General features: G+C 59.9%; 56 protein-coding genes and 1 tRNA gene (2 of these 57 running past the window's edge). 37 read left to right on the top strand and 20 right to left on the bottom strand.

Translation table 11 applies throughout. The features are described 5' to 3' along the window. On the top strand, positions 1-1,304 hold the 3' portion of the coding sequence (gene aspA, locus AC06DS_RS07830) for an aspartate ammonia-lyase (RefSeq protein ID WP_293791225.1). 256 nt of this gene lie to the left of the window's left edge; only the last 1,304 of its 1,560 coding nucleotides appear in the window; its start codon lies beyond the left edge, outside the window; it ends in the stop codon at positions 1,302-1,304. Here the strand turns inward: aspA and AC06DS_RS07825 are convergent. After that, a complete protein-coding gene (locus AC06DS_RS07825; RefSeq protein WP_477100436.1) occupies positions 1,277-2,077 on the bottom strand; it encodes a RecB family exonuclease in 801 nt (266 codons plus the stop codon). The two genes, aspA and AC06DS_RS07825, sit on opposite strands and share 28 nt — an antisense overlap. A 56-nt stretch (positions 2,078-2,133) precedes the next feature. On the opposite strand from AC06DS_RS07825, the gene AC06DS_RS07820 reads away from it, so the two are divergent. From AC06DS_RS07820 to AC06DS_RS07770, 11 genes are read left to right on the top strand one after another with little or no spacing between them, the layout of a single operon-like run. Further along, on the top strand, positions 2,134-2,967 hold the full coding sequence (locus tag AC06DS_RS07820; protein ID WP_477100435.1) for a tRNA (adenine-N1)-methyltransferase: 834 nt from the start codon (positions 2,134-2,136) through the stop codon (positions 2,965-2,967). Between the two features lie 13 nt (positions 2,968-2,980). Next, a complete protein-coding gene (arc, locus tag AC06DS_RS07815) occupies positions 2,981-4,525 on the top strand; it encodes a proteasome ATPase (protein WP_477100434.1) in 1,545 nt (514 codons plus the stop codon). 23 nt (positions 4,526-4,548) lie between these two features. Further along, positions 4,549-6,072: a depupylase/deamidase Dop gene (dop, locus tag AC06DS_RS07810; protein WP_477100433.1), complete on the top strand. Its 1,524-nt coding sequence runs from the start codon at positions 4,549-4,551 to the stop codon at positions 6,070-6,072. A 2-nt stretch (positions 6,073-6,074) separates the two neighbouring features. Continuing rightward, positions 6,075-6,269: a ubiquitin-like protein Pup gene (locus AC06DS_RS07805; protein ID WP_296214563.1), complete on the top strand. Its 195-nt coding sequence runs from the start codon at positions 6,075-6,077 to the stop codon at positions 6,267-6,269. Then, on the top strand, positions 6,266-7,669 hold the full coding sequence (pafA, locus tag AC06DS_RS07800; RefSeq protein ID WP_477100432.1) for a Pup--protein ligase: 1,404 nt from the start codon (positions 6,266-6,268) through the stop codon (positions 7,667-7,669). The genes AC06DS_RS07805 and pafA overlap by 4 nt, the downstream gene beginning before the upstream one ends. Next, positions 7,666-8,601, top strand: coding sequence for a helix-turn-helix transcriptional regulator (locus AC06DS_RS07795; protein ID WP_477100431.1), 936 nt, complete (start codon positions 7,666-7,668; stop codon positions 8,599-8,601). The genes pafA and AC06DS_RS07795 overlap by 4 nt, the downstream gene beginning before the upstream one ends. Further along, entirely contained in the window at positions 8,598-9,566 is a 969-nt protein-coding gene (locus AC06DS_RS07790; RefSeq protein ID WP_477100430.1) for a helix-turn-helix transcriptional regulator, read from the top strand. Before AC06DS_RS07795 ends, AC06DS_RS07790 begins: the two co-directional genes overlap by 4 nt. 38 nt (positions 9,567-9,604) lie before the next feature. After that, positions 9,605-9,874 (top strand): Sec-independent protein translocase subunit TatA, encoded by a 270-nt coding sequence (tatA, locus tag AC06DS_RS07785; RefSeq protein ID WP_477100429.1) that lies wholly within the window; start codon positions 9,605-9,607, stop codon positions 9,872-9,874. A 36-nt stretch (positions 9,875-9,910) separates the two neighbouring features. Further along, positions 9,911-10,852: a twin-arginine translocase subunit TatC gene (tatC, locus tag AC06DS_RS07780; protein WP_477101194.1), complete on the top strand. Its 942-nt coding sequence runs from the start codon at positions 9,911-9,913 to the stop codon at positions 10,850-10,852. Next, the gene (locus tag AC06DS_RS07775) at positions 10,839-13,511 is read left to right on the top strand and encodes a DEAD/DEAH box helicase (protein ID WP_477100428.1); all 2,673 of its coding nucleotides are present in this window, start codon (positions 10,839-10,841) and stop codon (positions 13,509-13,511) included. The genes tatC and AC06DS_RS07775 overlap by 14 nt, the downstream gene beginning before the upstream one ends. After that, complete coding sequence (locus tag AC06DS_RS07770) at positions 13,504-14,232, top strand: SDR family NAD(P)-dependent oxidoreductase (protein ID WP_477100427.1); 729 nt, start codon at positions 13,504-13,506, stop codon at positions 14,230-14,232. Before AC06DS_RS07775 ends, AC06DS_RS07770 begins: the two co-directional genes overlap by 8 nt. A 12-nt stretch (positions 14,233-14,244) precedes the next feature. Here the strand turns inward: AC06DS_RS07770 and AC06DS_RS07765 are convergent, their stop codons facing one another. Continuing rightward, positions 14,245-14,523: a hypothetical protein gene (locus tag AC06DS_RS07765; RefSeq protein WP_477100426.1), complete on the bottom strand. Its 279-nt coding sequence runs from the start codon at positions 14,521-14,523 to the stop codon at positions 14,245-14,247. A gap of 152 nt (positions 14,524-14,675) precedes the next feature. Here AC06DS_RS07765 and AC06DS_RS07760 point away from each other — a divergent pair, with 152 nt between their 5' ends. The 3 genes from AC06DS_RS07760 to AC06DS_RS07750 are packed head-to-tail and all read left to right on the top strand — an operon-like array spanning position 14,676 to position 17,321. After that, positions 14,676-15,113: an FxsA family protein gene (locus tag AC06DS_RS07760; protein WP_477100425.1), complete on the top strand. Its 438-nt coding sequence runs from the start codon at positions 14,676-14,678 to the stop codon at positions 15,111-15,113. After that, entirely contained in the window at positions 15,110-16,537 is a 1,428-nt protein-coding gene (lnt, locus tag AC06DS_RS07755) for an apolipoprotein N-acyltransferase (RefSeq protein ID WP_477100424.1), read from the top strand. The genes AC06DS_RS07760 and lnt overlap by 4 nt, the downstream gene beginning before the upstream one ends. Further along, positions 16,530-17,321 carry a polyprenol monophosphomannose synthase gene (locus tag AC06DS_RS07750; RefSeq protein WP_448307699.1) on the top strand — a complete coding sequence of 264 codons (792 nt, stop codon included), beginning with the start codon at positions 16,530-16,532 and terminating at the stop codon, positions 17,319-17,321. Before lnt ends, AC06DS_RS07750 begins: the two co-directional genes overlap by 8 nt. On the opposite strand, the gene AC06DS_RS07745 is transcribed toward AC06DS_RS07750, so the two are convergent. Continuing rightward, positions 17,312-17,686, bottom strand: a complete 375-nt coding sequence (locus tag AC06DS_RS07745) for an RNA polymerase-binding protein RbpA (protein ID WP_293791209.1) — start codon at positions 17,684-17,686, stop codon at positions 17,312-17,314. The genes AC06DS_RS07750 and AC06DS_RS07745 overlap by 10 nt on opposite strands. A gap of 69 nt (positions 17,687-17,755) precedes the next feature. Here AC06DS_RS07745 and AC06DS_RS07740 point away from each other — a divergent pair, with 69 nt between their 5' ends. Genes AC06DS_RS07740 through AC06DS_RS07730 form a run of 3 tightly spaced genes read left to right on the top strand, consistent with a single transcriptional unit; the run spans position 17,756 to position 18,974 of the window. Then, entirely contained in the window at positions 17,756-18,088 is a 333-nt protein-coding gene (locus AC06DS_RS07740) for a hypothetical protein (RefSeq protein ID WP_477100423.1), read from the top strand. A 17-nt stretch (positions 18,089-18,105) separates the two neighbouring features. After that, positions 18,106-18,789: a YceI family protein gene (locus AC06DS_RS07735; RefSeq protein WP_293791206.1), complete on the top strand. Its 684-nt coding sequence runs from the start codon at positions 18,106-18,108 to the stop codon at positions 18,787-18,789. An 11-nt stretch (positions 18,790-18,800) separates the two neighbouring features. Continuing rightward, complete coding sequence (locus AC06DS_RS07730) at positions 18,801-18,974, top strand: hypothetical protein (protein WP_448307701.1); 174 nt, start codon at positions 18,801-18,803, stop codon at positions 18,972-18,974. A gap of 16 nt (positions 18,975-18,990) precedes the next feature. Here the strand turns inward: AC06DS_RS07730 and AC06DS_RS07725 are convergent, their stop codons facing one another. Next, entirely contained in the window at positions 18,991-20,250 is a 1,260-nt protein-coding gene (locus AC06DS_RS07725; RefSeq protein WP_477100422.1) for an alpha/beta fold hydrolase, read from the bottom strand. Between the two features lie 89 nt (positions 20,251-20,339). On the opposite strand from AC06DS_RS07725, the gene AC06DS_RS07720 reads away from it, so the two are divergent. After that, a complete protein-coding gene (locus AC06DS_RS07720) occupies positions 20,340-21,566 on the top strand; it encodes a glycoside hydrolase family 1 protein (RefSeq protein WP_477100421.1) in 1,227 nt (408 codons plus the stop codon). Continuing rightward, complete coding sequence (locus AC06DS_RS07715) at positions 21,566-22,777, top strand: MFS transporter (protein ID WP_287863208.1); 1,212 nt, start codon at positions 21,566-21,568, stop codon at positions 22,775-22,777. Before AC06DS_RS07720 ends, AC06DS_RS07715 begins: the two co-directional genes overlap by 1 nt. Positions 22,778-22,780: 3 nt before the next feature. Here the strand turns inward: AC06DS_RS07715 and AC06DS_RS07710 are convergent, their stop codons facing one another. Continuing rightward, positions 22,781-23,959 carry an HNH endonuclease signature motif containing protein gene (locus tag AC06DS_RS07710; protein ID WP_477100420.1) on the bottom strand — a complete coding sequence of 393 codons (1,179 nt, stop codon included), beginning with the start codon at positions 23,957-23,959 and terminating at the stop codon, positions 22,781-22,783. A gap of 162 nt (positions 23,960-24,121) precedes the next feature. Here AC06DS_RS07710 and AC06DS_RS07705 point away from each other — a divergent pair, with 162 nt between their 5' ends. Next, positions 24,122-24,922: an SDR family NAD(P)-dependent oxidoreductase gene (locus tag AC06DS_RS07705; RefSeq protein ID WP_477100419.1), complete on the top strand. Its 801-nt coding sequence runs from the start codon at positions 24,122-24,124 to the stop codon at positions 24,920-24,922. Here the strand turns inward: AC06DS_RS07705 and AC06DS_RS07700 are convergent. The 3 genes from AC06DS_RS07700 to AC06DS_RS07690 all read right to left on the bottom strand — a co-directional run bounded on the left by AC06DS_RS07700 (position 24,891) and on the right by AC06DS_RS07690 (position 29,146). Further along, positions 24,891-26,162, bottom strand: coding sequence for an amidase family protein (locus AC06DS_RS07700; protein ID WP_477100418.1), 1,272 nt, complete (start codon positions 26,160-26,162; stop codon positions 24,891-24,893). The genes AC06DS_RS07705 and AC06DS_RS07700 overlap by 32 nt on opposite strands. Then, positions 26,149-27,828 carry an FAD-binding dehydrogenase gene (locus tag AC06DS_RS07695; RefSeq protein ID WP_477100417.1) on the bottom strand — a complete coding sequence of 560 codons (1,680 nt, stop codon included), beginning with the start codon at positions 27,826-27,828 and terminating at the stop codon, positions 26,149-26,151. The genes AC06DS_RS07700 and AC06DS_RS07695 overlap by 14 nt, the downstream gene beginning before the upstream one ends. Before the next feature lie 85 nt (positions 27,829-27,913). Beyond that, positions 27,914-29,146 carry a class I SAM-dependent methyltransferase gene (locus AC06DS_RS07690; RefSeq protein ID WP_476727690.1) on the bottom strand — a complete coding sequence of 411 codons (1,233 nt, stop codon included), beginning with the start codon at positions 29,144-29,146 and terminating at the stop codon, positions 27,914-27,916. Between the two features lie 180 nt (positions 29,147-29,326). Here AC06DS_RS07690 and AC06DS_RS07685 point away from each other — a divergent pair, with 180 nt between their 5' ends. Further along, positions 29,327-30,742 carry an NAD(P)/FAD-dependent oxidoreductase gene (locus AC06DS_RS07685; protein WP_293791196.1) on the top strand — a complete coding sequence of 472 codons (1,416 nt, stop codon included), beginning with the start codon at positions 29,327-29,329 and terminating at the stop codon, positions 30,740-30,742. Here AC06DS_RS07685 and AC06DS_RS07680 read toward each other — a convergent pair. After that, entirely contained in the window at positions 30,739-31,218 is a 480-nt protein-coding gene (locus tag AC06DS_RS07680; protein ID WP_477100416.1) for a PaaI family thioesterase, read from the bottom strand. The genes AC06DS_RS07685 and AC06DS_RS07680 overlap by 4 nt on opposite strands. A gap of 44 nt (positions 31,219-31,262) precedes the next feature. On the opposite strand from AC06DS_RS07680, the gene gndA reads away from it, so the two are divergent. From gndA to AC06DS_RS07650, 6 genes are read left to right on the top strand one after another with little or no spacing between them, the layout of a single operon-like run. Continuing rightward, positions 31,263-32,708, top strand: coding sequence for an NADP-dependent phosphogluconate dehydrogenase (gene gndA, locus AC06DS_RS07675; RefSeq protein ID WP_477100415.1), 1,446 nt, complete (start codon positions 31,263-31,265; stop codon positions 32,706-32,708). Further along, positions 32,709-33,857: a DEAD/DEAH box helicase gene (locus tag AC06DS_RS07670; RefSeq protein ID WP_477100414.1), complete on the top strand. Its 1,149-nt coding sequence runs from the start codon at positions 32,709-32,711 to the stop codon at positions 33,855-33,857. Positions 33,858-33,873: 16 nt separating this feature from the next. Further along, positions 33,874-35,241: a hemolysin family protein gene (locus AC06DS_RS07665; RefSeq protein ID WP_477100413.1), complete on the top strand. Its 1,368-nt coding sequence runs from the start codon at positions 33,874-33,876 to the stop codon at positions 35,239-35,241. Between the two features lie 3 nt (positions 35,242-35,244). Further along, positions 35,245-36,288: a hemolysin family protein gene (locus tag AC06DS_RS07660; protein ID WP_448307737.1), complete on the top strand. Its 1,044-nt coding sequence runs from the start codon at positions 35,245-35,247 to the stop codon at positions 36,286-36,288. Then, on the top strand, positions 36,281-37,120 hold the full coding sequence (locus AC06DS_RS07655; RefSeq protein WP_477100412.1) for a 3-methyladenine DNA glycosylase: 840 nt from the start codon (positions 36,281-36,283) through the stop codon (positions 37,118-37,120). Before AC06DS_RS07660 ends, AC06DS_RS07655 begins: the two co-directional genes overlap by 8 nt. A 23-nt stretch (positions 37,121-37,143) precedes the next feature. Then, positions 37,144-37,647, top strand: a complete 504-nt coding sequence (locus AC06DS_RS07650; protein WP_477100411.1) for a hypothetical protein — start codon at positions 37,144-37,146, stop codon at positions 37,645-37,647. On the opposite strand, the gene AC06DS_RS07645 is transcribed toward AC06DS_RS07650, so the two are convergent. From AC06DS_RS07645 to secA2, 5 genes are all read right to left on the bottom strand, one after another. Beyond that, a complete protein-coding gene (locus AC06DS_RS07645; RefSeq protein WP_034967731.1) occupies positions 37,644-38,156 on the bottom strand; it encodes a MerR family transcriptional regulator in 513 nt (170 codons plus the stop codon). The two genes, AC06DS_RS07650 and AC06DS_RS07645, sit on opposite strands and share 4 nt — an antisense overlap. A 125-nt stretch (positions 38,157-38,281) precedes the next feature. Next, a complete protein-coding gene (locus tag AC06DS_RS07640) occupies positions 38,282-38,779 on the bottom strand; it encodes a hypothetical protein (RefSeq protein ID WP_477100410.1) in 498 nt (165 codons plus the stop codon). Positions 38,780-38,861: 82 nt separating this feature from the next. Then, positions 38,862-39,599, bottom strand: a complete 738-nt coding sequence (ftsR, locus tag AC06DS_RS07635; RefSeq protein WP_293791188.1) for a transcriptional regulator FtsR — start codon at positions 39,597-39,599, stop codon at positions 38,862-38,864. 6 nt (positions 39,600-39,605) lie between these two features. Then, positions 39,606-40,040 carry an oxoglutarate dehydrogenase inhibitor Odhl gene (odhI, locus tag AC06DS_RS07630; RefSeq protein ID WP_005294594.1) on the bottom strand — a complete coding sequence of 145 codons (435 nt, stop codon included), beginning with the start codon at positions 40,038-40,040 and terminating at the stop codon, positions 39,606-39,608. Between the two features lie 71 nt (positions 40,041-40,111). Beyond that, positions 40,112-42,427 carry an accessory Sec system translocase SecA2 gene (secA2, locus tag AC06DS_RS07625; RefSeq protein WP_477100409.1) on the bottom strand — a complete coding sequence of 772 codons (2,316 nt, stop codon included), beginning with the start codon at positions 42,425-42,427 and terminating at the stop codon, positions 40,112-40,114. Between the two features lie 72 nt (positions 42,428-42,499). Here secA2 and AC06DS_RS07620 point away from each other — a divergent pair, with 72 nt between their 5' ends. From AC06DS_RS07620 to AC06DS_RS07610, 3 genes are all read left to right on the top strand, one after another. Then, entirely contained in the window at positions 42,500-43,249 is a 750-nt protein-coding gene (locus AC06DS_RS07620; protein ID WP_477100408.1) for an alpha/beta hydrolase family protein, read from the top strand. A gap of 4 nt (positions 43,250-43,253) precedes the next feature. Continuing rightward, on the top strand, positions 43,254-43,757 hold the full coding sequence (gene rraA, locus AC06DS_RS07615) for a ribonuclease E activity regulator RraA (RefSeq protein WP_477100407.1): 504 nt from the start codon (positions 43,254-43,256) through the stop codon (positions 43,755-43,757). A gap of 69 nt (positions 43,758-43,826) precedes the next feature. After that, positions 43,827-43,903: transfer RNA gene (locus tag AC06DS_RS07610), tRNA-Pro, on the top strand. Between the two features lie 15 nt (positions 43,904-43,918). Here the strand turns inward: AC06DS_RS07610 and AC06DS_RS07605 are convergent. The 3 genes from AC06DS_RS07605 to AC06DS_RS07595 form a co-directional block, all read right to left on the bottom strand. Then, entirely contained in the window at positions 43,919-47,005 is a 3,087-nt protein-coding gene (locus tag AC06DS_RS07605) for a type I restriction endonuclease subunit R (RefSeq protein WP_477100406.1), read from the bottom strand. Further along, positions 46,998-47,903, bottom strand: coding sequence for a restriction endonuclease subunit S domain-containing protein (locus AC06DS_RS07600; RefSeq protein WP_477100405.1), 906 nt, complete (start codon positions 47,901-47,903; stop codon positions 46,998-47,000). The genes AC06DS_RS07605 and AC06DS_RS07600 overlap by 8 nt, the downstream gene beginning before the upstream one ends. A gap of 356 nt (positions 47,904-48,259) precedes the next feature. Then, positions 48,260-50,194, bottom strand: coding sequence for a type I restriction-modification system subunit M (locus tag AC06DS_RS07595; protein WP_477100404.1), 1,935 nt, complete (start codon positions 50,192-50,194; stop codon positions 48,260-48,262). A gap of 328 nt (positions 50,195-50,522) precedes the next feature. On the opposite strand from AC06DS_RS07595, the gene AC06DS_RS07590 reads away from it, so the two are divergent. Next, on the top strand, positions 50,523-51,110 hold the full coding sequence (locus AC06DS_RS07590; protein ID WP_477100403.1) for a hypothetical protein: 588 nt from the start codon (positions 50,523-50,525) through the stop codon (positions 51,108-51,110). Position 51,111: 1 nt separating this feature from the next. Here the strand turns inward: AC06DS_RS07590 and AC06DS_RS07585 are convergent, their stop codons facing one another. The 3 genes from AC06DS_RS07585 to AC06DS_RS07575 all read right to left on the bottom strand — a co-directional run bounded on the left by AC06DS_RS07585 (position 51,112) and on the right by AC06DS_RS07575 (position 53,032). Next, entirely contained in the window at positions 51,112-51,372 is a 261-nt protein-coding gene (locus tag AC06DS_RS07585; RefSeq protein WP_477100402.1) for a Txe/YoeB family addiction module toxin, read from the bottom strand. Beyond that, positions 51,372-51,626, bottom strand: a complete 255-nt coding sequence (locus AC06DS_RS07580) for a type II toxin-antitoxin system Phd/YefM family antitoxin (protein WP_434825775.1) — start codon at positions 51,624-51,626, stop codon at positions 51,372-51,374. Before AC06DS_RS07580 ends, AC06DS_RS07585 begins: the two co-directional genes overlap by 1 nt. 92 nt (positions 51,627-51,718) lie before the next feature. Beyond that, positions 51,719-53,032, bottom strand: coding sequence for a glycosyltransferase 87 family protein (locus AC06DS_RS07575; protein WP_477100401.1), 1,314 nt, complete (start codon positions 53,030-53,032; stop codon positions 51,719-51,721). Positions 53,033-53,190: 158 nt separating this feature from the next. Between AC06DS_RS07575 and AC06DS_RS07570 the strand changes: the two genes are divergently transcribed. From AC06DS_RS07570 to AC06DS_RS07550, 5 genes are all read left to right on the top strand, one after another. Then, positions 53,191-54,108 (top strand): ABC transporter ATP-binding protein, encoded by a 918-nt coding sequence (locus AC06DS_RS07570; RefSeq protein WP_477100400.1) that lies wholly within the window; start codon positions 53,191-53,193, stop codon positions 54,106-54,108. 2 nt (positions 54,109-54,110) lie between these two features. Beyond that, complete coding sequence (locus tag AC06DS_RS07565) at positions 54,111-54,872, top strand: ABC transporter permease (protein ID WP_477100399.1); 762 nt, start codon at positions 54,111-54,113, stop codon at positions 54,870-54,872. After that, positions 54,872-55,999: a sensor histidine kinase gene (locus tag AC06DS_RS07560; RefSeq protein WP_477100398.1), complete on the top strand. Its 1,128-nt coding sequence runs from the start codon at positions 54,872-54,874 to the stop codon at positions 55,997-55,999. Before AC06DS_RS07565 ends, AC06DS_RS07560 begins: the two co-directional genes overlap by 1 nt. Further along, positions 55,996-56,598 carry a response regulator transcription factor gene (locus tag AC06DS_RS07555; RefSeq protein WP_293791175.1) on the top strand — a complete coding sequence of 201 codons (603 nt, stop codon included), beginning with the start codon at positions 55,996-55,998 and terminating at the stop codon, positions 56,596-56,598. The genes AC06DS_RS07560 and AC06DS_RS07555 overlap by 4 nt, the downstream gene beginning before the upstream one ends. Positions 56,599-56,697: 99 nt before the next feature. Further along, positions 56,698-56,701, top strand: the 5' portion of a protein-coding gene (locus AC06DS_RS07550) for a glycerophosphodiester phosphodiesterase family protein (RefSeq protein ID WP_477100397.1). It continues 1,061 nt past the right edge of the window; 4 of the gene's 1,065 nt are visible here — the first part of the coding sequence; its start codon is at positions 56,698-56,700; the stop codon falls past the right edge of the window.

Below are 56,701 nucleotides of genomic sequence, written 5' to 3'. Positions count from 1 at the left end.
GCGGCATGGTGATGGTGAAGAAGGCCACCGCGATTGCCAACAACGAGGTCTTCGCCCTGCCAGATGAGAAGGCGAAGGCCATTATCTGGGCTTGCGATCAGGTGTTGGAAGAGCACCGTTGCATGGATCAGTTCCCGATCGACGTGTTCCAGGGTGGTGCCGGCACCAGTGTGAACATGAACACCAATGAAGTCATCGCCAACCTGGCATTGGAATATCTCGGCCATCCGAAGGGCTCCTACGACATCATCAACCCCAACGATGACGTCAACATGTCCCAGTCCACCAACGATGCGTATCCGACCGGCTTCCGCCTGGGGCTGCACTTCGCCATCGACCAGCTCATCATGCACCTCGATGCCCTGGAGCGCGCCTTCCTGGCGAAGGGTCACGAATTCCGCAACATCCTCAAAATGGGGCGCACCCAGCTACAGGATGCGGTGCCGATGTCCCTCGGTCAGGAATTCCGCGCCTTCGGCTACAACATCGCCGAGGAGCGCCTACAGCTGGAACGCGCGCAGGCACAGCTCCGTGAGATGAACCTCGGCGCCACCGCCATCGGTACCGGCGTCAACACCCCACCCGGTTACCAGAGCGCTGTCATCCGCGCGCTGAGCGAAGTCAGTGGACTGAAGATCGAGCCCGCCCGCGACCTCATCGAGGCAACCAGCGACACCGGCGCCTATGTCAATGCCCACGCCGCAGTGAAGCGCGTTGCCATGAAGCTGTCCAAGATCTGTAACGACCTGCGCCTGCTGTCCTCTGGCCCACGCGCTGGCCTCAATGAGATCAACCTGCCGGAGCGACAGGCGGGATCGTCCATCATGCCCGCCAAGGTCAACCCGGTGATCCCCGAGGTCGTCAATCAGATCTGCTTCAAGGTCTTCGGCAACGACCAGACCGTGTCCATGGCCGCGGAGTCCGGTCAGTTGCAGCTGAATGTCATGGAGCCCGTCATCGCACAGTGCGTCTTCGAGTCTGTACGTTTCCTGGCTCGGGCCTGCACCACTCTGCGTGCCCTTTGCGTCGTGGACATCACCGCCAACGCCGATGTCTGCCGCAAGTACGTGGAAAACTCCATCGGCATCGTTACCTACTTGAACCCGCTGATCGGCCACCACAACGGTGACAAGATCGGTAAGGAGGCCGCCCGCACTGGCAAGTCCGTGCGCGACCTGGTGCTGGAAATGGACCTGCTTGACGAAAAGACCCTCGACGAGGTCTTGAGCCCGGAGAACCTGCTGAACCCGACATTCCAGGGCAAGCTGTACACGGACTACAGCGAGGAAAACTCCGAGGGATAGTCCGGCGGGGTGCCACCAAAGGCCGGGCAGAGGTCTTGAAAATGGCACCAACCGCATAGCTTGGTCGTACGCGGCTGGAAATCTCCGCTGCGTACATCAGCCATAATCCGCTGCCACAGCTCGCCTAATTCACGCTCAAACGCAACTAGTTCCGTAGCAGTGGGGCTCAGCACCATATCGTCGCTGACTTTCAGATACATCAATCGCAGCTGAGTGGGTAGTTCGCCAGTCATGCGCCACCACACTAAGGCGTAAAACAGCATCTGGAATCGGGCAGTATCGGCGAAACGCGGCGCGGGTTTCTTACCGGTCTTATAGTCCACCACGCGCACCTGACCGGTTTCGGCGATATCAACCCGGTCGATGAAACCGCGCACCGGGACATCGTTTGGCAGCGTCAGATTCACGAATTGTTCGCACTCGTGGGCGTCAAAACCCTCCGGGTTTTCCATCTGAAAATAGCCCTTAACCAGCTCGCGACATTCCTCCCAAAATTCCAGGGTGGACTGTTCTGGCACCAGCTCGGCCAGTTCGTCGTCTTTGGCCAGCATCTTCTCCCACTCCGGTCGGATCATCTTCACCGCTGCCGGATAGGTCCGCTGCTCCCGTGGCAGCTGGTGCAGATTCTCCAGCACCGCATGTACCAGAGTTCCCTTGACCTGGGCGACGGTGCTTGGCTCCTCCAACTTGTCAATCGCCCGGAAGCGATACAGCAGCGGGCACTGCTTGTAGTCGTTGGCGCGGGAGGGGGAGAGGGCTAGTTTCTTAATCACCCTGACCAGCCTAGTAAAATGAACCAGATCTCTTAAAGCAGGAAGGAAGATCCCATATGGCTTATTCCGGACGTTTCACCGAAGGCGACCGCGTGCAGCTCACCGACGCCAAGCGCCGGCACTTCACAATTACCCTCGCACAAGGCGAAAGCTTCTTCACCCACAAGGGCGAAATCCGCCACGACGACATTATCGGTCAGCACGAAGGAACCGTAGTGAAGTCCTCCGGTGCAGGCGAGTACCTGTGCTTCCGTCACCTGCTGGTTGACCACGTGCTTTCCATGCCTCGTGGCGCAGCGGTGATCTACCCAAAGGATGCCGCTCAGATCCTCGTGGAAGGCGATATCTTCCCCGGCGCGACCGTACTGGAGGCCGGCGCGGGCTCCGGCGCCATGAGTACGTGGCTGCTGCGCGCCGTCGGACCGAAAGGCAAGGTCATTAGCTATGAAATCCGCGAAGATCACCTAGCCTATGCCAAGGACAACGTGGAGGACTACTTCGGTGGCCACCCCGATAATTGGGATCTACGTCTGGGTGACTTAAAGACCGTCACTAAGGAGGATGTCGGCGACATCGACCGCGTGCTGCTGGACATGCTGGAGCCCTGGGAGATGCTGGATACCGTCAAGGACGTGCTTATTCCCGGTGGCGTATTTATGACGTATGTCGCCACCGTCCCGCAGCTCATGAAGGTCATGGAGGGCATCCGCGAAACCGGCTGCTTTACCGAGCCCAAGGCGTGGGAGTCCCTGGTACGAGAGTGGAAGGTCGACGGCCTGGCCACCCGTCCCGAACACCGGATGAACGCGCACACGGCATTTCTGATCCTGGCTCGCAGGCTGGCTGATGGCGTCACCGCACCTCGACCGCAACGCCGCGCCCGCCGTTAGTAGACTGGTCAGTATGACCGAGCACACATCAGCGGAAGGACCTCAAACTCTGCGCGAGCTGCAGGTCGCCAATCGGCAACTCGGCGCGCGCAACGCGAAGCTCGTGGAGCTGCTGCAGGCCAGCCGTGCAAAGCTGGAGGAAATGAACGGCCGGCTGGAAGCCCTGGCCGAACCTCCCAGCACCTACGGCACCCTGCTGGAAACCAACCGCGATCTCAGTGCGGAGGTCTTTACGGCAGGCCGCCGGATGCGGCTCATGGTCTCGCCGCATGTGCCACAGCACGAGCTAGTTCCCGGAGCGATGGTGCGCCTCGGGGAGGGCCAGCAGGTCGTGGAAGTCACGGGGCAACCGGACTTCGGCGATATCGCGCAGGTAGTGGAGGTCACGGGTAACCGCCTAATTATCGCCGACAAGGTGGGCGAGGAGTTCGTGGTCAAGGCCACCACAGAACTGGCTGGCACCGTGGCCACCGGCGATTCCGTCATTGTGGATCGCAAATCCGGCTGGGCTTTCGAGGCCGTGCCCCGAGCCGAGACGAACAACCTCATCCTGGAGGAAGTCCCGGATGTTACCTATGACGACATTGGTGGTCTGGGCCAGCAGATCACCCAGATCCGCGACGCGGTTGAACTGCCGTTCCTGCACCCCGAGATCTACACTCGCTACGGGCTACGACCGCCGAAGGGAGTGCTGCTCTATGGCCCACCCGGTAACGGCAAGACACTCATTGCCAAGGCCGTGGCGAACTCTCTGGCGCAATCGGATTCCCCTTATTTCCTCAACATCAAGGGTCCCGAGCTGCTGAACAAGTTCGTCGGCGAGACCGAGCGCCAGATCCGGTTGATCTTCGAGCAGGCTCGCCGCGTGGCTAGCTCCGGCCGTCCGGTGATCGTCTTTTTCGACGAGATGGAGGCGCTGTTCCGCACGCGCGGCACCGGTGTGAGCTCCGATATGGAGTCCACAGTCGTTCCGCAGCTCCTCGCCGAGCTCGACGGTGTGGAGGCCGCGGGCAATGTCATCATCATCGGCGCATCGAACCGCGAGGAGCTCATCGACCCGGCCATCCTGCGCCCTGGCCGACTCGACGTAAAAATCCGTATTGCCCGCCCCGATGCGGAAGGCGCGGAAGCGATCCTATCCAAGCATCTCGATGCTTCTCTTCCTATTGACGCCGACTTCTCCGCTGCAGCCGGTTCCGATGAAGCCGCCGTCGCCTCCCTCCGACGCAGCATTGTCGACGAGCTATTCGCCCGGGATGAGACGCACCGTTATGTCACGCTGCACTACGCCGACGGTACGAGCGATAATCTGTACTGGGCAGATTTCGTCTCCGGCGCAATGTTGGCAAATATCGTGGATCGGTCGAAGACGCTGGCTATCAAGGACGCGCTGCATAAGGGTTCCGACGGCATGCGCCCAGAGCACGTGACCGAGGCCGTGCGTGCAGAAGTAGCCGATTCCGAGGACCTGCCGGACACCACGAACCCGGCGGAGTGGGCGCGAATCTACGGCCATGGGACGAAGCGCGTCGTAGACATCGACGTACACAGGGTTTAATGAGGGTTTAGGAGGCTCACACTTTGTTTGGCCCGCATATTATTGGCTCCGAAACGGAGTATGGCATTGTCGCGGTGGACGATCCGACAGCCAGCCCGATCCATACCTCCACCCAGGCCGTCGTGGCCTATGCGGAGCACAGCGGACAGGGGGTGAACCGTCGCACCCGTTGGGACTATGAAAACGAATCACCCTTGCGCGATATTCGCGGCTTTGACCTGCGCCGCTACCGCAGGGGGAGCGCACCGGTTTTAGATCCCAATGCGCTGGGGGCAGCGAACGTCATTACTGCCAATGGCGCGCGTTTCTACGTAGACCATGCACACCCCGAGTATTCCTCTCCGGAATCCACGACCGCTTACGACGCGGTGGTGTGGGACAAAGCCGGCGACATCATCATGCACCGCGCGGCCGAGGCCGCAGAGCCGGAACTGAAGATCTACAAGAACAACGTCGATGGCAAGGGCGCCAGTTATGGCTCGCACGAGAACTACCTCTACCCGCGCGATCTGGAGGTGGAAGATGTACAGGCTGCGCTGATCCCGCACTTCGTCACCCGCCAGGTGTTCTGTGGGGCGGGGCGCATTGGGCTGGGGCAGCAGGGCGAGCAGCCTGGCTTTCAGATCAGCCAGCGCGCCGACTATATCGAAACCGATATTTCACTAGAGACCACGCTCAACCGTGGCATCGTCAACACCCGCGATGAACCCCACGCGGACGCGGACAAGTGGCGTCGCCTGCATGTCATTATCGGAGACGCGAACCTCAGCGAGTTCTCCAGCTACCTGAAGTTCGGAACCACTGCGTTAGTACTCGCGGCCGTGGCGCAGGGTGCTTATTTCGGTGATCTGCGTTTGCTCGAGCCTGTGTCCGACGTCCAGCGCGTTTCTCGCGACCTGGATTGCACTACGCGCCTGCGCTTCTATGGCCAAGCTGAGCGCACGGCCATCGAGACGCAGCGGGAGATCCGCAAGCGCGTGGGGGAGATCATGGACCTGCGTGGCGACGATCTTTCGGTCTATGAGCTGTGGGGCCAGATCCTCGACGATCTTCAGGCCGATCCGCTCTCTACCGCCGACCGCCTGGATTGGACGGCGAAGCTACAGCTGATTAACGCCTACCGCAACCGCGGATTAGAGTGGACCGACCCCCGCCTAGCACTAGTTGACCTGCAATATTCGGATATCGACCCGCGCCGCGGGCTCTATCACGCTCTGGTTAAGAAGGGGCGAATGCGTACCTTTATCGACCCTGCGGAAGTCGCCTCCGCGGTGGACACCCCGCCGGCTGCCACTCGCGCATGGCTGCGGGGCCACCTGGTGGCGAATTACTCCGCGGATATCCTCTCCGCGAACTGGGATAACGTCATCGTGGATACCCCGGACGGCGCCGTGCAGATCACGATGGACGATCCGCGCGGGTTCAATCAGCTGTTGCTGCGAACGCTGCTGGAGTCCGGGACTAGGCCCGGCATTTCCGAACTCGTGGCAGGCTTGAAGGAAATCAACCCGGAGAAGGTTTCTGGGGTTGGCAGAAAGGAAGTTTAAACATGGCACAGGGCGGACAGGTCAGCGCCGGCGGCGGTCGGCGTGACGACGACCAACCGATCGAACAAACCACCGGCGCCGGCACCCAGCAGGTCAACGTCACCGGCACCGATGACCTTCTGGATGAAATCGACGGACTGCTAGAGAATAACGCTGAGGAGTTTGTTCGCTCCTACGTGCAAAAGGGCGGACAGTGACAGCTATTCGCCGCCGCATCATGGGTCTGGAGACCGAGTACGGGATCGCCAACATGCAGGATTCTTCCCGTCGCCTCGGCCCAGACGAGATCGCCCGCAAACTCTTCGCCCCTGTGGTGGAAAAGCACCGCAGCTCGAACATCTACACCGAGAATGCCTCGCGACTTTATCTAGACGTTGGCGCACACCCGGAGTTCGCCACGGCGGAGTGCGATAGCCTGCACCAGCTGATCGCCTATGATCGCTCCGGTGATCTCATGATGCACGAGCTGGCCGACCGCGCCGAGCAGGCCGTCGGTGGCAAGGTCTATTTGCTCAAGAACAACACGGACTCGCTGGGAAACTCCTATGGCTGCCACGAGAATTACCTAGTCAGCCGCGATATTCCCTTGAAAGGCCTCAGTAAGCAGCTATTGCCTTTCTTAGTTACCCGCCAGCTCATCTGCGGTGCGGGCAAACTTGCCATCCCGTACCCCGGCGCGCCGAACGAGAATTTCGGACCCGGCTACACCATGAGCCAGCGCGCCGACCACGTCTGGGAGGGCGTCTCCAGCGCTACCACCCGTTCGCGGCCAATCATCAACACCCGCGACGAGCCGCACGCCGATTCCGCCAAGTACCGTCGCCTGCACGTTATCGTTGGCGATTCAAACATGTCGGAAGTCACCACAGCGCTGAAGGTCGGCTCGACCTTGCTGGTGTTGGAGATGATCGAAGCCGGCGTCGCACTGCCCGATTTCGAGATGGCTAATGAGATCCGCTCGATTCGCGAAATCGCCCGCGACTTCACCGGCCAGGTGGACATTGCCTTGCGCAGTGGTTCGACTGCCACACCGTTGGAGGTACAGCGCGCTTTTTATGACGCCGCCTGCGCCTATCTCACTGATCGTGAGGACGTGGAGCTGGGCACCCCCAATGCTGAGCTAGCCCCCGTGGTGGATCTGTGGGGCCGAGTGCTGGACTGCTTCGACACGGGCGACTTCGCCCCGGTCTCCACTGAGATCGACTGGGTTATCAAGAAGTCCCTGCTGGATCGCATGGCCGCTGCCCGCGGCCTGGATCCAATTGACCCGCGCCTGGCACAGATCGATTTGATGTACCACGACATCCACCCGACGCGTGGCCTATTCCACGTGTTGGCCCGCCGCGGCCTGGCTCGCACATTGCTGGAGACAGTGGAGATCGAGCAAGCGGTACGCCAGGCACCACAAACCACCCGTGCCGCGGTGCGTGGACGCTTCATTTCTGCTGTTCGTGCCCACCCGGAGTTGTCTTATACGGTGGATTGGATGCGGGTGAAGGTCAACGGCGAGAACGGGGCGGAGTCCCTGCTGGCCGACCCTTTTGCCACGACCGATGAGGATGTCGATCGTATTATTGCCTCTATGGAAGCCCGATGAATCGCAACCGCCCCGTTGAAACTCACTGGATACCAGGCGCTACGCGCCTATTTAATCTGGTCATCGCACTCATTAATTCCGAAAAGCCGCGCACGCCCGAGTGGATTTTGGCCAATGTTGAAGGCTATCAGCAGGTGAACATGGACTCCGCGCGAAAGCAGCTAGAGCGCGACCGGAAGGATCTAGAGGCACTCGGGGTGCACATCGGAGGTACGGATCTGCTTTCCCTCGACTCCTCCCAGTCCTTCCTGCCGGACATTGAATTCACTGATGGGGAAGCCACTGTCATCACCGCGGCGAGCCGTTGGGCACAGTCGGGGGAGATGCTTTCTGCTGCCCAGTCCGCCTACACCAAATTGGCTGCCGCTGGTCTGCAGCGCCGTGTCGCCTCCGGCGAGGTAACCATTCCAAGCGTGCCGGATCACACAGCCTTGGATGGGGACTCCATCGACGCGATTTTCCGCGCCCTCGATAACGGTCTCGTCCTGACCTTCAACTACTATCCCTCGCTGGTCGACAATCCCCAGCAGCGTCGCCTCGAGCCCTGGGCCTATGGCGCCCGGGATGGCCTTATTTACGTCACGGGTTTCGACCCGGACCGTGGCGCACAGCGCACTTTCCGGTTAGCGCGCATCGACTCCGTTTCCGCATTGCCGGAGTTCGCCCAGCACCCGCGTCCGCAGGGTACCCCGCAGCAGCTGATCGAGCAGGGTTTGGAAAACAGCCATCAGATGGTCACCGCCACGGTCGAATTTCCTGGCGAAGGAGCCTGGGAGCTCCGCCGCCTCACTAACGACTCGGGCACCATTGGGCCTGTGGATCGCGACTGGCTGATCCGGACCGCGGCTGCTTACGCCCCGCAGGTCGTGGTCACTTCGCCACCGGATATTGTCGCCGCTATCGTCGCGGTACTCAAGGAGGCTGCTTCATGACGCCACCACGTTCCAACGCCGAACAATTCCTACGCACCCTTTCCGTCTTGGCCTGGTTCCGTAATCATCCGGACGGCAGCCTGATGGAGGCGTCGCGCACCTTGGGCCTTTCCACCCCGCAGATCACCCATGAACTGGGACAGGTCAGCATGTGCCGCATGCCCGAGAGCATTTTGGACATGCCGGTGGAGGTGACGGTGGATCGAATGCGTGCATCGGTAAAGTTCTCCGCCGGTTTGGACCACCCGGTCGCCTTGAACAGCCTGGAGGCTGGCGTGCTGTTGTTGAACTTGCAGGCTCTGCGGTCGACTGCACCGCCGGAGATGCAGCAGAATATCGACTCCGCCAGCGATAAGATTCAGACTCTGCTGCGCGCCCGGCGCGAGTACACGGAGGCTTTCACCCCCGAGACAACCCCCTCTGCGCCGGCTTTTCTGCCACTGCGACGTCGCCTTGCCGAAGCCATCCAAACTCGCCGTCAAGTGAGTTTCAACTACCAATCGCTTTCTAGCGATACCTTCACGTCCCGGATCGCAGACCCGGACCATGTCGCTCTCGTCGACGGTGAGTACTACCTCTGGGCACGGGAAGGTGGCGTCACCACAAAAACCTTTGCGCTATCCCGCATCGACGCGCTCGACCTGGGCGAGGAGGGTTCCGCCTCCCCTCAAGTACAACCCGACATCGACCCGCAGGATCCCTTCGGCTTTGAGGAGACCGACGAATGGGCGCGGGTAGAGCTGGATGAGTCGCTGCGTTGGATGTTGGAATATTTCCCTATGTGGGTGGTGGAGGATGAATCCCGCTTGGTCGTCGACGTGCCCAACACGGGCGAGTGGTTTATGCGTTTCCTGCTTGGCTTTTCGCCCGGAATTCGAGTGCTGGAACCGCTACCATTGGCCGAGAACTTAAAAGTCCTAGCCCGGCGTGGCCTCGATGCATACGAGGCTCGAGGGCTAGGATAGAAAGACCAATCCCAACTATAGAAAGCTTGTAGAAACCAATGCCGAACCTTGGCGTTCCTGAACTAATTATCATCGCTCTGGTCATCTTCCTGCTGTTCGGAGCGACCCGCCTGCCCAATGCTGCGCGCTCCCTGGGTCGTTCGATGCGCATCTTCAAGTCCGAGATGGACGAGATGAAGACCGACAAGGATGGCAAGGAGAGCAAGGAGCTGACTGAGAAGCAGGCTCCGACCGCCGAGCAGCAGCAGGCTCAGGATCTGACTCAGCCGCAGTCCCAGCCCAAGACCGAACAGCAACCAAACGAGTAAGTGGCTAAGAAGCTAAAGAAACCCGCCGATGGTTCGATGACCATCGTCGAGCACATCAATGAGCTGCGCAAGCGCGTCTTCATTGCCCTGATCGCGATCGCCGTCGGCACCGTTATCGGATATATCTGGTACAACGTCGAGGTCGGCCCGATCCCTTCACTGGGTGAGGTGCTGCGCGGACCGTACTGTAACCTGCCGGAGGAAGCCCGCTTCGGTTCCGAAGCAGGGGAGTGCCGACTGCTGGCCACCGGGCCTTTTGAGATGTTTATGCTGCGCTTGAAGGTCGGCGCACTGGCCGGAATGGTGTTTTCCTCGCCCATATGGCTGGGACAGATCTGGGCATATATCACCCCAGGTCTGCACAAGAACGAGAAGCGTTGGACTCTCGGCGTGGGCCTTTCCGCCGGACTGCTGTTTGCCGTCGGTGCGGTGTTGGCCTACTTCGTACTGTCTTATGGCTTGGAGTTCCTGCTCACCATTGGTGATGAGGCTCAGATCGCCGCGCTTAACGGCGAGCGCTATTTCAGCTTCGCCATGGCGCTGCTGTTGATTTTCGGTGTGAGCTTTGAGGTTCCGCTCATCACCGTGCTGCTAAATCTGGCACACGTAGTGAGCTATCAGCAGCTCAAGGACAAGCGTCGCTTCATCTGGGCTTTCCTTTTCCTCTTCGCTGCCTTCGTCACTCCTGGTCAGGATCCGATCTCCATGGTGATCCTGGCGATCTCGCTGTGTGCAATGATGGAAATCGCCACGCAGATTGCTCGGATCAACGACAAGCGCAGGAAGGATAACCAGGAGGAATGGCTGGAGGTCGATGACGATGCGACCACCGACATCGATGCCCCGGAGCCGATCCGCCCCGTGACCGCCACCGCACCTCCGCAGTCCACCAGCGCAGCCCGCCCGATCACTACTCCCAAGCGCCAGGATCCCAAGGCGCAGAATTTCTCGACTACCGATTTCGATGACATTCTCTAGCCCCCAGGTAGAGCGCTTCTGCGCCCAGTACGATTTCCCTCTGGACGACTTTCAGGTACAAGCGGCCGAAGCTATCGACCGGGGGCGGGGCGTTCTCGTGGCCGCCCCGACGGGCGCGGGTAAAACCATCGTCGGCGAGTTCGCCGTGTTCGCTGCCTTCCACGGTGACGGCACGTGTTTCTATACCACGCCTATCAAGGCGTTGAGTAACCAAAAGTTCCACGATCTCGTCGCTCGCTACGGCGAGGCGAACGTCGGCTTGCTCACCGGTGACGTCACCATCAACGGTGATGCACCCATCGTTGTGATGACCACCGAGGTCTTGCGCAACATGATCTATGCCGATTCCGAGCGCCTGGAAACGCTCACGCACGTCGTCATGGACGAGGTGCACTTTTTGGCTGATCGTTCCCGCGGGCCGGTGTGGGAGGAGGCGATCCTCAATCTCGATCCGCGCGTGATCCTGGTATCGCTGTCGGCGACTGTCTCCAATGTTGAGGAATTCGGCGGTTGGCTCTCCGCAGTGCGCGGCGATACCGAGATCATCGTCACTGAAAAGCGTCCCGTTCCACTGACACAGTTCATGATGGTGGGCCGCCAGATCCTGCCGCTTTTCGAGGGCTCGGAGCAGCATCTCGGTGCCATCAATCGCAAGGTTGTTGCAGCCGCCGCCAAGGCTGAGGAAACTGGCAAACGCCGTGGCCCTAAGCGCGGCGACGTCATCCAGCACATGGCCACCGCCGGGATGTTGCCGGCGATTTACTTTATCTTTTCGCGTGTTGGTTGTGACGCCGCCGTTCGCGCCCTGCTGGTCGATCGCGTGGACTATTCGTCTCCAGCGGAAAGAGAAGAAATCCTGCGCACGATCGACGCAGGTGTGGCCGACCTGACGGAAGAAGACTTAAATGTCCTGGGCTTCCGCCAGTGGCGGCGCGCACTTTCCCGCGGCTTCGCCGCCCATCACGCTGGCATGTTGCCGGCCTTCCGCCACATCGTGGAGGATCTATTCTCCCGCGGGCTGCTAAAAGTCTGCTTTGCCACCGAAACTCTGGCCCTGGGCATCAATATGCCTGCCCGCTCGGTGGTGCTGGAGAAGTTGGTGAAGTTTAATGGTGAGACGCACGCCGACCTCACCCCCGGCCAATACACTCAGCTCACAGGGCGCGCGGGCCGCCGTGGTATAGATACGAAGGGCAACGCAGTGGTGCTGTGGAGCCAGGGGCTGGATCCTTATGGGGTCGCAGACTTGGCGTCAACAAGAACCTATCCGTTGGATTCCACCTTCCGCCCCGGCTACAACATGGCCGTGAACCTCATCGGCACCATGGGACTGGACGAGGCGCATCGGCTGCTGCTGCGTTCCTTTGCGCAGTACCAGACCAACGGCGCGGTGGTGGAGAGCGCCGAGCAGATTGAGAAGCGCCGCCGCGAGCTGGCGCAACAGGAAAAGCAGCTGAAAGCTACGATCCGCGAGGTACGTCGCCCGTCCAATAGCCTCAATGACGACTTCAAAATGGTTACCGAATACGGGCAGCTGCGCCGCGAGCTTTCTCAAGAGGAGCGACGTGCCAAGCGCATGGTGGTCGACGAGGCCGCAACGGAAACGACATCACTGCTGCAATCTCTGCAGACTGGCGATGTAATCGCACTGCCTACCGGTAAGAACCCAATGACTGCCGTGATCGCCCGGACGGATCACCGTGGCCGGCCCACCATTATCACCGAGGACGGCTGGGCGGAGCGTGTGAATCCCGATATGTTCGGCAACACGCCGGTGCATATTGGCCACATGCATTTGCACAAGGGTGTGGCACGCAACCCGAAGCGTCAGGCTAGGGCAGTAGCGGCCAACCTGCGGCGCTTGCAGCTGGATAAGCCCAAAAAGCTTAAGCCGCGGGCACGCCGCCGTTCCCTTCGAGCACTCGAGCTGCGCGAGCAAGTACACGCACACCCGGTGCACGCTTGGGAGGGCCGCGAAGAGCTTTGCCGCGCCGCAGAGCAGTACCTGAAGGCCGCCCGCCGCCTGGAGTTCGAGCAAAAGGAGCAGCCGCAGGAGTCCGACTCTTTGTCTGCGCAGTTCAACCGCATCCTCGCGTTGCTGTCGGAGCTGGACTACGTGGAACTCGAGGGAAACACTGCCCGCATCACCATGGAGGGCGAGCGGCTTTCTAAAATCCACCACGAATCTGACCTACTGGTTGCCCAGTGCTTGCGCCGTGGCGTGTGGGATGAGCTGGATCCGGCGGAGCTTGCCGCAGTGGCAAGCACGTGTGTGTTCGAAAATCGGCGCGATTCCGGTTCCAAAGACGACGGTGTGCCGACGGAACCCCTGGCCACCGCAATTAGCCAGACCTGGCGCATCTACCAGGAACTTTCCACCGATGAACAGCGCCACAACCTCACCGTGACCCGTGCGCCAGAGCTGGGCTTCGCCACCGCCGTGCACCAGTGGACTGCCGGTGCACCGCTGGAATACTGCCTGCGCGCGGCGGAGGCTAGCGGCGCCACCCTCACCCCGGGTGATTTTGTACGCTGGTGCCGCCGGGTGATCGACCTGTTGGATCAGATCAAGTTGACCGGTTATTCCAATGAAGTAAAGGCGGCCTCCCGCAAGGCAGTCGCCGCGATGAGACGAGGAGTTGTGGCCCTCGATGGCTAAGAAGATCGCAATTTTCGGAGCGACCAGCGAAATCGGTGGCGAGATCGCCCGCATGCTGGCTCCCGGCAACCATCTGGTGCTCGCTGGCCGCCGCACCACGGATCTCGCCGAAGAGCTGTATAACCTCGGCGCCACCCAGGTTGACTCCTTCTTTTTCGACGCCACCGACGTGGATTCCCACGCCAGCCTCATAGCGGAGATCGAGGCCACCGGCCCTTTGGACGTCGCCCTGGCGATGTTCGGGGTGCTGGGCGACCAAGAGCTTGCCGAGCGCGATTCCGCCGAGGTGTACCGCGTGTTGCACACGGACTTCACAGCCCAGGCGGTGCTACTCACGGAGCTGGCACAGGTGATGAAGTCCCGCGGCAGGGGAGTACTGGTGGCCTATTCCTCCATCGCCGGTGCGCGCGTGCGCCGGCCGAACTATGTCTATGGCTCGGCGAAGGCGGGTCTGGATGGTTTCTGCCAGGGCATGCAAGATGCGCTCCAGGGCACCGGAGTGCGCTTGGTCATTGTCCGCCCGGGCTTCGTCATTGGCCGTATGACCCGTGGCATGGATCCGGCGCCCTTGTCCACAACTCCGGATGTGGTCGCGGCCGCCACGGTTCGCGCTATCAATGACGAAAGCGCAGAATCCGTGTGGATCCCGCGCTCCCTGAAATTGCTGGCCGCTGCTATGCAGGTGGTTCCGCGTTGGCTGTGGCGGCGTGCTCCTCGCTAATACGTGGAAGATCTAAACGTGGAAGATGTTGTAGAAGATCGTCCGCAACACACCGAATGCCACGGAAATGCCGGTTGCCGCGGCGATGCCGATTGCAACCTTCGCGAACGGGTTCAGGTTCTCCCACCACTCGTCGGAGTCCTTGGTGCTAGAGCCCTTAGTGCTGGAGCCCTCGGTAGTGGTACCAGAGCTGGAACTCTGGGGATTAGTTTCTGCCACGGCCGGGGTAACGGTGGCCAGAGCCATCGTGGGTGCCAGTGCAGCGGCGATAATAGTGCGACGAATACGCATCGAGGTACTCCCTTAAACCTAGTTAATGCTTTGGCGTGTAGGAACCTTTTGTTCCACACCTTTGTTATCGTTATGTAAGCACGCTTTTGTTACAAAGATCGCGTTTTCATAACAATTTTTCAGACGGATACTATAGGAGCCTCCAAACCATCATGCAATTTCTACCTGCCGTGTATCTGGTTGTGGAACTCATCGCCTTCATTCTGTTGGGAGTCTGGATCGGCTGGGGCTGGGCGCTTCTGATTCTTTTGGGCTTGTTTGTGCTGGGTCTCGCCCTCGCTACGTGGCAGATGCGCGAGCTGACCGTCCGCGCGCTGAGCCAGAATGATCGCCCGGGCGCTCTAACTGCCGATATGGCGCTGTCCATGGTCGGTGCGGTGGGTGTTGCAGTACCGGGTATTGTCTCTAGTTTCCTGGGAATCTTCTTCCTGATTCCTCCGACGCGCACGCTGATCCGCAAAATGTTGGGTCAAGCAGCCCGCCGTTCTCTGGAGCGTTTCGGCGTCACAACCTACACACGCGTCAATCGCATCCAGAACTCGGGCGGTTGGGGAGACGTTATTGACCACCGCGCGGGCGAAAACGAATGATTCTTAAGATCCTCGTCGCTGTATTCAGCGGCGTGATGGTCTTCGCTTCCTTCGAGCCGACCGGCCTGTGGTGGGCCGCGCCGCTCGGGTTCGCGTTGCTGTTCTACTTTGCTGATTCCCGCCATGCCATGCTGATGGCCTGGGTGCAGGGTCTAGCCATTTACGGTCTTTTGCTGCCGTGGGTGGGAGAGTTCGTCGGCGCTGCCGCGTGGATCGCCCTGGCTGTTGTTCAGTCCCTCTATAGCCTGCTCTTCGGCGTAGGCCTCAAGTATTTGCTTCGACGCCCCCTCACGGCCCACATCGTCGGCATTCCGACCTGGTTCGTCGCTGTGGAGTGGCTGCGATCTTCTTTCCCCTTCGGCGGTTTTCCCTGGGGACGCATCGCATGGGGGCAGGCGAGTGGCCCGCTGAGTTGGCTGATACGCCTCGGCGGTCCCTCGGTTGTCACCTTCGCCGTTGTGCTGATTGGTCTGCTCCTCGCACTCAGCATCCGCAAACACGTGGTTCCCGCCTACGCACTGGCCGGTGTGGTTGCACTGGTCGGCGCCTATGCGCTGCTGATCCCCGCGCCCTCCGCCGACCGCACCGTGAATGTCGTGGCGGTGCAGGGCAATGTGCCACGCCTGGGACTGGATTTCAATGCGCAGCGTCGCGCTGTGCTGGATAACCACGTGCGTCGCACAGAAAAGGTGGAGTCCCACCCGGACATCGTTATCTGGCCGGAGAATTCAGCGGACGTCAATCCGTTTACCGATGCCACCGCCCGCCAGCAGGTCGAGAAAGCGCAACGCTCCATCGACGCACCAATCCTCGTAGGTACCGTTAGCCCGGAGCACAACACGATGGTGGTGTGGGACAAAAACGGGCCGGGGGAGAAGCATGTAAAGCACTATCTGCAGCCCTTCGGCGAGTACATGCCTTTCCGGGATTTCCTGCGGAAGTTCAGCGAGTATGTCGATCGCGCCGGTAACTTCCAGCCTGGAAACGATAACGGTGTGGTCCACATGGCAGGAATTCCGGTGGGTGTGGCCACATGCTATGAGGTTAGCTTCGATGGTGCGTTCCGCTCGGCAGTGCGCGGTGGCGCGCAGATTCTGACAAGCCCCACGAACAACGCCACTTTTGGTTTCACGGACATGACCTACCAGCAGCTGGCCATGTCGCGTATGCGAGCAAAGGAATACGATCGTTCCGTAGTCGTTGCCGCGACCTCGGGCGTTTCGGCTATTGTCGCTCCCGACGGGCGCGTCGAGCAGCGGACGGGTATCTTCACCTCTGACGCCCTCGAGGCCGAGTTGCCTCTAAGCGATACAATGACACTGTCGGCTCGCGTCGGCCCATGGGTAGAGCGGATTCTAGCTATCCTGGGGCTGCTGTCCGTGGCATTTACATATAGGAGAGGTAAGAAAGCTTTTCATGAATAAGCTCAGCGATAAAACCCTGGTCATCATCCCGACCTACAACGAGAAGGAAAACCTTCCGCTCATTATTGGTCGGCTGCTGAAGGCCGAGCCCGAGCGTGTGGACGTGCTTGTCGTCGACGATTCCAGCCCGGACGGCACCGGTGAGCTGGCCGACGAGATGGCCGCTGAAAACCCGAAGATTCACGTGATGCACCGCGGTGGCAAGGGCGGCCTGGGCGGCGCTTATATCGCTGGCTTCCACTGGGGCTTGGAGCGTGACTACGAGATCCTGTGTGAAATGGACGCGGATGGTTCTCACGCTCCCGAGCAGCTGTACCTGCTGCTGGATCGCATCGATGCGGGAGCGGAAATGGTTCTGGGTTCCCGTTATATCAAGGGCGGAAAGACCGTAAACTGGCCGGTCAGCCGCCAGGTTTTGTCCCGCGGTGGCAATGTCTACGCTTCCATGGCTCTGGGCGCGGGTCTGTCCGATATCACGGGTGGCTACCGCGCATATCGTCGCGAGGTGCTGGAGGGCATCGATCTCGATGCCGTTGATTCTGCCGGCTATGTATTCCAGGTGGACCTAGCATGGCGCGCCGTCGAAGCCGGCTTTGACGTCCGCGAAGTTCCGATCACTTTCACCGAGCGTGAAATCGGTGATTCCAAGATGAGCGGCAATATCGTTTCCGAGGCTTTGGTCCAGGTGACGAAGTGGGGTGCCACGCACCGTTACAACCAGGTGAAGAACCTGGCACAGGAGTCCTGGCGCATCGGCGCTGGCACCGTACGTCGCTACTTCTGAGCCGCTTCCTGCTCCTTCATGAGCTTCACCGCGGTGCGGCGGCGCTTGCGGAGGAGTTCGATGCGCTCGTCAAGCAGTTCGTCGAGTTCCTCGAGGCTGCGACGCTCACGCAGCATGTCCCAGTGAGTACGAGGGGGCTTGACGGGCTTGGATTCCTGCCCTTCGCCCTCTACCAGCGTGCCTAGCTGGCCGTTCTTGCACATCCATTCCTGCGGGATTTCCGCGTCATCGGCGAAGGGAACCTCGTAGATTTCTCCAGCCTCGGTGCGGTACTTCACCATCTGGCGGGGAGCCAGATCGTGGTCGCGATCCGTCTCATAAGAAACGGCACCCATGCGACTTCCGCGCAGTACGCGATCGGCCATCTTTTCATCACTCCTCAATTAGTTCGAACTAATCCATCATAACAACGAAGAACCGGGAAGAATTGTTCCATGCCTCGACCAAAGCACTGCCTCTGGTGCGGCAGGGAAGTTGTACCTGGCCCGACGAATCGACCGCGTAAATATTGCGGCCAGTCTTGTCGCCAGCGCGCTTATGAGCAGCGTGCCCAGCTTGCGGGCACGTCGATTCCCAAGGATTCCATCATTCTGCCGGCTAGCGCAGTCGAGCAGTTTCACGATCAGCTATTCGAACTCCGCTGCGCCGCCGAAGACCTGTGCACCGCGGTGCGGGAAGGGGAGCCGGCCGAGACAGTGGAGGAGTTGGCGTCAGAACTAGAGGCCCTGGCTCACCGCGTCGAGCAACTTCGAGGTCGCAGACACTAAGGGTTATGCTATAGAGCATGCGTAAGGGAATCATCACTCTCGCCGTTATTGGCATGGTCGTTGGCGTGCTGATGGCCTTCGGGCCACTGGTCGTGAATTTCTTTAGCGACCGCGGGCTCCGCACCGCGGACATTACCGCAGGTGGAGAGCCTGCTACCGTAGCCATGGACGGCACCTGGCATGTGGTGAGGGGAGCCGGCGACAATGTCTCGCAGGCTGGCTACACGTTCGACGAGAAGCTCCCGGCGGGTGCCAAAACCACCTCGGGTCGCACGGAAGACGTCAAGGGAGACTTCAAGGTCAAGGACAAGAAGCTCACCGAAGGTAAAGTCACCGTCGATGTTGCCAGCATCAGCAGTGACGTTGAAAAGCGCGATATCAACGTACGCAAGAGCATTTTGCACACCGATAAGTTCCCGGAAGCCTCGTTTACGCTGACTAAGCCCGCAGATGTCTCCAAACTGCCGGATGATGGCACGACCGATACTGTGAGCGTCACCGGCGATTTGGAACTCCACGGCAAGAAGAAAGAAATGACCGCCGAGTTGAAGGTTCTGCGCACTGGCGAGCATGTAATCCTGCAGGGCAACATTCCGTTTAAGCGTTCCGATTTTGACATCGCGACTCCACAGTTCGTCGCCGCGACGATTGCAGACCAAGGCACTCTGGATGTGCTGCTGGTACTAGAACAAGTTAAGTAGGCTTAGGAGCTATGTCTCCAGAGTTACTGAAATACTCGCGCATCATGCGCATCGTCGTGCTGTTGTTCTTTATCGGCTATCTGCTGTGGAAGGGCACGACGCTGACGTATGTCTTCGCCGCGTTCTGCGTGCTATTCCTGGCCGGCACCTGCTTCCAGCTGTGGCAAGCCAGCAAAAGCCGATAATATACATTATGACACTTTAGCTTCCAATCACGTTCGGCATTGCTGCGCTTCCTTCCACCGAGCCCTGCAGCTGCCCCACTGGCGCCTCGCATGTCCGCCCCAGCGGTTCGCCGCGGAAACGCTGCAGAATGAAGTCGATACCAAAGGCACCACCTGTCACCGCCTGAATGAAGTGATTGTATTCGCCCACCGGTGGCATGATGTCGTCGCGGTATTCCACCTGCGCACCTTTCGCGCACCACGTGCGAGCTAGTTCCTTCGCCTGGTTGTATTCAACGTTCTTGTCGTGACGCCCAGATATCACCATCACCGGCGCCACCGGACGCTTAAGTCCAATGCGCTGATCCTCCATAGCTTCCCGCGCCTCGGGCATCTCCTTCAACAATTCATCGAGCGTTTTGCCCGACTTTGTCCACTCGCTGGTCTTCTTGTGCCCGTATTTGTCCGTAATCTCCCCGGTGCACATCGTGGATAGATCCTTCAGCGCCTGCTTGCCCTCTTCGTTGAGGTGCTTATCCAACAGCGGCTGCAGGTGCGGATAGCGCTCCAGCAAGCCGTTAATCGTAAAGCCGATCGCCCCCATAAGATCCGAACCGTCGATATTGCGCTGCACGGCCCCCAAGTCCGCAGGCACCGCGGACGCGTACGCACCCACCACATTCAGTTCCGGCGCATAGTCACCTGCTGCTTCCACAGCCGCTGCAGATGCGCCACCACCTTGCGAGTGCCCGTAAAACGCCACCGGACCGTCGCCCACCCCCGCAGCCCGCGCTGCATCCAACATCGCGTGCGCCTGGTCATCCCGGTTCATATATGTGTGCACACCCGGGGTGCCCATGCCGATATAGTCGGTCACCACCACACGCACGCCCTTAGAGGCAAATACCCAGTCGTAGATTCCCTCCAGGTTCACCAAACGCTTCGACTTGATCGGATCCGGCTGCCCATCCAGAGGCCAGTTCTTGCTCGGCGCACATTGGTCACCCTGCCCAACCGTTCCGCGGCCAATGACGACCGTTGGGCGTGGCCCCTTGCCTTTCCACTCCACCACCGGCTCCACAATATATCCACTGACCTGCGCTTTCTTCCCCTCTGAGGTGGTCGTCGTGTACTCGATCCGATCCACCGTCTTCGGCATTCTCATATGCAGATCGCCGAACACATTGGAATATGCGACCTTCTCCCTCTTCGTCACTTCCGCCGCCTGAGCAGGCGTAGCGAATCCGGCAATTGCAATGGCTGTAGCGCATGCGAGCGCTGTCGTCTTTTTGATCATTGCTTAGTTCTAACAAACCAACTACCCCCGTTGGGGTAAAAACGGAAAACTTAGCCAAAGGAAACTAAGGGCGTCAATAAGTTAAGTTCATGGACCTAAGCCACATCCGCATCGGTACAGCATCGGCGGGACTACAGATCGAAGGATCACCCCGCCCCAACAATTGGAGCGAATGGATCGCCAAAGACGGCACCACTCCCCACCCCACCACTGACCACTGGCGCCGCTGGCGCGAGGACAACCAGCTCATGAGCGACCTCGGACTACAGATCGCACGCGTCGGCGTGGAATGGTCGCGCGTCGAGCCCGAGCCTGGCCGCTACGACCACGAAGCCCTGCAACGCTACCGCGAAGAGTTCCTGGACCTGCGGGAACGTGGCATTGAACCACTCGTTACGCTGCATCACTTCGGCCATCCCGCGTGGTTCGAAGCTAGCGGAGCGTTCACCCGCGAGGCCAATGCGGAGATCTTCCTCCGCTATGTCGACGTTGTCTTAGACCACCTCGGCGACATCGTGCGCGACTGGATCACCATCAATGAGCCTAATGTCTTCACAACCGAGGCCTATCTCTTCGGCTCCACCCCACCCGGCCGCGGCGGCCTCGCTAAAGTCCGTCCATGTTTGCGCAATATGGCGGCCGCTCACCTACTCGCCTACCAGCGCATCCACTCACGCCTCGAGTCTCCGCGCGTAACTTTCGCCCACCACCGGCGCGTCTTCGCCCCCATGAACCCGCGCAACCTCCTCCACCGCGCCCTTACACCCCTGGTCGAGTGGCTATTCCAGGGCGCAATCGAACCCGCGTTCTTCGAGGGGCGTTTCCACCCCCTACTCGGCCGCCCAGACATCGAAGTTCCCAGCGGCGGGGTCTTCGCGGACGCTGTGGCCATCAACTATTACTCGCGCACAGCAGTTCGCGGTTTTTCCGACGCCACGTTCCCCGGCACCCCAACCAATGATCTCGGCTGGGAGATCTACCCGCCGGGGATTTCCGAGGTCTCCGGCGAATTGGCACGCCGCTACCAGCTGCCCGTGTGGATCACGGAAAACGGCACTGCCGATGCCCACGAGCGCTTCCGCTGCGCTTTCATTCTGGACCACCTGGCGGAGCTGTCCCGTATGCCCGAGGTCGAGCGCTACTACCACTGGTGCTTCGTCGACAACTGGGAGTGGTCGGAGGGCATGGCGCAGAAGTTCGGTGTGGTGGATATAGAACGGCAGGTCAAACCCGCGGGGCGACTACTGCAGGAACTGATCCGCGAGGGTGCTATTACCCCAGAAATTGATGCGAAGTTCCGTGAGGAAGGCCACTAATGTTGCAAACACTCACCGCCGCCGAACGCGAGCCGCGACTGTTCTATTGGAAGTTCGGCATTGCTTTTTTCGGTTCAGTATTTTCCTGGGCTGGACCGACGCAGCTTTTGCTGGGGTTGCAGATGATCCAGCTGCGCCCGGATACCAAGGAAGATTCTCTGGCCCTGATGATGATGCTGGGCGGAGCCACTGCCGTCGTTTCCAGCCTACTGACCGGCTACATTGCAGACCGCAGCTGGTTTTGGGTGAATCGCTGGGGTAAGCGCCTGCCATGGGTGTTATTGGCGGCGCCGCTGGCCACCCTGGGGTTGCTGCTGATGTCTTTTACGCCCAGCTTCTGGGTTCTGACTGGGCTGTGGTGCCTGGTGCAGGTGTTCGTTGCTTTCGTAACGAATAACCTCATGACGGTCACCGCCGATGTTGTGCCGCAGGAGAAGTTCGGGTTGGTTTCCGGAATCGTCGGCGCAACATACACGTTTGGAATTGTCGGCGGGACCGCAGTTGCGACGGCTTTGCCGATTCAGCAGGCGTACTGGGCTGTCGGCGTCATTTCCCTTCTTTTCATCTTCCAATTCGCAGTCGGGCGCGGCCGCGTTGATGTACACGTCCGACCGCATAATTCGCTGTCCGTGACGGTCGGCGATGAGGGGTCGTATCGCAACTATTGGCTGGTCTTTTGCAGTCGCTTTGTCATCCACCTCGCCAACTACACGAGCCTGTTTTATCTGCTGTATTACCTGCGCGACCACATCGGCGTACCGGATCCGGATGCGGGCGTGCTGGCGCTCACCGTCTTGTATGCGGTGTTCACGATCATCACGGCGATCGTCAGCGGCAATCTTTCCGATCGCTTGGGACGGCGCAAGATTCTGGTTATCACTTCCGCTTTCGGAGTCGCCATGGCCACGGGCTTGATGACGGTCGCCAGCGGCATGGGTCTCGTGTATGTCGCGGCGGCACTGCTGGGGATTAGCTGGGGCGTGTTCAGTAGCGTGGATCAGGCCATGGTCAATGAGTCGCTGCCCAGTAAGAAGAACCGCGCGCGCGACGTATCACTCATGTCGCTCACCCAGGGAGTGAGCAACATGTTCTGCGGCGGTCTGGCCGCCCTTGCCCTAAGACATTTCGACTATCCGGGAATGTTCCTTATGTGCAGCATCATCTGCATCGTCGGTGCTGTGATGGTGCTGCCTGTGACCTCCTCAAAGTAAAGACTAGAACGGTGGTTCCTCTTCGCTGAATGTGCGCGCCACCCGCGCTTTCCGAACACCCCGTTCGGCGAAAGTCTCGCGAGTCAACGGCCCGCCGGGCACGGTCACGATCTCGTGGCCGTCTCCATGAGAAGTCCACACCTCCGTGCCATCCGCATGCAGCTCGATGTCCCAAGTGCCGGCTGTTTTCAGGCGATGGTGCGTGCGACACAGTAGATGCATGTTCGCAGTGGTCGTCGGCCCTCCATTCGCATGGCGATGCACATGATCGACATCACAGGCGTATCCCGGAACGTCGCACCCCGGAAAGCGACAGTGCCCATCACGCCCGGTTACTGACGCCCGCAGCAGCTCCGTCGGCTGGTAGCCCTTCGTCGCGGTATAGCCGGGGGCTGCCAGGTGAGTGACCTTCGCGAGCCACTTACGGCTGGCAACGTCGCTCAACCAATGGTCTTCAGCGAATACCCCGCCGGGTTGTGGGTCGACGGCCTTATATAGGTTTAAAGTGACCTCGGTGGTGATGTTCTGTTCGAGCATCGCCAGAAAGGCCTCGCCCATCGTGCAACTGTGCCTCTTAGAGGCCGCCTTAACAGCCTTGTGCAACTCCACGCCCTTCAGCCGCGGAACGGTCAGGGTAAAGACCGTTGTTTCGCATCTGCTGCGGTCTATAAAAAGCTCAGGAGAGTTTGTATCCATGGGCGGAATGTGATCCGGCCGGCCAATGACTGCTTTGATCTTGTTGTAAACCGCTCGTGGTGTGGGCACTTGCTGATTCGGACGGGTGGGTCTCAACGCCTTGAGGATCTCTTCTTCCACGTCGGCCCGTTCGCCGGGCGCGACTGCTTGAACCGCTTCGGTGACCTGCTGTATGTGCCGAATCGAAAATGCTCCGCACCGGAATAGCTCGTGAATACGCGGGAAAGCCTGAAGCATCAGGCCTGCGTCAGCATAGTTGGTAGCTACCACTTTGCTAATACCGAAGCGCACCGCAATCTTGGAAACATGATCCGGAACGAGGTCGTCGGGCGCCGGAGTAGACTGCTCCACCATAGTCAAATGGGTCAGGTTCAATGACCGCGATGTGACAGTCAACGGGTCATCGGAACACGCAAGGCGGTAGTAAGGCTCGGCAGTATCGGGAGGTCTTGTGACTGTATTGGCAGTGGTGAGTGTGGTGGTCATACACATCCCCTTTTGGTGAACTAACAATAGTTTAGAACACCCGTTCTACATTAGTCAATACCTTTACCAAATAAAATGCTAACTCTTTAGTTTAAGTAGAACGCGTTTTCTAATTAGAAAGCCAACCTTCCAGCCCGCCGACATTCATGTACAAATGAAGGTATGAGCACTTTAGACCTCTCACAGGAAACCGTCCTCATCACAGGCGCCAGCTCAGGCCTAGGCAAAGAATTCGCCTCCCAGCTGGCAGCAAAGGGCGCAAATCTCGTGCTGGTCGCACGCCGTCAGGATCGGCTGCACAAGATTGCGGCCGAAATTAAGAGGCGTCACAAAGTAAAGGTCGAAGTTATAGCGAAGGACCTATCCGAACATGGCGTGGCCGGCGAGATTTCATGGGAGCTGTCCACGCGCGGGATCACGGTAACCTCGCTGATCAACAACGCAGGCTTCGCGAACTACGAGTCATTCAGCGACATCCCGACAGATAGCCTGCGCGCAGAAATCGCGGTCAATGTCCACGCACTAGTGGAACTGACTCACATGTTTCTGCCACGGTTCGAAGATCGAGGCAATGGGTTCATCCTCAATGTGTCATCCATTGCAGGGTTCCAGCCCTCCCCTGGCATGGTGGTCTATGGTGCGACGAAGGCGTTTGTGCTGTCGTTTACCGAAGGCCTATACGCAGAGCGAAAGGGCTCTGGCGTGCGAATCATGGCGCTGTGCCCGGGGCCAACCGAGACGGAGTTTTTCCGAGTCGCCGGCAGTGACAGAGCCGACGGCGGGCTCAAGCGCATGAGCAGCCACGATGTCGTGACGGCGGGAATCGAAGCACTGCTGCGCAAGTCGCCGCCGCCGTCGGTAGTCGCGGGCGCGCGCAACAAGGTGCTAACAAGCATCTCGCAGCGCATGCCACGGCGCGTCATGACGGAAGCTATGGCGCGGATAATGAAGCGGCAAGGTTAAGAAGTAGCCGCTCGTCGCGTGCTACGAGCTGTACACCAACGGGCAGGCCATCTCTTCCTCTACCTGCGGGGATGTTCATCGCCGGATGCCCGGAAACGTTCCACAGCGCTGTGAAGGCAACCGAGGGCAAACTCGCGATCTGTGCCGCCAACATCCCCTTCCCGGAAAGCACACCAGCGCGCGCCGGGCGCGAGGCCACCGTTGGTGTAAGGAGCACGTCAACGTCCTCGAACACCCGATCCAGCTCCTCCCCCAGCTCGTCGGAGAACTTCTCCGCCCAACGCAGCACCGGCCCCTGGGCCCATGCACCTGCCAGGTGCGTAACTTTGTGGCGCCCCTCGATACGTTCGGGATACTCCAGCCCGGCGATCTCCTCCCGAATCCCCGCGAAGAACTGCGTGACGAAAGCCGCCGTCGGATCCTTGTGCCGCAGCGCATAGTCGCTCACAGTGTGTCCCAGCCCTCGCAGCTGATCGGCAACACGGCATACTGCCCGGACATGGTCGCGGTGTGGTGGGGTCAGTGGCGTTGCCGGTTGGAGGTTTACGCCAATCCTTAATGACGCCACCTCAGATTCGGTGGCTTCGGAGCCAAATAGGGCGTCAAAAAGAAGGGCGCAGTCGCGTGCAGTACGGGCGATGGGGCCAGCAGTGCCGAGGCGGCACCACAGTTCACCGGGGAGAGTACCGCGGGCGGGTTTGAGGCCAAAGAGACCGCAATGGGCCGAGGGGATGCGGATAGAACCGCCGCCGTCGCCACCAACGGCGAAGGGCACCCATCCAGCGGCAACGGCCGCCGCGGAGCCTCCGGAAGAGCCGCCTGGGGTGAAGCGTGGGTTGTGCGGGTTGCGGGTGATACCGCGAGCCTCCGACTCGGTGAAAGGGAAAGCGCCAAAGGCAGGCATAGTGGTTTTGCCCAGGATGATCGCACCGCTGGCACGGAGTCGGCGGACGATCTCGTCGTCGGAGGCCGCGGGCGTGGGGTTGGCATTGGTGCCGTAGGTCGTGGGCACCCCGCGGACATCAACTTCTTCCTTGATGAGCACCGGCACGCCATGCAGCGGTGCGGGGTTGCTGGACGAATCAAGGTCGGCGGCAGTTGCAAGTGCCTCGTCGTCTAGCAGGACCGAGATCGCGTTGAGGCTACGATCCTGAGCGCGGATACGCCGCAGGGTGCGTTCGATAAGAGGGACGGCGCCGTGCTCAAGGGCAGCGGTGCGCCACTGACTAGAGCTCAGCAATGGTCGCCTTCAGGTTCTCGCCAACACGCTTGCCGGAGTGGATGCAGCCACCGAGGAAGGTGCCTTCAAGGGCATTCTTGCCATGCATACCGCCGCCACCGAAACCGGCGACCTCGCCTGCGGCATAGAGGCCAGGCAGCACCGATCCATCAGTGCGCAGGCACCGCCCGGAAAGATCGGTCTCGATGCCGCCGAGGGTCTTGCGGGTCAGGATGTGCAGCTTGACGGCGATAAGCGGCCCCTTCGACTCGTCGAGTAGGCGGTGCGGCGCGGCACAGCGGACAATCTTGTCGCCGAGGTACCCGCGGGCAGTGCGGATGTAGTTGATTTGCGCGTCCTTGCTGAAGTTATTGTCGATCTGCGAGTCACGATCTTCGATGATGCGGCGCAGATCGTGTACGTCAAGGGCGGGTGCATCGTCATCGGCGATGGCGTTCATGCCCTCGACCAGGGAACCGAGGTCATCGGCGACCACCCAGTCCTCGCCGTGGTCCATAAAGGCCTTGACCGCGGGGTGCGTGCCGGGGCCTACCTTGGACAGCAGGTTCTTGACCTTCTTGATGGTCAGATCTGGGTTCTGCTCGGAGCCGGAGAAAATGAATTCCTTGTCGGCGATCGTCTTGTTGAGGATGAACCAAGAGTAGCTGTGGCCCGTGGTGCCGATGTGCTTCATGGTGGAGATTGTGTCGCCACCCGGGATGAGGTTAGAGGGGAATCGCTTACCGGTCGCATCAATCCACAGCGAGGACGGGCCAGGGATGATGCGAATGCCATGGCCAGGCCAGATGGAGTTCCAGTTCTTCATTCCCTCGGTGTACGCCCACATACGGTCAGTGTTCACCAGGTTCGCACCGGCATTGTTGGAGATTTGAATCATGCGGCCGTCTACGTGGGCGGGCACGCCGGTAACCATGTCATTCGGCACCGGCCCCCACTGGTCGGTCGGCCAAGCGCGGCGTACGAGATCCAGGTTGCCGCCGATTCCTCCGGAGGTCACGACCACCGCACGTGCGCGCAGCTCAAATTCGCCAACGGTGTTTCTCGATGACGCCACGCCGCGGTCCAAATCGCTCGGTTCCAGCACGCTGCCGCGCACGCCGACGACAGCGTCATTTTCTAGGATGAGTTCGTCGACCTGGTGGCGGAAGCGGAACTCGACCTTGCCCTCAGCCTCGGCGGCCTCAATGGGCTCGCGGAAAACGCGAACGACCTCGGGGCCAGTGCCCCAGGTGAGGTGGAAACGCGGTACGGAGTTACCGTGGCCGCTTGCGTCGCCGGAGCCGCGCTCGGCCCAACCGACGGTGGGAAGAACGTTGAGACCGAGAGCCTTGAGGTAGTCGCGCTTTTCCGTCGCGGCGAAGCGGACATATTCCCTACCCCAGCGGCGGGGCCAGTAGTCGTTGTTGGAATCGTCGTACTGTGCTGAGTTCTCCCAGTCGCGCCAGGCCAGCTCCTCGGAGTCCCTTACGCCCATCAGCTTCTGTTCCGGGCTGCCCACGTAGAACAGGCCCCCCAGCGACCAAAAAGCTTGTCCGCCCAGGTTGTTACGGTTTTCCTGATCCAGGATCAGGACCTTCAGCCCCGACTTCTGCGCCTCATAGGCAGCGACAAGGCCGGCTAGACCGGCGCCGACGATGATGACATCGGGGTTGGTGGGAGTAGTCACAGGAGGGATCCTCTCGAAGGTCAAACACGAATAGTTATTATTACGCTAAAACTATCCGGTGATCTCCGGAGGGAAAATCGGAAAACTACTTCGGCGCGAAAACAAATTGGACGCAGCCGATATCCCCCGTGGTTGCCAGAGCCTCATGCAGCGCCAGCTGGTAATCCCAGAGCCTGCGGAAGACTGGGTCGAAGCCCGCTGCGGCGGCTTGGCGTTCGCGGGAGAGGAAGTTCGCGCGCCACAGTGGCAAAGTCGCACGTAGGTGGCCGCTCAGGTTGTTCTCTGCAACAACGGTAAGTTGAGTGTGCTCGGCCGTGACTTCGCGCACTTGCTGGGCTGTGGGGTACTCCAGGGCAGGCCATACGTATGCGCGCATGACGTCTAGGGATTCCTTGGCAGTCTCGCGGAGCTCGTCGGTGGCGACGATTGACTGGATTACTGCCAGACCATCGTCGGACAGCATGCGATCCACTGCCTTCAGGTAGTGGCTGAGGCCACCCAGCCCCAAAGTCTCCATGCGCTCAACAGAGAAAATGGCCTCGTAGCGCCCCGACCATTGTCGGGGGGAAGGTACTGGACCGGCGATAACCTCCACATTCACCGCACCCCCTACCCCGGCGGCCCGCACACGGGCATGCACAGCATCAGCGTGATCTTCGTCGCTGGTCAGCACATCCACACGTGCGCCGCGCTGAGCAGCCTGTACTGCCAGTTGGCCTCCGGAGGACGGCATTTCCAATACGCGGTCGCCTGGGCCGACTTCGGCCTCGTCGAGCATGGTGGTGATACGACGCCGCTGGGCGTCGTCGAGATCCTGGCGATCTACATCATCGGGGTCGCCGAACCATGTGAAATCGATCCCGTGGTCGTGAGCGCTTGTGCGCGAGGCACTGCTGAACTGCGCTGCACCAGTTGCCCGGGTAGCGCCCGCATAAAGCTCAACGAGCGCCTCGGGCAATTCGCCCGGTACGGGACCGCGACGCCTGGGCGTGCGGCGAGCGAGGAACTCTCCCATTTTGCCCTCGAAGGGCCTATCCAGAAGCGCCCCCAGCACCTCCGGGAGAGGCTCAGCCGTCCATTCGCCGGCCATGTACCCCTCCGCTAGACCGAGCCACCCCTCCGCGACCATCCGATCGATCACCTGGCCATCTCGAACGACCATGTGCGGCACCGTGCCGGCGTCCAGAGAAATACCATGAGAGGAAAGCAGCGCTTCCAAGCGCGAGGTAACAGCCTCGGCGCGGCGACCCATAAAGCGTGCCTGTGGAGTGGCCACGAGGTGCGGCCAGCGCTCCTCATCGATGTACGGAGACGTCATCCTGCCTTCCTTTAACACTGCAACTCCCCCCGAAGTTACTAGGAAAACAACTTCTTGCTCTCGAGGCGCAACCGAAATGGGTTGAATTTTTCTCAACCCGGGGGCTCTCGGTGTGAAGGCCAAGCCTGAACCAATTAAGATGGTGCCGGATAACAACCATATTTGAGGAGAAGCAACTACATGACCAGCGCATCTAACCGCCACCACGTCGTAATCATCGGCGCGGGGTTCGGCGGCCTCTTTGCGGCTAAGAAGTTTAAGAACGAAAACGTCAAGGTCACCATCGTCGACCGGACGAATCACCACCTGTTCCAGCCGCTGCTGTACCAGGTTGCGACCGGCATCCTCTCCGAAGGCGAGATCGCGCCCTCCATTCGTCAGATCCTGGCTGACCAGGACAATGTCCGTGTGGTCAAGGGCGAGGTTCGCAACGTCGACATCAACGAGCAGACCGTTACCGCCGATCTGGGTGGCATGGATGCCGTGTTGAAGTACGATTCCCTGATCCTCGCGGCGGGCGCTGGCCAGTCCTACTTCGGCAATGAGCAGTTTGCAGAGTTCGCGCCGGGCATGAAGTCCGTGGACGACGCACTGGAAATTCGTGCTCGCGTGACCGGCGCCTTCGAGCGCGCCGAGATCACCTCCGACCCGGAGGCGCGCAAGCGTCTGCTGACCTTCGTCGTTGTCGGTGCTGGCCCGACTGGTGTGGAGCTGGCCGGTCAGCTGGCCGAGATGTCCCACCGCACCCTGCGCGACGAGTTCCGCGAGATCGACACCGAGGACACCCGGATTCTGCTGATCGACGGTGGCTCGCAGGTGCTGGCGCCGTTTGGCAAGCGCCTGGGTCGCAAGGCCGCCCGCCGCCTGGAAGATCTGGGCGTAGAGATCATCCTCAACTCCCTGGTGACCGATGTCTCCAAGGAAGGCGTGCGCTACAAGGACATGAAGACCGAAGAAGAGTACTTCATCCCCTCCTACGCCAAGATCTGGTCCGCCGGTGTGGCCGCCTCCCCACTGGGCAAGCACGTTGCCGAGCAGGCAGGTATCGAGGTCGACCGTGCGGGTCGCGTGCCGGTGAACGATGACCTGACCCTGGGCGATTACCACAACATCTTCATCGTGGGCGACATGATGAGCAAGGACCGCCTGCCGGGCGTAGCTCAGGTCGCCATGCAGGGTGGCCAGTACGCCGCTACCACCATCCTGGACGAGGTCAACAACGGCACTTCCCACGAGGGTCGCGTGCCGTTCAACTACTTCGACAAGGGCTCCATGGCCATCGTTTCCCGCTTCAACGCGGTGGTGAAGATGAACAAGGCCGAGGTTTCCGGCTTCATGGGCTGGGTCATGTGGCTGGTTCTGCACCTGCTGTACATGGTTGGCTTCCGCAACCGTGCAGTCGCTGCATTCAGCTGGGGTCTTAACTCCGTGTCCCGCCGCCGCTGGCAGTTGGTAGCTACCCGCCAGCAGCTGCACGCACGCAACGCACTGCGCAAGCTGCGCGAATTGGAGGACAAGGAAGGCACGCGCTCCATCGAGGTGCGCGACAACCTGCGCTTCGGCGAGGGTCGCGATACCCGCGCGGTCTCTGACTAAGCCTTCGGCATATCCGGCACAACCTGCGTCTTGAGGAAAGTCAAGGCGCAGCATTTGCCGGTTTTTTCATTTATGTGCTCGATGCGGAAAAGGTGCGTGGTGCGCCCAATATGCTCTGCTTCCGCGGTTGAGACAATGACGTCGCCTTTTACCGACGGACGCAGAAAGTGCGTCTGATTCGAAGTTCCGACCACGGCCGGTCCGGCACCAGCGGCGACGAAGCTGGCCATAGAGCCGGCGGTCTCCCCCAGGCTCGCGTAAACACCACCGTTCGTCACTCCCCACGGCTGCAGGTGATCCTCGGTGACTTCGAGTGCCAGCTGCAGCTTCTTCGGACCAATGGCGCAGTATTGCACACCTAGGGTGCGGTCAAGCGTCGGATGCTTCCGGAGCAGCTCGTTGAGGGTAGAAATCTCCTCGCCGGTCAGTTCCCGCTCGGTGGCTTCACGACTTAGTTCAATGAAAATATTGGACATGCGCCTAAGCCTAACCAACTCTTCGCCCTGTAAGATGTAAAACCATGACTACTGCTGAAGGAACCGCCCAGATTGGCGTTGTTGGCCTGGCCGTCATGGGGTCCAACATCGCCCGGAACTTTGCCAATAACGGTCACACCGTGGCCGTCTACAACCGCACTACCGCGAAGACCGAGAAGTTCATGGAGGACTTCGGCGACACCGGCAACTTCGTCCCGTCCGAGACGATCGCCGATTTCGTTAAGTCACTGGAGCGCCCACGTCGCGCGCTGATTATGGTGCAGGCGGGTACTGGTACTGACGCCGTCATTTCCCAGCTCGCCGAGGAAATGGACGAAGGTGACATCATCATCGATGGTGGTAATGCGCTGTACACCGACACGATCCGCCGTGAAGCGGAGATGTCCGAGCGTGGACTGAACTTTGTTGGCGCAGGTATCTCCGGTGGCGAGGAAGGCGCCCTTAATGGGCCGGCTATTATGCCCGGTGGCCCGGCGGAATCCTGGGAGGCTCTGGGGCCACTGCTGGAGTCCGTAGCTGCGAAGGTCGATGGCACCCCGTGTGTGACGCACATTGGTCCGGATGGCGCCGGCCACTTCGTGAAGATGGTTCACAATGGCATCGAGTACGCCGATATGCAGGTCATTGGCGAGGCTTATCAGCTGCTGCGCTACGGCGCGGGTATGGAGCCTGCGGAGATCGCAGAGGTTTTCAAGAATTGGAACGAGGGCGACCTCGACTCCTATCTGATCGAAATCACCGCCGAGGTGCTCTCCCAGGTGGATGAGAAGACCGGCAAGCCACTGATCGATGTCATTGTCGATTCAGCAGGCCAGAAGGGCACCGGCCGCTGGACGGTAAAGGCTGCTCTGGATCTGGGCATCCCCACCACCGGCATCGGCGAGGCCGTTTTCGCCCGTGCTCTGTCCGGCGCTCGCGAGCAGCGCGACGCCACTATCGGCAACCTGCCTGCTGGCGAGCTCAGCACTCTGGATGTTCCGAAGGAAGAGTTCATTGAGGATGTCCGCCGCGCACTCTATGCCTCCAAGCTGGTGGCCTACGCGCAGGGCTTTGACGAGATCAAGGCTGGCTCCGAAGAGCACAAGTGGGGCGTGGATCCCCGCGACCTCGCCACCATCTGGCGTGGTGGCTGCATCATCCGCGCGAAGTTCCTCAACCGCATCCGCGAGGCCTACGATGCCAACCCGGAGCTGCCCTCCCTGCTGCTGGATCCTTACTTCAAGGGCGAACTGGGCGGTTTGATTGATTCCTGGCGACGCGTAGTCATCCTGGCTACCCAGCTGGGCCTCCCGGTACCGGTATTCGCATCCTCCCTGTCTTACTACGATTCCCTGCGTGCCGAGCGTCTTCCGGCGGCACTGATCCAGGGCCAGCGTGATTTCTTCGGCGCGCACACCTACCGCCGTACTGACCGCGAGGGATCTTTCCACACCCTGTGGTCCGGCGACCGTAGCGAGGTCGAAGCGTAATTGTCCCGATCAGAGTTCGGAAAGCTCGGGCTCGATGATTGCATCACCAAAGAGCTTTCCGCCGAGGGAATAACTAAGCCCTTCCCTATCCAGGCTGCGGCCATCCCCGCGGCCGTCGAGGGGCGGGACGTGCTAGGCCGTGGACCGACGGGTTCCGGCAAAACATTCACGTTCGGGCTGCCGATGATTCAGCTTCTGAGGCGGGGGGCGTCACGACCCAAAAAGCCCCGTGGTGTGGTGCTCGTGCCGACCAGAGAGTTGGCGACACAGGTGCGTTCGCGGCTGGATCCGATTGCGAACGCAGCAGGTCAGCGTCTGCTGGAAGTTGTCGGCGGGGTGAAGATTCAGCGGAATATCACTGCTCTGGCGAGACCCGTGGACATCCTCGTGGCGACGCCGGGGCGCGCACTGGATCTGCTGCGGCAGGGCATGCTGGACTTTAGCGACGTGAAGGTCGTCGCTATCGACGAGGCCGACCAGATGGCCGACATGGGCTTTCTCCCCCAGGTGACTAAAATTCTGGATGACATGCCGAAGAACGCCCAGCACCTGCTGTTTTCCGCCACGTTGGATGGCGATGTACAGGTGCTGGTGGATAACTACATGCGGGATCCGGTGACCCACTCCACGGGTGAAGCAAACGCCAGTGTGGACACGATGCGACACCTGCTGGGGGTGGTGAATAGCCGTGAAGAGCGAAACGAGCTGGTCATCGCAATTGGAAAAATGCGCAAGCGAACAGTAATGTTCATGCGCACGAAGTATGCGGTAGACCGACAGGTTAAGAAGCTAGTGCGGGCAGGTGTCCCCGCCGTGGGCATTCATGGCAACAAGGGACAGAACACACGTCAAAATGCGTTGAACCAGTTCACGCAAGGCGAAAATTCCGTGCTGGTCGCCACAGACATCGCTGCCCGGGGTATCGATGTCAAAGACGTGGAGCTGGTCGTCCATATCGACCCGCCCGCCGAACACAAGGCATATGTACATCGCGCTGGACGCACCGCGCGCGCCGGAGCCAGTGGCACGGTCGTTACGCTTACGTTCGCAGAGGATCAACGTGCAACCGAGAAGATGATGGCCAAGGCCGGTGTGCACCCGACCGTACTGTCGGGTTCCAAGTTGGTTGCCAATTTGAAGAATAGTTAGGAGTCGAAGAACACCCGTGGAAATTCTGCTTTCCGTCGTTGGGCTAGTTCTCTTTGTGCTGCTCACAGGCCTTACTGGCGTGTTTGTTGCCGTGGAGTTCGCCATGACGGGTCTGGAGCGATCCACCATTGACGAGCACGCCCGCACCAAGGGCGATGGCACCGCGAAGTTGGTGCAAAAAGCGCATGGGCAGCTCTCTTTCCTGCTGTCGGGCGCGCAGCTCGGCATTACAATCACAACCCTGGCCACCGGTTATCTGGCCGAGCCGATTTTGGCGAAGTTCTTTAATCCGTTGCTGGAGCTCATGGGGCTTAGCGAAGCGGCGGCCATGCCCATTGCACTGGTCCTGTCGCTAATCGTGGCGACAGTGCTGTCCATGGTGTTCGGCGAACTTGTGCCGAAGAACCTGGCCATTACTAACCCGCTCGACGCAGCACGTGCGACTGTCCGCCCGGTCTGGGTGTTCAACGTAGCGCTGAAGTGGTTTATCAACGGGATGAATAAGCTGGCCAACGCGATTGTGCGGAAGCTGGGAATTGAGCCGGCGGACGAGTTGGCGTCGGCACGATCGGCCGAAGAACTCTCGGCGCTGGTGCGGCACTCGACGGGCAACGGCGGGTTCACCGAGCAGAAAGCGCGAATACTGGATCTTTCGCTGAAATTTAGCGACGCCACCGCGGAGGATATTATGACGCCTCGGTCGACCGTCGAATCTCTGACCGTGGAAGACACTGCGCAGGATCTTATCGAGCTGGCGCTCGAGACCGGACACTCGCGCTTCCCCGTGACGCGCGGTGATCTGGATGAAACGGCGGGCGTTGTCCATGTGAAGGACGCGCTAACTATCCCCCACGCTGTCCGCCGGACTACCACTCTGAACCAGCTAATGAAGTCCGTGCCCTCCGTGCCGGATTCCTTAAGCGGCGATGACGTGCTGAACCGGGTGCGAGCCGCGGGGTCGCAGTTGGTGATGGTTGTCGACGAGTACGGCGGCACTGCCGGCATCGTGACGATTGAAGATGTCGTGGAGGAGATCCTCGGCGAAGTGTGGGACGAGCACGACGACGTGGAAGAGGACAAGGAAGTCCGCAAGAGCGGCACCAGCTGGGAAGTTTCCGGACTGGTGCGCACGGATGAGCTACCGGACGCGGTGGGCTACACCGCCCCAGAAGGCGACTATGACACGCTGGGCGGCCTGATTATGGCCACACTGGGTCGAATCCCGAAGGAGGGCGATGAGGTTCTGCTGCCGGTCGGCAACCATGAACTTCTGGAGGGATTTGAAACTGGCATGACCGGACGTTGGCGAGCGACCGTCAAGGAAATGGACAACCGCCGCGTGGACAAGGTTTTGCTGCGCCCGTTGAAGAAAGAGGAGGTTTAAGTGATGGGTGATATCTGGGCTATCGTCCTTGCAATCTTCCTGCTGGCACTCAACGGCTACTTTGTGGCGGTGGAGTTCTCTCTGATTTCCTCGCGAAAAGATCGCCTGGAATCGATGATCGCCGCCGGAAACAAGCGTGCCAAGCGCGTGCAATACGCCACGGAACACCTGTCGATCATGCTCGCGGGTGCGCAGTTTGGCATCACCATCGCCTCGCTGCTGCTCGGTAAGGTCGGCGAGCCAGCGATCGCGCACTTGATCGAAGCGCCATTCGAGGCACTGGGAATGCCCGCAGAGCTGCTGCACCCGGTGGGCTTTACCATCTCCCTGCTGTTGGTGACGATGCTGCACATCATTCTCGGTGAAATGGTGCCGAAGAATATTGCTCTGGCTGGGCCAGAAACAGTGGCAACATTTGTGGTGCCGCTGCACCTGCTGTTCGTGAAGGTGACGAACCCCATCATGCAGCTGCTGAACTGGATCGCGCGCAAGACGTTGAAGCTGGTGGGCGTGGAGCAAAAGGACGAGCTGGACTCCACGGTCTCCCCTTCCGAGCTGGCAAGTATGATCCAGGATTCCCGCTCTGAGGGGCTTATCGCACCTGAGGAAGCGAACCGCCTCAACAAGGCGCTGGGTTCTTCCCGCCGTACGCTAGACGAAGTGTTGATCCCCTTCGGCGATGTGCACTGCATCCCCCAGGATGGCCCGCGTATGAAGGTAGCCGCCGTGGAGAAGGCTGTGCAGGAGACGGGCTACTCTCGCTTCCCCGTTACTGATGCGACAGGCAAGTGGATTGGGTATGTGCACGTCAAGGATGTGCTGGACAACCTAGTAGAGCCCGACGGGCAGCTGGATACGACGGATATTCGCCCGCTGCTGGAGGTCAAGGCTGGTTCGAACTTCGATGTCGCGATGCGCAATATGCGTCGTACGTCGAGCCACATCGCCGCAGTAGTGGATGCAAATGGGCAGATCATTGGCATGATCACCCTGGAAGACATCATCGAGGAACTCGTCGGTACCGTTCGCGACTGGACCCATGACTGAGGTTCTGCACGACTGGCGCGCAAGGCAGGCGGCTCATAGGGAGCGTGTGCAGCGCCTCACCGAGGGGCACCGCCGGCGCCGCGCACAGGGTGAAAGGCACCCGGTGTGGGACTTTATGTTCAGCTACTACCCCACTACCCCTGGGAAGCTAAGCCACTGGCATCCGGGCGTCAATAAGGCCGTGGTGTGGGATGGTGGCGACGACCTGCCACAGTACAAAGACCACTATGTACGCCAAGGTGATGTGTGGATCCTGGATGTGGAGCGGTACATGGCAGCCAGGGGTAAAACGGTGCGTTATATCGCGCGGCTGTTGGATGCGACGTACCGGCACCCGCCAGTGCTGGGGTGCTTTGGACTGCACGAATGGGCGATGGTGTACAAGGATGCGCCCCGCCACCCCGAGCCACTGCGTTTGGGAGCCCGGGGTACGGACGAGGTTGTCGAGAAGTCGCAGTTGAAGTGCACGCACTTTGACGCTTATCGCTTTTTTACCGACGCCGCCGCGCCGCGCAACGCCCACACCCCCACCCGCGACTCACAGCCTCAGTTGGAGCAGCCGGGCTGCCTACACGCCACGATGGATCTGTATAAGTGGGCTACGAAATTGGGGCCGCTGGTTCCCGGCGAGTTGTGGCTGGACTGCTTTGAGCTGGCCTGTGATGTGCGTCGGCTGGATATGGAGGCTTCGCCCTATGAACTGCGGGAATGGGGTTTTGAGCCGGTGCGGATCGAGACTCCGGCGGGGCGGGCCGAGTATGTACAGCGGCAAAAGGGGCTAATGGATCGCGGGCAAGAGATCCGCAAGCAGCTGCTGGCCTACACTGGATAGAAAACTACTGGGAGGACTCGATCGTGGCACGACATGCAACTGGAAAGCAGAACTATCATGTTGCTGGATGGGTCTGGGGTGCCCTGGTGGCCGTGATTCTGGTTGTGGCGCTGGTGGCTGGTTGGATCATGCTGGCGCGAAACAACCAGGATCAGCTCTCAGCACCGGAGTGCCCACAGGGGGATTTTGTGGTGAAGATCTGGGCCGAGGATACGGCGGAGCTACAGGATAAGGTGCGCCAGTTCAATGACGCGAACGAAGTGGAACTGGACCACTGCCTGAAGGCGGAGGCTGTGCAAAAGCCGGATGCGGAGGCTATTGCGGCGTATAAGGCGTGGGGTGAGGGTGGTATGCCAGGTGCTCCGTTGTGGAAGCCGACTGATCGGAGCAAGGCCGAGGAGGCGCTGGCGGTCTCCAAGGTGGAGAGCGGAGAAGAGAAGAATGACGTGCTGGCTCCGCAGCTGAGGGACCAGTCGCTGCCCGAGTTGGATCAGCGGGCGCGTGGAGCTTTCTTAAGGATTCTTTAGGCCATACGGCGACGGCGGCGCTCGGCCAACTCGTCGATGGCGGCATCCTGAACAACCTTCTCCGAGGGGAAGGAGGTGATGGTGCCGGTGAGTTCCTTCATCAGACCCGGCACTGCGATGCCGAATACGCCCTGGCCACCGTTGAGGAGGTCGATGACTTCTTCAGAGGAACGGCACTCATAGACGGTGTGGCCGTCGGAGACGAGAGTAATACCGGCGAGGTCGTCGACGCCCAGGTTCTCTAGCTTCTCGACAGCCTTGCGGATGTTTTGCAGGGAAATGCCGGTATCCAGCAGGCCCTTGACGATCTTGAGAACCAGGATGTCTCGGAAGGAGTACAGGCGCTGAGAGCCGGAGCCTGCGGCGTTGCGGATGCTGGGCTGGACGAGCTTGGTGCGCGCCCAGTAGTCGAGCTGGCGGTAAGTGATGCCAGCTACCTGACAGGCGATCGGCACACGGTAGCCAACTTCATCGTCGGGGCCATGGACGTCGAAAAGGGCATCCTGCATTGAAAGACTCCTGGTGTAATTTCAATTCTCTTCTAAAGATTAGACCGGTTTGCGGCACAGTCAACCGCTAGCCGGATATTACTTTAACACGAGTCACAAAATTCACACGTGTAACAACACGCGTGTCATTCTTTCAACCAGTCGTCCAGATCGCTCGACAGTCCCAGGCCTTCCCACATCTCTTGAAAATCGGAATCTGCGTTGTCGCTAGCACTGAAGCCCATCTCCTGTGGATCCCAGTCCAAAAGGAAGTCCACTTGGTCGCCATCTTCATCGACTTTCTTGAGCTTCGCTTCCAATTCTTCAACCCAGGCGGGATTCACACGGATCAGTGCATTTTCTACGCCTGGCGCAACCCGCACGTCGAAGAGCACACCTGCATGCCACAGCGGCTCCAGAATCGAGGGGCGCACGTCGATGAAACGTTCAGACTCCCCTGCCTCGAGCACCAAACCGGCGGTCATTTGCCCTCGGGAGTTGGTGGCGATTCGGGCGAACCACGGGTCACGCGCTTCGTCGTTCTTGAGGATGTTTGCCAGAACTTCCGCATCCGAGGGGCGCCCGCCCAGATCCACGGTGGGTTCAACCCAAATCGGCAGGATGTGGGTGCGTTCGGGCGTCATAAAAATAAGGCAATCGGCCACCGGCGCGCCGCACCCAAGGGCGCTGGCGACCGCGCGGCCGAGAAAGACGACTTCGGTACCTTTATCCAAGGTTGCCCTTCACCAGCGCGGTATTCAGAGAAATGATCAACGCGGACATCTCGCGGGCGGTTTCTGCGGAACGCTGCTGCGCGTTCTCATCGCGGCCATGTGCCAGTGGCTCGGCGATGCGAGAGACCATGTCGTACTGACGGTTCGCAATGGTCAGGAGCGACTTCAGGTGGCGATTGTCCAGGCCGTGGTCAGTGAGGCTCTGGGCAATCTGCACGATCTCAACATCGTCGACCGAGTAGAAACCAGCCGGGTCGGCGGTGATCAACCCCATACGGATGAGCGCCCCGGTGAAGGAGTCCTGCACACCTGCACGCGCCGTCACATCAGCACGAGTCAGGCGACGAGACTGGGCACCGCGCATCTGCTCCGGAGAAATAGCACCGGGGGCGGACTTGCGCGCAGCGGTCACGGGGGTGACCTTGCCGGAGTCCATGGCCTCCAGGCGCTCGCGAATAACCTTCAACGGCAAGTAATTATCCCGCTGAAGGGTCAAGATATAACGCAGCCTCGAAATGTCCTCCGGCGAAAAGCGCCGGTAGCCGCTCTGGGAACGACGCGGGCTCACCAGCCCCTCGGACTCCAGGAAACGGATCTTCGATACCGTAACATCCGGGAAATCCGGCTTCAGCTGCTTCAGCACGTCGCCGATAGACGACGTCGGCAGAACTTTACCGGCTGGCGAGGTGGAAGGGACTGGAGCGCTAACGTGGCTTCTCTGTGCGCTCACTGTTCCTTAGGCTTCCTTCGAACCGTTCAGGAACACCAGGCGGAACTTGCCGATCTGGATCTCATCGCCATTGGAGAGAACGGAAGAGTTCTTCGGCTCGCGGTTAACGTAGGTGCCGTTCAGGGATCCGACGTCTACGACCTCGTACTGATCGCCATTGCGACGGAACTCAGCGTGGCGACGGGAAACAGTAACGTCGTCGAGGAAGATATCGCTATCGGGGTGACGGCCAGCAGCGGTCGTCTCCTGATCCAGCAGGAATCGGGAGCCGGCATTCGGACCGCGCTTCACAACCAGCAGCGCGGAGCCCTCAGGAAGACCCTCGACACCGGCAGGAGAGGCATCGTGCTGGGAGCCAGACTCCATCTCCTTCAGAAGGTCTGCGCGGAAGACTGACGTGGTCTCGACAGATGCCTCTGGCACTCCGGTGTTATCGCTCATAGCTTTCAAGTCCTCTCATTCGAACTAATTGGTTCGGCTCTAACAATACGTCTAACAATACCCTAAAGCAGTTAGCGGAACATCTGAACGATAGACCCCATTACAGACCCCCCGGAGGAGGACAGCGGGTTATCGTTCACCATGTATGTCCATGTTGCGCTGGGCTTATGCAGCCCCATTTCGCCTAGCTGGGCGCCTTCAGAGGTGATCTCTACCTCGTCAAATGTCTCCCGAGCCTTGTCGACGGCACGTTCAGCCAACTCACCGAATGCGGCGATGGACATACGGTGGAACTCGTCGATCGGCGATTCGCGGGCAATGGCGCGCAGGTGAATCGACTCGCGTACATCGTCCAGGTAAGCCAGGTGCTCCGACCATTCGTTATCCAAGTGGAAGAGCATAATTTCGCGGGCGGCCTGCTCCAGAGTTTCCTCGGAGAGTCCCTGCTTCTTCAGCTCCGCAGCACGCTCAACGTTGTGGTAGCTGAGATCATCCCAGGCAGCGCCAGTGTCCAGCAAAGTGTCGCGGCGATCATTCACGATGTCGCGCTGGTCCTTAATGAGCTTGTTGTACTTCCACGTAGTTGCGTGGATGTCGAGCATCTGTCCTTCAGTAACGCGCTGACAGTGATCCACGAACTGCTGAACCTTCTTCTGTGGCAGCAGGCCGTCGTCCTCGGGCTGCGCCTGCAGCTCCTCCCCTGCGCCGCCGATAGCCACCACGTCGTCTTCAAGGGAGACGAAGAAAACCGAACTGCCCGGGTCACCCTGGCGTCCCGCGCGGCCTCGCAGCTGGTTATCCAGGCGCTGGGAGCGGAAACGCCCCACGCCTACGACATGCAGGCCACCGGTTTCTACGACCTCTTCGCGCTCAGCTTCGTCTGTACCGCCCAGCTTGATATCCGTACCGCGGCCAGCCATCTGGGTAGAGACAGTCACGCGACCCGGACGGCCGGCCTCGGCTACGACAGCTGCTTCCGCCTCGTGGTTCTTCGCGTTCAGTACCGAGCACTCCACGCCTGCAGAAAGGAGCGCCTCAGCCAGCTGCTCAGATTCTGCAACGTCCTGGGTGCCCACCAGCTGCGGCTGACCAGTCTTTTGCACCTCGATGATGTGCTTGACCACGGCATCGTCGCGCTCGGTGGCGGAGACGTAAACCCGGTCAGCCTCGTCGAAGCGAATGTTCGGCACATTCGGCTCGATGACGGAGACCTGCAGGTTGTAGAACTGACGCAGCTGGTCGCCAGCGGCCAGTGCGGTGCCAGTCATGCCGCAGACCTCGGGGTACATGCCGACCAAAGCCTGGATGGTTACCTGGTCGAGGATGCGACCACCATCGGTAACGTCCAGGCCTTCCTTGGCCTCCACTGCTGCCTGCAGGCCATCGGGCCAACGCTGCAGCTCGGCCACGCGGCCGCGGGAGCCGTCAATAAGAGCTACCTTGCCGTCGCGCACAATGTAGTGCACGTCGCGGATCAAGAGGTGTTCGGCGTGCAGGGCAACGTTCACCTGCACCAACAGCTCGCCTTCATCCTCGTAGAGGGAATCTACGCCGAGCTCCTTCTCCACGAACTCCGCACCCTCATCGGTAAGGAAGACATTGCGGTGATCCTCGGAGACATGGAAGTGCTTGTCTTCCTCCATCCGCTTGACCAGATCAGTAATGCGGCCAGCGGGGGCGGGCCCGGGCTCGGAACCGGCGAGAACCAGCGGTACAAGAGCTTCGTCCACCATTACCGAATCGGCCTCATCGATGACGGCCACGTCCGCAGGGCTACGTACCTGGTCGGTACGGCGGGTAATGAGCTGATCACGCAGCACGTCGAAGCCCAGCTCGTTGATGGCACCGAAAATAACGTCACGCGAGTAGATCTCGCGGCGCTGATCCGCAGAGAGCTCCTCGTTAATCGCACCATGGGTGAGTCCGAAGAACTCGAACATCGGACCCATCCAGTCGTTATCGCGACCAGCCAAGTAGCTGTTGACCGTGATGACGTGCACGCGCTTGCCCTGAAGCGCAAAGCCCACGGCGGCCATCGCGCCAGCAAGTGTCTTACCCTCACCGGTGGCCATCTCCACCACATCGCCGTGCAGCAGGCGGTAGGTGCCCTGCATCTGCACGTCGAAAGGCTCCATGTCCAACGTGCGTTTAGCCGCTTCACGCAGGATTCCAAGCAGCGCGGAAGCGTCTTCTACTTGCCCTCCGAAGTGGTGGCCATCCTCGCTAGTGGATTGTTTAGTGACCACGTCCGAGGCGGCGTCACGAAGCTCAGCATCGCTAAGCCCCGAATAGCGCGACGAGTCGGCCTGAGCGACCACGGCCCGGCTCTTCTTCTGATTCTTCTTCGGGGAAGATCCCATTGCCTTCCAGAACCAGTCAAATGCCATGTGTGTGCCCTTCGAGTGTGAGATGTAAAAATGTACTGACCACGTTAACCGACTAATGGCAAGAGGCGATCCATGACCCGCACGATTCGCTCCGTTCACGTGACAATTCCCACTGAAAATGGCTGGCAGTTGGCGGGAACGGTGGATATGCCACGGGATGTGGCGATGGAAGAAGCGCCGCGCCGGGCGGTCGTCGCGCACTGCTTTACGTGTACGCGCGGGGCAATTGGGGTGACGCGCATATCCAAGGCACTGGCGCGGGCGGGGTATGCGAGCCTGCGATTCGACTTTGCGGGGTTGGGTGATTCGGAGGGGCGGTTCGAGGAGACGACGCTGGCGACGAACGTGTCCGATGTACAGGCTGCGGCAGCGTGGTTTGGCGGACCGGAGCTGCTGGTGGGGCATTCGCTGGGTGGCACGGCGGTGCAGCGTGCTGCGGCGGCGATTCCTTCAGCAGAGAGCGTCGTGACCATCGGCACCCCTTTTGAGCTGCGGGATACGGCGAAGCGCGCGCCGGAGATCATGCACATGTTTAAGCGCCAGCGGGAGCTTTCCCTGGGGCAAGCGCTGCTGGATGAGCTCACCGCGGCCGATTCTGCCGATACCGTTGCCGCTGTTTCTTCTAGTGACGCCACGTCTCTGGTGCTGCACTCCCCCGATGATCTGGTAGTTCCAGTGGCGGAGGCGCATGCGATGAGGGAGGCTTTGCCGAAGGCTGATTGGGTGGCGTTGGAGGGCATGGATCACCTGCTTTTGCAAAGAGGATCCGGGCAGCGAGTGGGCGAATTCATCACGGCATGGGAGAGCTTGCGCCTACAGTAGGGGCATGGCTGAAGAAAAACTGACTTTTATTCCGACCGCCGACCTGGTGGACATCATTGGTAGCGACGTGCGCAGCTGCGATACACAGTTCCGCGACCTGGGCGGTGTGGTGGAGTTCTGCGGCAAGATCACCACGGTGAAGTGCTTCCAGGACAACGCGCTGCTGAAGAAGGTGCTGCAGGAGGAGAACCCAGGTGGCGTGCTGGTGATCGACGGTGGTGCTTCTATGCACACCGCACTGGTGGGCGACATTATTGCTGGCCTGGGCAAGGATCACGGCTGGGCCGGAGTGGTGGTTAATGGGCCGATCCGCGATTCCAAGGTGATCGGCCAGATGGAGTTCGGCTGCAAGGCGCTGGGCACCAACCCGCGTAAGTCCACCAAGACCGGTGAGGGCGAGCGTGACGTGACGGTGAGCTTCGGCGGCGTGGACTTTGTCCCAGGCGAATACATTTACTGCGATTCGGACGGCATTATTGTGAGCGACAAGGCCGTGCAGCCGGTATAAGCAGGGGATTTCATAACGGCGATGGGAGTGGGGTAACCTATCGCCGTTGCCCTTTTTTGAGGGCGACGGCGGACTGTGGCGCAGCTTGGTAGCGCACTACACTGGGGGTGTAGGGGTCGCAGGTTCAAATCCTGTCAGTCCGACCAAAATTTTTTCGGGGGTTATTCGTCCAGCTCCCCGGTTTCTTTAGCGGCTGCCATTAGCTCTGCCAAGGCCGCGATAACCCCATGCAACACATCGCGATCGCTGGAGAGCAGCGCATCACGCTGTTTGCGCTCCGCGATGCCGGAGAAGATTGCCTTCGTTGCCTCACCCTGGAACTTTTTGGAACGCTTGAGCTGCTCCTTGTTATTGGTTCGCCCCAGTTTGCGGGCTTCCGGCTGCTTGGAAAGCGTGCCCCAGGCGGCAACGATCATCTGCGCCGTCTGACCGGAGGTGACGTCCACACCAGCCATCGAGAAGATGTCGTTGACCTTTTCGACGGCCTCGTCGAACGCAGTGCGCAGCGGCGTGCTGTCCCCACCCAAAGTGACGTCGAACTTAGGCACCTTCAGGGGTTCTCCCCCTCCGTCGCTCAACGAACGGTCGACCTCGGTTTCGTTCTGAATGATCGCAACGCCCGCCAGCGAAAGCCCGGTGATAAAATCCTCATCCTCGTCGTGCTCCGAGAGGTGGAGGTTGCGTTCCAAGACGGCGGCGAGCATGGCGCGCTTGGAAACTTCTGCGTCGGCGTATGCGACGATCTGGGAGAGGAATTCGTAGGCGTGGCGGTACTTCTCCGCATTGGATTTGAAGTCGCACGCCGCGGTATGCCCATCCTTGCCGGAATCGCGTCGAACTTGCCAGCGCTGGATGATCGGCGCGACCGCACCGCGCAAGGCCTCCGAATCAGAGCCAGCCATGTAAACCTGGGCGACTTGTTCCATTTCCTCCGGGGTATAGAACCCGGAGGTGTCGAGTTCCTCGCCGAGAGTGTGCAGCGCATTCGGGTTAATATCGGAATCGATCGAGGCGCCGACGTAGTAACGCTTGAAGTCCTTAACGATCATGTCTGGGTCGTTGGCGAAGTCCACCACCATCGGGGTGGGTTTATTCGGGTGTATGCGATTGAGACGAGAGAGTGTTTGCACGGTAGCGACCCCGGAAAGCTTCTTATCCACGTACATGGCGCAGAGCCGGGGCTCGTTGAAGCCAGTCTGGAACTTGTTCGCGACAATAATGACGCGGTAATCCTGCTCGTCGTCCTTGAAAGCGCGCTCGACGTCCGATACACCGTTGAGCTGGACTTCGGTGACCGGTTCGGACCTCTCGTCCACGCGCACCGCGTCAGAGAATGCCACCAGGGAGCGGAAGTCATAGCCTTTGGTTTGGATGTAGCGGTTAATCTCCTGTGACCACCGCACGGCGGCTTTTCGGGAGGAGGTCACGACCATCGCACGGGCCTTCCCGCCCAGGTGATGGGCTACGTTGCGGCGGAAGTGTTCGATGACGACCTCCACCTTCTGAGCAATGGAAGTTGGGTGCAAGCGGACGAAACGCACCATGTCGGAAACTGCCGCATTTTCATCCACTTCTTCTGTGCGACCCAGTTCGTCGCGGACCTCGGCCCACATTTGGTAGGTCGAGTAATTGCCGAGCACGTCGAGGATGAAGCCTTCCTCGATGGCCTGCCCCATTGGATAGGTGTCGAAGGCGAGGAAGTGGCCATCCGGGGTTTCCGTGCCGAAGAGGCGTAGGGTTTTACTCTTCGGGGTTGCGGTCAAGGCGATGAAGGTCATGTTCTCGGCGACTGCAAGAGCCTCTTGGCGAAGTTCCAGCAGGTCGTCCGCGGTGTAGTCCTCCCCTTCGTCCAATTCCACGTCTACGAGGAGTTCGCGCAGCGCGGTAGCGCTGGAGCCGGTTTGGGAGGAGTGTGCCTCGTCGGCTATGACGCACCAACGGCGGCCTGCAAGGTGCTGCTCGCTTTCAAGGAGCTTTAGCACATAAGGGAAAGTCTGGAGGGTGCAGGTGATAATGTGGTCACCTTCCTCGATGGCCTCGCGCAACTGCGGGGACTTAGCTCCGGCGCTTTCCCCCACGGAGACCACCAGCCCCATTGATGCTTCCATCATCTGCATGTCTTGGCGCACATTGGTGTCCAGGGCGGTGCGGTCGGTGACGACAATGACGGAGTCGAAGGTTTTCTGCCCGTCTTCACGCACGTGGCGGATGAGCCGGTGGGCAAGCCATGCGATGGTTTTGGTTTTGCCGGAGCCTGCGGAGTGTTCGATCAAGTAGCGCCCTCCTGCGCCGCGCCGGGTGACGTCCTGGGTGACCCGTTCGACGGCTCGGAGCTGGTGGTAGCGCGGGAAAATGAGTTTGCCGCCCAGGGTGCCGCGCTTCGGCTTGGCGTCGGGTTCCCACACTGCGAAGTCGCGCAGGATACGGAGGAACATGTCGCGTTCCAGCACTTCTTCCCACAGGTAGGAGGTTTCGGACTTGCCGGGGATGGGTGGGTTTCCGGCACCGCCGTCGACGCCCCGGTTAAAGGGAAGGAAGAAGGTATCCGAACCTTTAAGCGCGGTGGTCATGTAGACCTCTGCATTTGAGACGGCGAAGTGGACGAGCGCGCGGCCCGGCTGCAGCAGACGACGAGTCGGGCTTGGCACGCGGTTCTCGCGGTACTGCTTGCGGGCGTGTGCCACGGACTGAGTGCTGTCCGTCTTCAGCTCCATCGTCACGACGGGGATACCGTTGACGGTGAGCACGAGGTCGATCGTCTCGTTGGTTTTCGGGTCGAAGTGGACCTGGCGGATCACGCGCAGGATGTTCTCTTCAGCGCGCTCGGCGACTTTCCCTAGCAATGGGTTCGCCGGCGGGAAGGCTACCATGGGGCCGAAGCTGGCAGAGCGGGCTCCGACCTGGGCGTATTTGAAGCCCTCCCGTAAGGTGCCAAGCAGTCCGCCGAGAGTGCGCCCGGATTGTGGGTCCTTCCGCGTTTTGGTTTCCAGCCGGTCGGCGACGTATTCGAGTAGTTTGCGCTGTGCGACCTCGCGGGTGGCTTCCGGGGCGTCCGCGGGGACGGCCTTGGCGTACTCTTCAGGGTATTGGGTGGACAGCCACTCCAACACGTCGGCTGGGTAGAGCGCGAGGCGGCGATCCCAACCCTGGTCGTTCAGGCCCTCCTCGTAGGTCCAGCCGCGTTCGGCGAGCGCGTTGCAGATGGCGCTCTCGTATGGTTTTTCGCGGGTGATGTCCGTGCTAGGCATGGGTGGGCTCCTCGGCGGTGGGGATATCGATTTGTCCGGTCACGGCCGCAGCGATGAGGGCGGCGCGACGCTCGGCGAGTAGGTCGCGCAACTCGGTGATGTCGGCGAGCATGGCATCGATCTCGGTGGTTTCGCGGTCGATCTCGTCGGCAACTATTTCTTGCCTGTTCAGCGGCGGTAATACGACTGGCAGACGCGAAGTGGCCGAACTTCCAATCGAGAACCTAGTGACTCCATTTGCTGCTTGCGCCCAGTACGATTTCGCCTGCCCCGACATGAGAATCCAGTACAGGTACCGGGGGTTGATAAGTTCTCGGCGTGGGCGAGCAATAGTTAGGTGGTATCCGCACACCATGTCGGGGTCTGGATTGCGGATGATAGCGGGAATGCCGATGTCGTCCGCTGTTTCGGAGTCTTTGGTGAAAATCACGTCCCCGTCTCGCACTCCTACGCGCTCTATCTGCTCCGGAGTTGCGGTGGCTTCCATATAATTCGCGTCCGCGGTGAGTGTGTCGCCGTAATACACATCTGTGTAGTTAACGAGGCGCACCGGTGGCTCCCCTTCTCGGCTCTTCTTATCAACGCTGGAGGAGATCAGGTCAGCTACGACATTCAAACTGACTCTGTGGGTATCAGGGTCACTTTCCAGATTCCCAATAAAAATAGTTGCGATGGAGTTGCGATGCTCCGTCAGAAGCTTCTCCAGCTCGTCCAGGTCGGCGGTCATGTCGTCGATTTCGGCAGTCTCGCGGTCGAGGTAATCCGCGATGGCGCGCTGAGTGTTTACCGGTGGAAGTGGCAGCCCTATGAGGGAAAAACGGTCATAGCTAATTCGCTGCCCTACCCGGATCTCAGTCGTCAGAAGATTTAAATGTTCTATTACACCACGCGACTTCATTAGATATCCCAAAAAACCCGGAGAGTATAGCGGGCTTGGGCGAACTACCCGGTAGTCCCCGCTCACCTTTCCTGCCACGTGGCTGCGCTCCAAACCGGAGAGATGACTCGCCATACTGATGATGAAATCGTCGGGCTCGACGTGTTTCATATTGGCAGCTGACTTCGTATTTCGCACGAGTTGGTGGCCGGTAATCTCCCGATACTCGTCCTGCGTCACGACCCCGTAATTCTGCGACGGGGTGAGGTGTAGATCGTTCGGTCTGGAAAGTTCCTTCGGTTCGGAAAAGGCGACTCCAGCCGGGATCACGCTCCAACCGGATGGTAAGCGTTCTGCCCATGTTCGGTAACTGGTAATCACTCCCGCACCTCCGCGAATTTCTCCGCCAGACGGCTCATCAGCACGGCAACGTCGGCGTCAATTTCCTCCAGTGACCGGACCGGAGCCGGGCGATAGAATACGCGCTTGAACGGGATCTCGTAGCCCACCTTCGCGGCCTCCTCGTCCCAAGTGACGTCCGGCGCGAATGGCAGGACCTCGCGCTCCATGTGCTCGCCAACGTCCTCTGTCAGCGGGATACGCTCGGTCATGGAGAAGGCTGGGTCGAGGATCGGGTTGCCCTTGCGATCGAAACTGGGATCGGCGTTCTCGTCCGGCACTCCAACGGCCTCGAGCACCACGTTGATCATGCCGGCGAGCATCTTCACACCTCGCTTCTTGGCCGCAGCCTTCAGCGCCTCCGGCAGGTCATTGAACTTCACGTCCGCCACGTCGGCAAGCACGTCAGCATGCTCGGGCACGGCAGATTTGTGCTCCAGCACCTGCGCCACAGCCTCCGGGGTGACTGCCACACCCAGACGCTTCTGTTTGGTGACCTTCACGTCGCGGAAGCCCAGGTCCGCTGGGGTGAGCACCTTCGAGATCTCGGTGTCCTCGAAGGCGGCGTACTCTTCGAGCACGCGCTTGCGGTCCGGCTCCTTCATCTCCCGGCGCTTCTCCCCCAGCCCCTTATCCGGCGCCGACCAGCACTCGGAGGCATCGATCAGCTGGACGAAGCCCTTGCGGTGCTCCTCCTTGTTCGTGTCCAAGATCCACACATAGGTAGAGATCCCCGTGCCGTAGAACATATTCGTCGGCAGCTGGATGATCGCGTCCACCAGGTCGCTTTCCAGCAGCCAGGCGCGGATCTTATCCGGCCCCGATTCCGGCGCACCGGTAAACAGCGGCGAGCCATTGGACACCACCGCCCCACGACCGCCCGCACCATTGGGACCTGCGGGCATGAGCTTCGAAGCGACATGGGCCAGGAAAAGCATCTGGCCATCGTCCTTGCCCGGCAGGCCGTGGCTGAACCGGGAACCCGGCACCTTGGCCTGCTCCTTCACCGACTGTTGCTGTACCTCCCAATCCATGCCGAACGGCGGGTTGGAAAGGATGTACTCGAACTGCTCACCCTCGTAGAGGTCGGTGAGCAAAGTATCACCGTGACGGATGGCGTCCGGCTCCCCGCCCTGGATGAGCAAGTCGGCTTTACCGATGGCATAACCGGTGGACATAAGTTCTTGGCCAGCCAGAACTACCTCGATGTCTGGGTTGAGCTCCTTGAGGGCACGCGCGGCAACGAGCAGCATGCCACCGGTGCCTGCTGTCGGGTCGTACACGGTTCGTGAAGCACCGTCCACGGTCAGTCCGACGTCGTCGGAAGCGAAAAGAATATCCACCATGAGCCGGATCGCATCACGCGGAGTGTAGAACGCACCCGCGGCTTTACCCTTGGTGTCGAATGCCTTGTACATGACGTGCTCGAAGAGATCACCCATCTGGGCGTCCGGCAGCGCCTCCATGCTCATGTCAATAGTGGCGAAGTGTTTGACCACCGGCCACAGGCGCGAGGCACTATCGAGGGTCTTCATCTTCACCGCGAAATCGAAGGCATCCCACACGTCGCGGACAGAGGCCGAGAACGCGCCAACGTAATCCATTAGCGCCTCATATACGTGGTCGTCGAGCTGGGCGATCCGCGTCAGGTCCAGGCGAGAAGAGTTATAGAAGGACAGGCCAAAGCGGGCCTGCACCTCCCAGTCGATCATCTCGTCGCTGAAGCCCTCCTCCTGAAGACTCCATACCAGGTCGAGGACTTCGTCTTTGGTCGGCGCGAGAATGCACTCGAGACGGCGCAGCACCGTCATCGGCAGAATATAGTCTCCGTAATCCTCAGGCTCGACGATGGAGCGCAGAAACTTGTCCGCTGTGTTCCAAACGGCGGACTGATTGAGTTCCGCTGTACTCATCCGGGAATGCCTCCTTGGGCCAAAAGTTTCAGTGCCCCTACGGTAAACGCACTGTCCAGAATCGTTCTCGAGACACGCACGCGCTGTCTCGCCTTCTAGTGCATCACCCCCGATAGACACCGTGCTGTCACCCTCGAACGAAATATCGAACAACTTCAATCTTTCAAGCCTTGCTGTCTTGCCTTATAAACCACTCTTAGCCACCGCCCCCCACTCTCTAACGTGCTGCACCTACCCCACTTCACTACTTCAAGGTTTAAGAGCAACCTCCCACCCCAGCGTCAACCACTAGTTGACACCACCGTCAACCTATGGTTGACTAACAATCATGGATCCATTGACAAATATCCGACACACACTGCAAGCAGTCAGCCTCGCCGAACACGAATTGGAAGATGCCGTCGCGCAAGCAAGACATGCGGGACATTCATGGGCAGACATTGGGCAAGCGCTCAACGTTTCCCGCCAGGCAGCCTTCAAACGATTCGGTGCGGTGCGAAACCCCTTCACAGGAGAAACCATGGCCCCAGTATCAACCGACAAGCTCCCAGAGATTTCCGACGCGCTCATTCGCCACATTTCCAAGGGCGAAGAGGCAGAAACCATTGAAATGCTCGATCCGCACGTCCGTGAGGACCTCCCCTGGTCCGTCATCGTGGACGTGTGGACTTCAATCCTGACCGACTTCGGCGAGCTCCAGGAGATCACCGACCAGACGATCGTCCCCATCAAGGGAGACCGCAACGCGGCGCCTGCGTCAGAAGCACTCTCCACAAAAAGCACAGGCACCTCGGTTGTCGTCTCGACGCTCAACCATGAAGCCGGCGAACTGATGTCACGGATCGCCGTCAGCCGAGAGGGCACGGTCGTTGGCGTTCTTTTCTTGACGCCCGACGCCACGGACTACCCGTTCTAAGTCAGCCCCCGTAGTGGTATCGACAAGCCGCGATGCGAATCTCTCCGTCCACTACCTTGTACACCAGGCGGTGCTCATCGGTGATCCGCCTGGACCAATAGCCAGAGAGGCCGTGCTTGAGGGCTTCAGGCTTGCCGATGCCCTCGTTTCCATTGCGGGCAATGTCTTTAATGAGCCGGTTAATTCTCTTCAGGGTGCGGCGATCCGTTGCCTGCCACCACAAATAGTCCTCCCAGGCAGACTCATCCCAAACGAGAATCATTAGTCCTCAATGAGGTCATGGTGAGCACCGCGCCCCTGCTCCAAATTCTCGATGGAACCGAGGAGGCGGCGAGCGTTTTCGGGAGAGCGCAGAAGGTAGGCAGTTTCTCGCAGCGATTCGTACTCGGAGAGCGAAACGATCACGACATCCTCGTGTCCAGCCCGGGTGATGATAGCTTCCTCGCGATTGTCGACAACATCGCTGAGCACTTTCGCGTAGTTCGCGCGGGACTCGGTATAGCTAAACGTCTTCATAGCGCACCTCCTGTACAGGAAACTGTACGTCACATGTGAGGTGTCGTCAACGTCAGAAGTTCGGCAGACCAAACACTCTGCCGAGCGCACCTCTACAGAGAATCAGCAGCGTCGCGATCGGTTCCAGTAGTGCGACGGTCCGTGAAAAATCGGACCGCGTAGTACGCAGCAGCCAGCACGATGAAGGCCACGCCCATAAAGGTGAAACTACCCTTGAAAATCGGGTTGTCGTGAGCCACGCCCTGACCGAAGAAGCCGAACCGGCGAGAAGTGGCATTGCTGACGAAAGGCAGGAACACTATCGTCAAAACGGCCACTACGGCAAAGCTCAGCAGCTGCTCAACAACCCATCCCAACGCTCCCTTCACCTTGTCTGAGACGGCCTGTACGAGCTGGAACCCGGCGTCCAGAAAAACAACAAAGAGCGGCACCAAGAACACCCAGTGGTGATACCAGCTAAACGGCGAGATAACGCACGCAGTGACACCACCGAGGGCCATGATCATCGAATAATTGCTGCGGCGGTAGCAGCCCAGTGCCGCGATGCTGAATAGGGCGAGGATCGCCACGGCGCAGGCCAACCACACCGCGGAGCTGTCGCAGCCCAGGCGATACAGCACCGCACCGAGGGACTGTGCCCCAGGGTTGTCCTTTACCCCGATGCGGTTGGTTTCAAAAATTTTGGTTTTCCAAAAGTCGCCAGCATCCGGGATGAAAAGGTAGCCGATTACAACGGTCGCAAGGATCGACAAGGTCATGTAAATCATGGCCCGCCAACGCTTCCCCAGCAGCAGGGGGAGGTAGAAAAATGCCGGAGTGAGCTTGATCCCGGCCGCAAGACCGCTGAAAATGCCGGCGCCCCTATTGCCCGAGCGCTTGCGTAGGAAGTCCAGACCCACCAGACCCATGATGAAAATATTTATCTGACCCCAGAAGAACGTGCCGAAGATCGGGGCCAGATTCAACGAGGCGACGAGCGCCGTCAAAGAAACAAGGATCATCCCCGGTGACCAGGCGTAGCCACGCTCGCGGAAAACGCCGATGATCACAGCCAATAGCACCATTGCAGTGAGTGCCAGCCAAATACTGGCCGCAACATGGAAGGAGGCCAGCGGCAGAACCTTGAAAATCACACCAGCGAAAGGCGGATAGGTAAACGGCAGGCCGCCGACGAAGGGGTGGGAATAAAGATCGTCACCCTGGTTCAACGCCAGTGCGGCGTTGTAGTAGACCTTGAAGTCTGTGGGCCATTTGAAAAGATTGGTGAACCAAGAGGCACGGACTTCCGGCAAGGTTAGCCGGTAGACCGCATACGCGGCGAGAAGGGCGAAAGCCACGAACGCACCAAAAACGCCCGGCAACCTCTTGGAGGCGCCGTGCGCGCTGGCGGAAGCTGTAACACTCATCTCGTTTACTCTAAAACGCACATCTCGGATTCCCTGTTACCACGACCTAGCAACAGAAAAATTCAAGAAACTTTTTGCAGTCCCATGACAAACGTCATGGGCCAAATCATGATGAAAAAGATGTACACACTTTTCGCTGGCGAACTAGCGTAAAAATCATGAACACAAGACAGCTAACACACGCCATTGAAGTGGCCGGAATTAGCAAAACCTTCACTCCGCGTTTCAGTAAGCCAGTGCACGCGCTGAAGAACGTTAGCCTCACCATCCGCCCAGGAGAGATCGTCGCACTGCTGGGCACCAACGGCGCGGGAAAGACCACACTCGTGGACCTGATCCTAGGGCTGACCACCCCGACCGCCGGAACCGTTACGGTCATGGGACACACCCCCAAGCAAGCGATATACAACCAAAACATCAGCGCACTAATGCAGACCGGCGGCCTGCTCAACGAACTGACCGTGAAGGACACGGTGGAGATGATCGCCGCTGCCTTCCCGGAGCACCTGCCGATCGAAGAAGTAATCCAGCAAGCGAATCTGGAACCGATCTACAAGCGCCGCGTAGGCAAATGCTCCGGCGGCGAACAACAACGCATCCGCTTCGCCCTGGCCATTCTCGGCAATCCGGACATCCTCATCCTCGACGAACCAACCGCGGGGATGGATGCCGGCGCGCGCCACCGCTTCTGGGACTCCATGAAGAACCAGGCCCAACAAGGGCGCACGATCATCTTCGCCACCCACTACCTGGAGGAAGCCGATAACTTCGCCCAGCGCATTGTGCTTATGAACAAGGGGAAGATCATTGCGGACGGCACCACCGACGAGCTACGAAACATGAGCTCCCACCGCGTGGTTAGCGCCGAATTCCCCAGTGGATTCCCGGATCTGTCGGGACTACCGGGCGTCACAAGTAGCGAAACAAACGGCCGTCGCCTGCGAATATCGACAGAAGACTCTGACGCGCTTGCCCGGTACCTGTTGACGGAAACGGACGCCCGCAACCTCGATATCACCAGCCACAGCTTGGAGGACACGTTCCTCGCGCTGACTAACGAAACCCCGGAGGCCTAACCATGAGCATCACACTGAAATTCGCCGCCCACGAGCTACTGCGCCTACGCCGGGACATGACCACCCTTTTCTTTAGCATCGGCCTACCGATTTTCTTCTACCTGATCTTCGGCGCACTGCAGGACTACGGCGATCAGGAAATGAACGGCGGTAACGTCTCTGCCTTCGTCATGTTGGGCATGGCCTTTTACGCGGGCGTGGTAGGCGCAGTTGGCGCGGCGGGATCTGCCGTAACCGATAACCGCAGCGGATGGGGTAGGCAGCTGGCGCTGACACCCCTGCGCTCCTGGCAGCTCGCCTTCGCCACTACCTTAAGCATCACCGTGCGCGCAGTGCTGCCGATAGCGGCCGTGTTTATTGTCGGCGGGCTGACGAAATCACACATGCAAGCTGACCAGTGGATACTGAGCTTTATCGCATGTGCACTGTGTGCCATCCCCTTCGGATTCTACGGCCTGGCATGGACATTGCTGATCCCCAAAGAAAACACAGTGGCCATCGCCACAGCCTCCATCGTGATTCTCGCCTTCGCGGGCAACGTATTCATGCCACTGAGCGGAACGCTGCTGCAGGTGGGACGTTTCACCCCCATGTACGGCGCGGTAACGCTGGTGCGCTGGCCGCTGGCAGAAGGCGCACAATTGCTCGATCAAGGGCTGCTGTTCGACCCGATGTGGTACGCCTGGGTTAGCATCGCAATATGGACGGCGATCTTCGTAGGCTTCTGCCTGCTGATGAGCAAGCGAGACAAGGGACGAAGCTAATGCGCCGGTTTGGCGGTTTCCAGCTGAGCACCGCCATCTTCGCCTCGATATGGCTGATATTCCTAGTGCCCATCGCTCTGCAGGTTTACACAGGGGAAGGATTCGCCACTACGGCGAAAGCCTGGATGACAATATGCCTGCTGGTTTTCGGCGCGTTCTACTTCTACGCCTTCGGCTCTCTGCGATACTTCCCCCGCGCCTGGGGAACACTAGCGCGGGCACTGCTGCGCTGGGGCATACTGCTAGCCATTGCGTTGGCCAGCGTGCCAGCGATGCAAACTGGCTCGGTGGCCTTTGCCCCCTACCTGGCCGCGATGTTGGGATTCACGGTGACACTGCGAAAGGCGCTGCCGATCGTGGTGGCGACAGGTGTACTCGGGACCGTCGCGGTGTGGATCTGGTCGCCGGACGACCTTACCTGGGCTGCATTCACCCTTTTCGTCATGCCACTGATGCTCGTAGCCCTTGGGATTTTCAGCCAATACGATGAATCCCGCCACAAACTGCGGCACGAGCTGGACCTGGCGCAGCAGCGGGAGGATATCGCAACGGACGTGCACGATCTGCTGGGTCACTCGCTGACGGTGATCAACCTAAAGTCCGAGGTCGCCAGACGGGCAATGGACAACAACCCCGAGCAGGCTAAGCAGGAACTCAAGGAAATCAGCGACCTCTCCCGCCTAGCCTTGGCGGAGGTGCGTTCGACGGTCACCCGAATGCGCACACCCACCTTCGCCGGCGAGCTGCAGGCGGCGCGCCGGGCTTTGGACACTAAGGGCGTCACCGCGCATCTACCCGAACTCCTGAAAGCACCGGGCGCGCACGACACAGTGTTTTCCTGGGGCCTGCGCGAGCTAACGACGAACGTGGTGCGGCACTCCGGGGCGAGCACGTGCTGGGTGAGCGTGACTGACGACAAGCTGCAGGTCACCGACGACGGCAGCGGATTTAACAGCGAGGCCACGCAGGGTACAGGCGGTCTGGCCGGCCTGCGTGAACGGGTCGAGGAAGCCGGTGGGAAGCTGATTGTGCGCCGCGAACGGGGCCTGAGTACCGTGCTGATTGCCATGGAAGACGACGACGAGCTGATCGACGACAGCGCAGTGGCCGAGGAGGCCGCCCGATGACGATTCGTGTACTACTTGCCGAGGATCAATCGTTGGTGCGCGGGGCACTGATCGCACTGCTGAATGCGGAGCCGGACATCGAAGTCGTTGCCGAATGTGCGACCGGGACTGAGGCCGTGGCTCTCGCGCAGGAGCAGCCCATCGACGTGGCTCTGCTGGACATCGAAATGCCCGGGCTGAACGGCATCGATGCCGCAAAGGAGCTGGCCGGGAATCGGTGCCGCTGCCTGATCGTGACGACATTCGGCAAGGCCGGGTACGTGAAACGTGCCATGGAGGTTGGCGTGGACGGATTCATCGTTAAGGACACGCCTCCCGAGGAGCTCGCCGATGCTATCCGACGGGTCCATGCCGGCCTGCGCGTTATCGACCCGACGCTTGCCCAGGAAAGCTTATTGACGCCCGATAATCCCCTTAGTGAACGTGAGACCGAGGTGTGTCAGCAGCTATTCGAAGGAAAGAGTTCACCTTCCATCGCCAAAGCGTTGCATCTTTCGCCGGGCACGGTACGAAATCACATTTCCAGCATCATGTCGAAGACGGGTGCAGGCAATCGCTACGAGGCGGCGCACGTGGCGAAGACGAATGGGTGGATTTAGCTCGTCCTGCAGACTAGCTGAATCCTTGTTAAATTCATGTGCGTTGTCTCACAGTAGACGCATGATCTTTTAACAAATAGCTCCCCCAGTTAGGAAAGCATGA

Source organism: Corynebacterium sp. TUM25015 (genome assembly GCF_056393505.1).
The sequence above is the reverse complement of the archived record's forward strand: the minus strand, read 5'-3'. Positions and strand labels throughout refer to the sequence as shown.

Coding starts and splice junctions, on each gene's coding strand:
- AC06DS_RS07820 (WP_477100435.1), top strand. CDS start 2,134: ATGGCTTATTCCGGACGTTTCACCGAAGGCGACCGCGTGCAGCTCACC.
- arc (WP_477100434.1), top strand. CDS start 2,981: ATGACCGAGCACACATCAGCGGAAGGACCTCAAACTCTGCGCGAGCTG.
- AC06DS_RS07805 (WP_296214563.1), top strand. CDS start 6,075: ATGGCACAGGGCGGACAGGTCAGCGCCGGCGGCGGTCGGCGTGACGAC.
- AC06DS_RS07795 (WP_477100431.1), top strand. CDS start 7,666: ATGAATCGCAACCGCCCCGTTGAAACTCACTGGATACCAGGCGCTACG.
- AC06DS_RS07790 (WP_477100430.1), top strand. CDS start 8,598: ATGACGCCACCACGTTCCAACGCCGAACAATTCCTACGCACCCTTTCC.
- tatA (WP_477100429.1), top strand. CDS start 9,605: ATGCCGAACCTTGGCGTTCCTGAACTAATTATCATCGCTCTGGTCATC.
- tatC (WP_477101194.1), top strand. CDS start 9,911: ATGACCATCGTCGAGCACATCAATGAGCTGCGCAAGCGCGTCTTCATT.
- AC06DS_RS07775 (WP_477100428.1), top strand. CDS start 10,839: ATGACATTCTCTAGCCCCCAGGTAGAGCGCTTCTGCGCCCAGTACGAT.
- AC06DS_RS07770 (WP_477100427.1), top strand. CDS start 13,504: ATGGCTAAGAAGATCGCAATTTTCGGAGCGACCAGCGAAATCGGTGGC.
- AC06DS_RS07765 (WP_477100426.1), bottom strand. CDS start 14,523: ATGCGTATTCGTCGCACTATTATCGCCGCTGCACTGGCACCCACGATG.
- AC06DS_RS07760 (WP_477100425.1), top strand. CDS start 14,676: ATGCAATTTCTACCTGCCGTGTATCTGGTTGTGGAACTCATCGCCTTC.
- lnt (WP_477100424.1), top strand. CDS start 15,110: ATGATTCTTAAGATCCTCGTCGCTGTATTCAGCGGCGTGATGGTCTTC.
- AC06DS_RS07750 (WP_448307699.1), top strand. CDS start 16,530: ATGAATAAGCTCAGCGATAAAACCCTGGTCATCATCCCGACCTACAAC.
- AC06DS_RS07745 (WP_293791209.1), bottom strand. CDS start 17,686: ATGGCCGATCGCGTACTGCGCGGAAGTCGCATGGGTGCCGTTTCTTAT.
- AC06DS_RS07740 (WP_477100423.1), top strand. CDS start 17,756: ATGCCTCGACCAAAGCACTGCCTCTGGTGCGGCAGGGAAGTTGTACCT.
- AC06DS_RS07735 (WP_293791206.1), top strand. CDS start 18,106: ATGCGTAAGGGAATCATCACTCTCGCCGTTATTGGCATGGTCGTTGGC.
- AC06DS_RS07730 (WP_448307701.1), top strand. CDS start 18,801: ATGTCTCCAGAGTTACTGAAATACTCGCGCATCATGCGCATCGTCGTG.
- AC06DS_RS07725 (WP_477100422.1), bottom strand. CDS start 20,250: ATGATCAAAAAGACGACAGCGCTCGCATGCGCTACAGCCATTGCAATT.
- AC06DS_RS07720 (WP_477100421.1), top strand. CDS start 20,340: ATGGACCTAAGCCACATCCGCATCGGTACAGCATCGGCGGGACTACAG.
- AC06DS_RS07715 (WP_287863208.1), top strand. CDS start 21,566: ATGTTGCAAACACTCACCGCCGCCGAACGCGAGCCGCGACTGTTCTAT.
- AC06DS_RS07710 (WP_477100420.1), bottom strand. CDS start 23,959: ATGACCACCACACTCACCACTGCCAATACAGTCACAAGACCTCCCGAT.
- AC06DS_RS07705 (WP_477100419.1), top strand. CDS start 24,122: ATGAGCACTTTAGACCTCTCACAGGAAACCGTCCTCATCACAGGCGCC.
- AC06DS_RS07690 (WP_476727690.1), bottom strand. CDS start 29,146: ATGACGTCTCCGTACATCGATGAGGAGCGCTGGCCGCACCTCGTGGCC.
- AC06DS_RS07685 (WP_293791196.1), top strand. CDS start 29,327: ATGACCAGCGCATCTAACCGCCACCACGTCGTAATCATCGGCGCGGGG.
- AC06DS_RS07680 (WP_477100416.1), bottom strand. CDS start 31,218: ATGTCCAATATTTTCATTGAACTAAGTCGTGAAGCCACCGAGCGGGAA.
- gndA (WP_477100415.1), top strand. CDS start 31,263: ATGACTACTGCTGAAGGAACCGCCCAGATTGGCGTTGTTGGCCTGGCC.
- AC06DS_RS07660 (WP_448307737.1), top strand. CDS start 35,245: ATGGGTGATATCTGGGCTATCGTCCTTGCAATCTTCCTGCTGGCACTC.
- AC06DS_RS07655 (WP_477100412.1), top strand. CDS start 36,281: ATGACTGAGGTTCTGCACGACTGGCGCGCAAGGCAGGCGGCTCATAGG.
- AC06DS_RS07645 (WP_034967731.1), bottom strand. CDS start 38,156: ATGCAGGATGCCCTTTTCGACGTCCATGGCCCCGACGATGAAGTTGGC.
- AC06DS_RS07640 (WP_477100410.1), bottom strand. CDS start 38,779: ATGACGCCCGAACGCACCCACATCCTGCCGATTTGGGTTGAACCCACC.
- odhI (WP_005294594.1), bottom strand. CDS start 40,040: ATGAGCGATAACACCGGAGTGCCAGAGGCATCTGTCGAGACCACGTCA.
- secA2 (WP_477100409.1), bottom strand. CDS start 42,427: ATGGCATTTGACTGGTTCTGGAAGGCAATGGGATCTTCCCCGAAGAAG.
- AC06DS_RS07620 (WP_477100408.1), top strand. CDS start 42,500: ATGACCCGCACGATTCGCTCCGTTCACGTGACAATTCCCACTGAAAAT.
- rraA (WP_477100407.1), top strand. CDS start 43,254: ATGGCTGAAGAAAAACTGACTTTTATTCCGACCGCCGACCTGGTGGAC.
- AC06DS_RS07605 (WP_477100406.1), bottom strand. CDS start 47,005: ATGCCTAGCACGGACATCACCCGCGAAAAACCATACGAGAGCGCCATC.
- AC06DS_RS07600 (WP_477100405.1), bottom strand. CDS start 47,903: ATGAAGTCGCGTGGTGTAATAGAACATTTAAATCTTCTGACGACTGAG.
- AC06DS_RS07595 (WP_477100404.1), bottom strand. CDS start 50,194: ATGAGTACAGCGGAACTCAATCAGTCCGCCGTTTGGAACACAGCGGAC.
- AC06DS_RS07590 (WP_477100403.1), top strand. CDS start 50,523: ATGGATCCATTGACAAATATCCGACACACACTGCAAGCAGTCAGCCTC.
- AC06DS_RS07585 (WP_477100402.1), bottom strand. CDS start 51,372: ATGATTCTCGTTTGGGATGAGTCTGCCTGGGAGGACTATTTGTGGTGG.
- AC06DS_RS07580 (WP_434825775.1), bottom strand. CDS start 51,626: ATGAAGACGTTTAGCTATACCGAGTCCCGCGCGAACTACGCGAAAGTG.
- AC06DS_RS07575 (WP_477100401.1), bottom strand. CDS start 53,032: ATGAGTGTTACAGCTTCCGCCAGCGCGCACGGCGCCTCCAAGAGGTTG.
- AC06DS_RS07570 (WP_477100400.1), top strand. CDS start 53,191: ATGAACACAAGACAGCTAACACACGCCATTGAAGTGGCCGGAATTAGC.
- AC06DS_RS07565 (WP_477100399.1), top strand. CDS start 54,111: ATGAGCATCACACTGAAATTCGCCGCCCACGAGCTACTGCGCCTACGC.
- AC06DS_RS07560 (WP_477100398.1), top strand. CDS start 54,872: ATGCGCCGGTTTGGCGGTTTCCAGCTGAGCACCGCCATCTTCGCCTCG.
- AC06DS_RS07555 (WP_293791175.1), top strand. CDS start 55,996: ATGACGATTCGTGTACTACTTGCCGAGGATCAATCGTTGGTGCGCGGG.